We start from the raw sequence: 57,671 nt of genomic DNA, 5'->3' as shown, positions 1-57,671 counted from the left end.
TGAATATTGGCACCACCATGACGGCGACACTGGTCAGCCTGGGCAGTCTTGGCAAACGCAAAACGTTCCGCCGCTCTTTTGCTGCCGCGACCGTTCATGGTTTCTTTAACCTGATGGCCGTGTTTATCTTTATGCCGCTGGAAATGGCGACCGGTTTCCTGGAAAAGCTCTCTTCGTCTCTAGCCCATGAGGTGTACAGCCCCGGCTCTTCCGGCGTTAAAATGAGTGGTTTCGATTTTGTGAAACCCATGACCAAGCCAGTTATTCATCTGTTCTCAGATGCCTTTTCCGTTTTGCCCGGAAACTACGGCGGTGTGGCACTGGCCCTGACCGGTCTGGTATTTGTCTTTGTTTCCATCACCATCCTGGGCAAGATCCTTAAGAAACTGATGATTGGACGCGCCAAGGATATGCTTCATAAAGCTATTGGTAATGGTGCCATGAAGAGTATTTTCTCCGGTGCCCTGATTACTGTGGCGGTTCAGTCATCCTCAACTACCACCAGCCTGATTGTTCCCCTGGCTGGCAGCGGTATTTTCCGCCTGAAGGATGTTTATCCGTTCACTCTTGGTGCCAACATCGGCACCTGTATCACCGCGCTGCTGGCGGCAACCACCGTAACCGGTGCACTGGCCATGCAGGGGCTGCAGATAGCCCTGGTGCATCTGATGTTCAATACCGGTGCCGTTGTCCTGATTTATGGTATCCCCAAGCTACGGGTTATTCCCTACAACACTGCACGCCGTTTTGCCCAGCTTGCCTGCCGCAGTAAGACCATTGTTTTTGGTTATGTGTTTGGTGTGTTCTTTATTCTGCCTGGCCTGTTGATTTTTATTACAGACTGATTTCCGGAGTTGATTGAATGAACGAGCTCAAAGAGTTCAAGCAAAAACGCAAAGCCCTGAAGGCGCGTATTAAATCTGCCAAGCAGGAAGTGAAGGCTCTGGAAACCGAGCTGAAATCTCTGCGCCAGAATGCCCAGCACGATGCCGTTGACGACCTGGAAACCTGGATGAACAAAGGCGACACCACCCGCAGTACTCTAATTGCCCGAGTGGTTAACTTTTTCCGAGTGTGTCGAAAATCCGGAATCTGAAATTTCTGAAAAAGGTAACGCTTTAATCTTCCCTTACAGAACTGGCTGTGTGCCAGTTTTGTTACATCAGGCGACATTTTTTGCGTTCTTCTGATTCCGGATTAAAGCTCGGCATTGTCACCACCTTGATCCGAAACGGTGAATATCCCGTTGATGTGCTGCACATGGCGTGGGTGGTATAGCCTGCCAGCCCCCAGCTGTTCTGACAGACCCAGCAAAAGTGATGTTTGCATTGCTGGCAGGTCATATGCGCACAACCATAGGTTCTCTCAATAGCTGTTTTGCATTTGGGGCATAGTTTCATATTGCCCTGCCTGACCTGTTCAGCGATCACTTTATAGTTCTCAAGCTGTTCCTTTTCTGCGGCTTTATCAAGAAGCTGGGCATAGCGGCTGTGTTTCTTGCCATAAAAGTGATACTGGGTCATACACTTTGAGCAGTTTACATCTTCTGTCTGTCCTTCTTTCAAAACCGGACGAAAAGCATACATCCCGCAACCCGGTTTGGTGCAGGTAAAGAAACTGGGATCTGTCATGATTAACTGCTCCAGCAGAAAATCATTGTACTGTTTCTCCATATCTTTACTGCCGGTAATCATCTCCATATCAACCGTATCCAGTTCGATATCACAGGCGGGACAGCTGGGCAGCTTCTTATCACGCACACAATGTACAATATGCTCTTTATAGCAGGCCTGACATACCCAGTGCTCCCGGCATGGCAAGGTTGCCAGATACCCATGATCTGCTTTTGTCAGCTGGTCAAAACAGATTTCACAGTTTTGTGCCCCATAATCGAACACATCTTCCAAAGCCATGGCATCTGGCTGACAGGCAGCCATATCAACAAATATCTGACGTATCGGTTCAGGCTTTGGTAAGGGAGCGGCAGTGGCGGGCAGTGAACCTTCGAACAGAGATAAGTCAGCCATTTCAGTGGCCAGACTATCCCCACTTTCAGATGTCATATCCGAAGCCGTCCCAATACCGCTTTCAGAACTTGTATCTGATGCTGAGTCGACACCGCCCTCTGCCCCCGATTCATCCATGGCAATCTGTTCACACTTGATAAAACCATCAGCTTCTTTGAAAAGGAAAACTGCTTCACATCTTGAACATTGATCTACGGCTTCATGATTACCCAGAATATGTGGCTTTAAGGTGCCATTTTGGCAATTTCTACACCGAAATGTCGGCATAAGGCTTGGCATACCGTTCACTGCTGGGTCAGCCTTATATCGATCCTTCGCAGCCCTCAACTCCCTGAACCGGGTAACATAACGCTCATCTTTCGAGATCGCCTCCACTTCCTGTTCGCTGTAATCGGTTCTACAGCAGGGGCAGTAAGGAATGATGTTATCTATCCATAACATCATATGAACGTGGGCAATTAAACAGTCCGGACAGGTATAGCGAAGCTGGCAGGAAAGAGAAAAAGATAGAGCCAATCCTTCATCACCCAGTTTTTCTCCACAATGTGCGCATGAAGCAACAACGTATCGACTTGCTCCTCCTGGCGAATTCTGGGGAGTAGTATCCGGAGATTTCCTGCCAAGCCAGGGCAATACCATATGACCCTTAGTGAAACTGCTTTCGGAGCATATGGTAACGGGAGACGTTGATTCGCTGCGGTCATCATACACATAGCTGGGTAGGGCATCAGAATGGCTTGGGCTCAAAGGTGTTTCCGAAAGATTCGAGGATGGAATCTCATTATTGGGACATGTAATTGCTTTAGTTACATCAAAAGGGTTTGCCCTTGGAATCACTAAAACATCCAGTCTGGCAAACAACTCTTCTACCTGTGTGGGGCTAATAAGGTTTTCTGATGGGTCCGCTCTAATATGCTCTTCTGAATCATCCGCCCCGCCAGAATCATTTTCAGGTCCTCCTGATAGATAGTCATTGGCGGTTAGATTATTTCTTTTAGGAGCGAACATTCCATAAGAAGGAGCTACCGCCACAGTCAGGTTTAGAAAACAAATCCAAAACAAACTGAAGAACCACTTCACCTCAATCTTGTTCACCGAATGTAAACCCAAGAGAGAGTGATCTTAGTTCACCACTGCGACCTCAGGTCTTAATCTACAGTCTCTGCATAAATGCAGACGGATATGAATAAAAATCGTGGCGAATACAAAGATTAAATGGTGCCTGAGGCTGAATTATCTTTTGATGATTTTTTTAGCTCTTTACGCGATCCCGTGGTTCGACCAACCGAGTCAGCCTACTGAGCTCATTCCTGGGCTGCCTTTATGGGTCGTTCGCACCCTTACCTGTTCACTGTTAGTTGCCATTTTGAATGTGAACTGGCAACAGTAATAGTTCTGGCTGGAGCGACCATGCACAGAGATATATCGTTGTGGCATCTGGTTGAGTTTAAGCTGGAAGCCTTGTTGTAGTGTTTTCCGGCGTTTGTTCTCTACCTTCATTATCAGTTCTTATCTGCCAGAGCCATTCTGCTGGGTATCTGTTCTGGCCTGATGGTATACATTTACCTTCTTGTTACCGGCCAAAGGTTTCCAATGAATATTCATGCAGGGCTATGGGGATTGGCAGTCAATATTTTCTGTTGCCTCCTGCTCTCACTGAAACGGAAACCTGAAAATACTGCGCGTATATCGCTGAAATGACTCAAAATACGCTTAGTTCTGCGCTTGCTGATCACAGATCTCAAAGGTATTCTGCAACCGCAAATGATAACAATTATAAGGAAACACCATGGCGAATCGTATGAGCCGCATTGTTTCTCTCTGCAATAAAGCGCCTTCAGGCCTGCGGGTCTGGCTGGTCAGTACAGTGCTTGGGGCCAATGTAAAACTCGTTGGGACAACCCGTGCGCGTATTGAAAAGCTGAACCATTCTGAAAGCCGTATCACCATCCGTAACCTGCGCCGGAACAGAAATCATATTGGCACTGTCCATGCCTGTGCCATGGCCCTGACAGCCGAGACCGCCACAGGTTTCCTGATAGGAATGAATACACCGGATACTTCTGTTCCTGTTATCAAAAGCATGAATATCGATTTTGTAAAACGATCTTCAGGCGATATAACCTGTGAAGCCCACATTACAGATGAACAGATACAAAACATCCGTACTCAGGAAAAAGGCGAGCTGACCGTAGCCTGCACCATCACCGATGGCAAAGGTGTAGAACCCATAAAAGCCGAAATGATCTGGGCCTGGACACCAAAACGCAGAACATAAATATTGAACAACAAGAAACCGGCCGCCATGAACCCTGTTGATATACCTTCAGTGACTCCGCTGGACCAGATACTGCCAGATGAACCTTTACTGTTGATGGGAGCAGGGCCTGTGCCTGTTCCGGCCAAAGTAGCAGCCGCCAACACTGTGGTGATTAATCATCTGGGCTCAACCATGGCCAGGATTCTGGACCAGGTAAAATCCATGGCCCGTTATGTTTTCCAGACCCGTTCAGAACATATTATGGGTGTTGCCGGCCCCGGGTCTGCAGCTATGGAAATGGCTATTACCAATCTGGTTTGGCCTGGAACCAAGGTTTTAAGCATCAACAATGGTTTTTTCAGTGGCCGTCTTGCGGAAATGGCCGAGCGGGTTGGCGGTGATGTGACCAGGGTGCAGGTTCCGGACTGCAGTGATATTGATCCTGATGAGCTGAAAAAACTATTCAGTAAACAGTCATTTGATGTTCTGACCCTTGTTCAGGGTGAAACTTCCAATACAGTCTGGAACCGTCAGCTTGCCCAGGTCTGTCAACTGGCAAAACAGCACAACACTCTTGTGGTTGTCGATGCCGTCTGCACTCTCAGCACCATGCCACTGGATATGGATCAGTGGGAAGTCGATGCCATTATTACCGGCGGCCAGAAAGGGCTCTCCTCCATTCCAGGCGTTTCACTGATTGCATTTTCTCAAGCTGCCTGGCAAAGAATTGAGTCCCGCACCGAACCCATGCCGCACTGGTGTCTTGATGCCCGTCTTGCCCGTCAGTTCTGGCATCAAAAGGGATACCACTACACAGCTCCCGTTTCCGGATTGCTGGCCCTGCACGAAGCTCTGCGTCTTATCTGCGAAGAGAGCCTGCAGGGCCGGATACTTCGCCATAAACGCTGCTCAAGCGCATTACAAAATGCCATTGAATCTATGGGTCTCGATCTATATGTCCCCAAACAAGCCCGCCTGCCATCAGTGATTGGTATCGAATTACCTGCCGATGTGAATGGCCCACAGCTTCTGGAACATATCTCGACAGTCCATCGGGTAGAAATTGCCGGATCATTTGGACCGAATATTGTCAGGATTGGTCAGATGGGAGAACAGTGTCGATCCCATCACCTGTTCCGAACCGTTCACGCCCTGGGTGCGAGCATGCAGACGCTGGGAGCAAAAGTTGATGTACCTGCAGGTGTGGCAGAATTAGAGCGCTCTCTTAATCATCATTAAGAAGTGATTGAAGTTGTAACTTCCCAGAAATTAATTTTTCTTTCCTGGCCCGGGTTAATTTCTTAACCCGGTATTCCAGTTTTAACGCCTGAGACCGGTTTCCTGCCGCTGTATGGAAGGCCAGAGTCAAAGGACTGCGTCCTCGCAGGTAACGGGCCGCCTTTATTCCCCCACTCTGATGCTCCTTGAAACGTCGCCTAACATCAGTGGTCACTCCGCAGTAGAGAGTCTTGTCGTTGCAGCGGATCAGGTACAGCATCCATTTCTGCTGATTTGCTGGCATATACGTTCCTGTTTCAATATTGATAGTGATATCCCAATATAAAAATCCAATAGCAGGTATCCATTGATTGAACGGCTCTTGGAATTGGAAAACCAACGGTTATAGCGATGTATTTTATCCTTTTATGAAAAAAGTCCATAGAAAGCTGGAGCCGGAGGAGTATCATACACGCCACAAAACAACATATGATCACAAGGAGGTCACAATGCTGGTAATATCCGGCAACGTCTCTATTCCTGATGATGAAATAGAGATATCCGCTATTCGCGCCCAGGGTTCCGGTGGCCAGAATGTCAATAAGGTTTCCAGTGCCATTCATCTGCGTTTTGATATTCAGGCTTCATCTCTGCCTGGTTTTTACAAGAGCCGTTTAATGAAGCTGTCAGACAGCCGCATTACCAAAGATGGCGTTATTGTTATCAAGGCCCAGAAGTTTCGGACCCAGGAAAAGAACCGGTTTGACGCACTTGAAAGGCTTCGGGAACTGATCTGCTCAGTCAACCGTGTGCAGAAAAAGCGAGTGGCTACCAAACCAACCAGGGCATCGAAAGAGAGACGCCTTCAGGGCAAGGCAAAACGCAGCAATATCAAATCTATGCGAGGAAGAGTTTATGATTAATGTCAGCAGCCAAGAAAAGACCATGTTTATCAGTCACTGGAGCAAAGCGTATGGAGGCCTGTCCCACCAGGACCTCCATACATTCCCCCTCTGAGGCCTCCCTCGAGAAAGTGACGAGTCGTGACACTGTCACCTACAGAATAATCTCTACCCCACACTTCCCCTATCCGAACACATCGAACAGTCTCCACTTCAACAACCTATCAATCTGCGTCCACTGCGTTTCGATAGCGTCCCTGATAGTCAAAAATCTTTTCCCGAATGCGCCAGTGTCGTTTGTCCTTTTCGGCAATAACAAAGTCCGGCTTACGGAACTTCTTACTTTCACTGACAACCTGCTCGGGTGACACAGCACGAAACGGTTCGCCCCGGTTTATCTGGTGCAATTTTCCGAACTTATGGTAAAACGCCCCCTGCTGTGCCGGTGTATCGAGATAGAAATACTCACAGATCTCCAGTCCTTCTTCGTCGAAATAACTAATTTTGATTCTTGGCAGCCCGGCTTTACCTTTATCCTGTGACATTGCCATATAAGAGCAGCGAATCACCGTGACGTTGCGAAGATTGAGAGCATCACGCAGTTTATCGTCGGGATCAGCCAGGGCTTTGCCACATTCATGGCATCGGCGTGCAGCAATATCATTTTCGGCATTACAGGCACCACACTCTTTAAAGCGAAAGCGGAAGTCGCAACGTTCTCGCTCCCCATCTTCATAGGTGGTAAATCCCTGGCACCGACGACCATAATGTTCAACCAGATCACCGTCACCATCAACAATGCCCCAGAACTCGTTCTGACATCCACAGACCGGACAGGGAACAGTGACAGGAACACTTTTCGAGTCCGGTTTCGGGCCGCCAATTTCCGGACTGTAGAGATCGTAATGATTGCCGGTAAAATCCATAACCAGGCAATCATCCTTGCCATCACTCAGGCGCAGACCACGTCCCACAATCTGCTGGTAAAGGCTGACGGATTCTGTTGGGCGCAGTATTGCAATCAGATCAACATGGGGGGCATCAAATCCGGTAGTCAGAACAGCGACATTGACCAGATATTTCAAACGCTGTTCTTTGAAAGATGAAATCAGGGCATCACGTTCCGGCCCAGGCGTCTCTCCCAGAATCAGGGCGGCCTCTTCTTCAGGCAGATAACTCAGAATCTCCCGGGCATGATCAACCGTTGCAGCAAAGATCATAACGCCCTGCCGCTGCTCTGCTTCCTCTATCACCTTATGGATAATCTGCCTGGTCGCCCGCCCTTCCCCTTTTAAAAGCTGGTTCAGATCATCGTCCCGGTAACGTCCAAAAGAATCGGTCTGCAAGCGGGTGAAGTCATACCAGACCACCGGAGCATCAATCACTGTTGCCGGTGTCAGATATCCATTATCCACCATGTAGGACAGTGGCAACTCATAGACACAGTCTGAGAAAAATCGCTTTTCTTCGGTTCGAACCTTTCCCTGGTAATGGTATTGATACAGCCAGCCCATACCGAGCCGGTAAGGCGTCGCAGTCAGTCCCAGCACTTTCAGGTTGGGATTCTGTTTTTTCAGATGACTGATCACCTTGTGATAGCTGCTGTCCTGTTCCAGCGAAACCCGGTGACATTCATCGATAACCAGCAGGGTAAAACTGCTGTCATTAAACTCAGCAAGGTTTCGGACTACTGACTGAACACTTCCAAACACCACCTGCTCAGCGGCTTCCTTTCGGCCTAAACCGGCGCTGAAAATGGAAGCCTTCAGATCATAACTCTCATATTTGGCATGGTTCTGTTCTACCAGCTCTTTGACATGAGCCAGAACCAGAACTCTGCCCCGGGCTATACGGCCAAGTTCGCTGATAACCAGGCTTTTTCCAGCACCTGTCGGCAGGACGATAACTGCAGGATCATTTGTTTTACGAAAGTGCCTGATAACACTCTGAACGGTTTCTTTCTGGTAGGGGCGCAACTGGAAGGACATCAGGACTCGATCAGGTAATCTCTTAATTTCATTGTTTCATAATACCCCTCTGATTTCACCGGACTGCTCCAGCTCCCAACAAAATTTGACTTAAAACCAAAGTATTAGCGACTTATGTCCAAATGAGTATTTCAAATTTTCTTCATAGATTTACTGGTAATAGCCAGATAAAAAATGGGGAGAGATCAATGCTACAAGCACTTGCTACAGGATTAGCCAAAACATCAATGGGGCTTGCAACCCAGATTGCCCAAAGCAGTTCCAACCGGGCCAAAAACAAAAATGTCTCAGCTCAACAGGCACGTTATACGCACCTGCATATAGCCTTGAAAGAGCTTGATCAAGAAGCACAGTTATCCACTTTCTCTGAAGGGGAGCTGGCACGCAGGAAAACGCGCCCTCACCATGATCTCATCATGCTAAACCCGAACAATAAGAAACCAAATGATAGTGACCCAATTGACACGTCTAAGATATCGGAGGAAGACAAAGTCTTTAATACCGATGATAACCCTAAAGAACAGGCCGAGGCGTTACTTGCAAGACTTTCGGCAGGACAGACTGCAGGCAAGAAGCAGGATAAAAAGAACGATATATCTATCGAGGAAAAGGTAAAAGTCACCAAAGACACAGCCTATGACTACGCCACATACTGCAATCCAAAATCTGCATACCTTGTGGTGTGGCCTGATAAACAGCACTGTGCCATGGTTCTTGGTGACAGGGGCAACTCTCCTCTGGAAGGCCTGACAGGATCAGATTACTTTGTCTACTGGGGAATGGATCTTACTGCAGCCGGCAGACAATACATGCAGAAGCTTGCCACTGGTGCAACCTGTAAACCCAATACCGGTCGGGATATATCTTACACACAGGACTGCCATATCCACGGTGAACCCAAAATCATTGAGTTTAATGGCGTTAATGTTAAGAAAATGAAGAAGACATGGGATGACATCAAGCGTTATGAATCATATTCCTCGCATACCAACAACTGTGGAACCGTCACGGCCAGGGTTCTTCTCAGCGGTTTGCCTGCTGAAACCCGGGAAGCTGTAGGCCAGCCAAGATCGGGGGTATGGTCAAAGCAAAATATCCATGTTTTGGTATCCAGGGTCGCCTGTCATGCGGAAGGAAAACAACTGCCTAAAGCAAATCCACCTCTTCCTCCAATTATTTCTGATGAGATGAAAGAAACTCTTACAATGCTTAAGGATCGAGCTGTTACCTTCGCCTGGCAGTTGTATAACACTATGACCAGTGGGGAAGAAGGGCAGATACTCGATGATTCAGATTTGATTGCAATCACCGAATCCCACTTTATATAGGGAGTGAAACAACATTTACTTTGAAACTGAAACGGCGAGTACTAACAACACCGTTTTAGTTTATTGAGATCTTCCGAACGTGCCTGCCCATAAGCAAGCCGAATATAAAGAGATGTGATATAGACAGCTTCTCTGGATAGCTCCGGTTTTTCACGACTGATTCTGCGAACATAAGCCTTGGGGCCTTCACCCCGCTCCCGCTTGATTCCCTTACGGGCCATACGCCGACAGAACCTTTGATAGTATCGCTCTGCCGGAGGTAACTTGCGCCTCCATGGTTTCCAGGCCATAAGCATGAAAACAACCATAACCACTACAAAAGAAGCACCCAACAGTGCGATAAGTATTGGAATCACATTCTTTCGGCCAAACCAGCGCTGGAACAGACCCTTTTGAGCGTTTTCATCATAGGACAGCACCATACGCTGCCAGTGATATTCCAGCTGCTCGTAATGAATCCTCAGGCCATTAATCAATGGAACACCACGATAACGTGAGGGAGATAGAAATGCGCCTTCAAGGAAGGAGCCTTCCCTTGCCACGGCAGACTCAAGCCCTTCCTCAACTCTCTCAGGAGCAACAGCTGCAGTGGGATCAACCCGCTCCCAGCCATAACCCGGCTGCCAGACTTCAACCCAGGCATGGGCGTCAAACTGGCGTACCTGAAGAACGCCTTTCTCAATCACTTCACCACCCTGGTAGCCTCCTATAACCCGGGCGGGAATACCGGCAGCCCTTAACAGGAAAACCAGTGCCCCGGAATAGTGGGCACAGAAGCCCCGCCTGGTATCGAAAAGAAAACCATCAACTGAGTTTGCATCCAGTTTGGGAGGTCTCAGGGTGTAGTAGAACTCCTCCTGCTGAAACATCTGCAGAATTTTGAATACCAATCCGGATACATCGTCGCGATAAACGTCCTTAAGCTCTCTGGCAAGCTTTCTCGTTCTCGGATTGCCGACCTTAGGCAACTGCAGACTGGCAGCCCTGAGCCAGTCAGGCAGCACCCGGTCATAACCCTCATCAAGACCGCTCTGAACCCGGTACTGTTTACGGAGATCAACTTTCTCTCTGTCCAGCAGACGCCAGTCTCTGGTTAAACCAGTCCCGGCAATGGCTTCACTGGCCGGACCAAGTACCGGCAGGAATGGCTGACCGCTCGGCTCCAGAATCACATCATAATCAAACTCCGGCTCCCCCCCCGGTACAGCCCAGCGGGGATTTCCCGGATACCAACTGACAAACTGATCAGTATTGACTCCCACCAGACTCCAGTCCCCGGAATTTCCCTGAGACCAGCGTCGTCCGTCAAACCAGTACATCACCACTGCACGCCAATAACGTTCTTTAGGAGGTGGCACTGCACCATGAAAGGTCGCACGAAAGGCCAGCTTACTGGACTTGCTGACCTCGGCGAATTCACCGGGAGCCATGGAATCGGAAAGACCAACCTTGGCGCTGTTATCAGGCAGGGGAACCACCCAGAGAGGAGGAACCCTGGGTACAAGCAGGAACAGAATCACAGTCAACGGCAGTGCCTGTACTGCCATAATGGCTCCAAATTTCACAACCGGTTTGTAACCTGTCTTGTCTCTGGGCTGAAATATTCCAACCAGAACGGAAACCAGAACCATCAAGCAAACCAGCAGATAAAGCATCATCGGAATAGACTGGGAAAACAGCAAACCAGTCACAACAACAAAAAAACCCAGAAAAGCCACCAGCAGACCGTCACGTCTGCAGCGCATTTCCAAAAGTTTTAATGAGTAGGCTGAGACCAGTGTGGCAGCACCTGCCTCAAGGCCAAGAAATGTACCGTAATGGTTAAATATCTGCAGACAGGCAAGAACAACGAGAATTGTCAGGATGATCCAGCCAGGCTCACACCCCTTTGTTCTCAGCAACAATAACCGCCAGATCACAGCCGTTGCTACTAACCCCAGAACCATAAAAGGCAGCACATGAAACAGAGGCAAGGTCACCAGAACCAAAACCGCCAGTAAACTGAAACTGGCCGCCCTTGTGACAGGTACTGACTGCTCGACTTTATGGTCCAGGGAAAAGATCATTGACTTGATCTCCCATTTGGATCGGAACCATAAAGAGCCAGTGCATCAAGACATTTATGAGCATGATGCTCTCCCTGCCCCAGAGCGACTGTCTGGCGACCCAGCTTCATGCCCCAGACCAGAGAGCCCTGCCCAAGTAAAACACACTGACTGGCCAGCCAACCCAGCTTCTGTTCGGTGTCCCGGCCAGGTGCTGTTTCCAGGTCAAGCCACAGATCATCACCCGCCAGAGCATGAAACTGCCGCACCAGCAGCTCTTCACTGCGAGCCAGAACCTTCCAGTCCACCTGAGCCGCCGAGTCTGTTGGCATAAAACTGCGATGACCGGCAAAGTCATCCATCCCGTCAGGAACCTCACGATGTCCATCATCACTGATACCGGTTGAGCCTACTTTCTCGACATCCTGCAAAGCAGGCCAGACCAGAACCTCCTGATCCAGATCAACCCAACTCCAGGCTTTAAACAAACCAACCGGATACACCGATTCCACCCGAACACGCTCCGGATGAAACAAGCCGCGCCGGTGAACAGAGCAGTGAATCGTGGCGGTCGCTTCATCACCCTCCGGATCCACTCTAACCAGTCCATGATCTGGCCATCCCAACATAATTCCCTGTTGCGCCAGACCATCAGCACAGCAGCATGAAATTCTGAAGCCAGCCATCTGCCCGACATGCACAGAGTCAGCTCCACGGGCAACAAGAGTAATGCCAGCCAGGTTACGCCAGGTATGCCAGAGCCCTATCTGGAACAAAGACACCATAAAAAATGAGACTGCATAGCTCAAACTGTTTTGATAGTTCACACCGGCCAGAAAAATCAGAAAGGCCACCAGCAAAAATGTAAAACCGGCTTTGGTTGGCAGGATAAAAAGGCTTTTCTGGCTAAGGGTGACAGTATTGGAGGGAGGAATTCGTCTGTTCAGCCAACCCAGCCAGCGTTTATGGAATTCGATGGAAGCAAATGAACTCATTCCGCACCGGTTACATCCACTTCCGCCAATAGATTGGAGATACCGCCGCCCCGACGACTCTGTAAACGGTGGCCAGCCACGGCTGGGAATACAGCCTGGATATCTTCCGGCAGAACATAGTCGCGCCCGGCCATAAAGGCCCAGGCTCTGGAGGCGGAAAGCAGGCCAAGTGCTGCACGGGGAGATAACCCACACTCAAACCGATCTCCTTCCCGTGTGGCGCTGACCAGCCGCTGCAGATAATCCAGCAGACGATCTGTTGCCTGGATATGCTGAACCTTGTCCTGCAGCTTCTGGAGATTCTCTGCAGTCATGACCTGCTTCAGGGTATCAAGTACAACCCGCCCGGCCTCACCGACCAGCATGGCTTTTTCGGCAGCAGGATCAGGATAACCAAGCTGAACACGCATCAGGAAACGGTCGAGCTGAGATTCAGGGAGAGGAAAGGTGCCAGACTGGGTCACCGGGTTTCTGGTAGCAATAACAAAAAATGGCTGAGGAAGCGGGCGTGATTCTCCTTCAACAGAAACCTGCCCTTCTTCCATGGCTTCCAGAAGCGCACTTTGTGTTCGTGGCGTGGCACGATTGATCTCATCGGCCAGCAATAACTGGGTAAAAACCGGACCGGGCTGAAAATGAAATGCCGAACGGTTACGATCAAAGACAGAAACCCCAAGAATATCAGCAGGTAACAGATCACTGGTAAACTGGATTCTACGCCAGTTCAAGCCCATCACCTTGGCCAGACCATGTGCCAGTGTGGTTTTCCCCATTCCGGGAACATCTTCGATCAGGAGGTGACCACCGGCCAGAACACAGCAAAGAGCCTGTCGCAACTGCTGAGGTTTACCGGTTATGGCCTGGGAAAGGACAGCAAGAGTCTCATCGATAAGGGACATAAAAACCAGATTCTTCTTGTTAGTTATTTGCTCCTTATTTGAGTATATGAGTGATCTGTTCTGCCGCAATTCTCAAGGGATGGGGAGCTGGTTTATCACCAGCCCCAAGTCAAACTGTTGTCAGTCTTAACTACAAAGTTTGTTTAATTGACCCACTGAACAATATCCTGTTGAGCATGACGTGTCTTCGGGAAGGGTTCATTCTCCCGATAGCCGAAGGCAACCATGCAGCTGACACCAAACCGGCTGCTATCGTAGAGTCCTTCTTCGGCCATCATCACTTCCAAAGCTTCCCGGTCAAATCCTTCAATAGGACAGGAATCGATACCGATCTGTGCCGCCACAGACATCATATTGCCCAGTGCGATGTAAGTCTGCTTGCAGGACCAGTCAAACATGGCGCGCGGTGATTCGGTCAGATTGAAATCGGCTGTCTGGAACTGCTTGTAGAAGCCAGCCTTCATCTCAACGATCTCTTCCGGCAGCATTGTCACTTCACGCATATGTTGCTGAATATAATCTGCACCAAAGTGCATATCTGCTTCTTTACGGGCCAGAATCATGACGAAATGGCTGGCCGTTGGCAGCTGTCCCTGGGCACCCCAGGTAACGGTCTTGAGCTTTTCCCGCATCTCAGGGTTCTGCACAACAACAAATTTCCAGGGCTCGAAACCGAAAGAGCTGGGCGATAACCGGCCCGCTTCCAGAACAAAATTAAACTCATCTTCAGAGATTTTCTTCTCTGTATCGAATGATTTACAGGCATGACGAAACGCAAATGCATCAAGCACTTGTTGGCGAATATTGGCACTCATTATTAAAAATTCCGTTAATGAAATGTGTTAACTCAGGAACGGGATCATTATATTGATGACAGGATAAATAGGGAAGAAAGCACAAAAATGTAATGTAATATACAAATACAAACCTAAGTATAATTTTGATACCATTCATCCAGCATCACGATGGATATAGACCATGACAGAATCAGAGCTCGAACAAGAATATTTGAGTGGCAAGCGCCCCTGCCCAGTTGAGGTGGCACTGAATATTATCGGTGGCAAATGGAAAGGGGTGATTCTCTACAAGCTACTCAAAGAAGAGTGCCTGCGCTTCGGTGAACTGAAGCGCAGAATGCCACGGGTCACCCAGCGTATGCTGACCATGCAGTTAAGAGGTCTGGAAGAAGATGGACTTGTTAACCGTAAGATCTATCCGGAAATTCCTCCACGAGTTGAATACCGCCTGACGCCCTTAGGCAAATCCCTGGAGCCGGTTATAAAGATGCTTATGGAATGGGGAATCCATTATGAAATCAGCTCTGAAAACCTGAACTCCGAAGCAGATTCTGAAGAGAATGAGAATGAAAACGAAAGTGAGAAGGAGCTTGGTTAAACCAAACTCCTTCTTTGCTGCCTGAGCTGCTGCCTGAGCTGCTGCCTGAGCTGCTTTCTAAACTGCGCCCTAAAATCTATCTGGACTTTCTGACTGGCTTCCCACCTGATCCAGCTTTCCCAGAACTTTTACGTTTGGAATGTGGAGATGGCTTACGGCTATCCCACTGACCACCCCGAGCTTTCTGGAAGGCTTTGGCACCCTGTCCGGTGCGCGCCGGCGGTCTTCCACCCTGCCCTCCACGCTTCTGCCCCTGGCGTCGCTGTCTCTCTACGGCAGGAACGAGATGGAAAGGCTTATCACCAATCAGATCTGTACGTCCCATTTCCGTAAGAGCTTTGCGCAGAAGGTCATAGTTTTTCTCATCATGATGTCGCAGAAAGGCTTTGTGCAGACGGCGCTGATGATATTCCCGGGGAATAAACAGGCGGCCATTCTTGTAGCTGACCTTCTTGAGAGGGTTTCTACCAGAGTGATACATAGCCGTCGCCAGTGACATGGGAGACGGATAGAAGGTCTGCACCTGGTCAACCCGGAAACCGTTCTTCTTCAGCCACAGCCCCAGGTTCATCATATCTTCATCGGTACTACCGGGGTGTGCAGCGATAAAGTAGGGAATCAAGTACTGCTTCTTACCAGCTTCTTTGGAGAACTTCTCGAACATTTTCTTGAAGTTATCGTAGGTTCCCATACCTGGCTTCATCATCAGATCAAGGGTGCCCTTCTCGGTATGCTCCGGTGCAATCTTCAGGTAGCCACCCACATGATGAGTCACAAGTTCCTTCACGTACTCCGGATCTTCCACCGCCAGGTCATAGCGCAGGCCAGATGCAATCGCTATCTTCTTGATACCCGGCACCTTGCGGGCACGGCGGTATAGTTCGGTTGTCTGCTTATGTGAAGTTTCCAGATTTTTGCATATACCCGGGAACACACAGGACAAACGACGACAGCTGGCCTGAATATCCGGATGCTTGCAGTTCAGGAAGTACATATTGGCAGTTGGCCCGCCCAGATCGGAAATCTGACCGGTGAACCCTGGCACCTTATCCCGAATATCCTCCAGCTCCTGCAGAACGGATTCCTGGGAACGGCTCTGAATAATTCGCCCTTCATGTTCGGTAATGGAACAGAATGAGCATCCACCAAAGCAGCCCCGCATAATATTGACCGAAGTCTTGATCATATCGAAGGCTGGAATCTGGGCATTGCCATAAGACGGATGCGGACGGCGCTGGAAAGGCAGCCCGAACACACCATCAATTTCCGGTGTTTCCAAAGGAATGGGAGGAGGATTCACCCAGACCTCACGGTTATCATGCTTCTGGACCAGCACACGGGCATTATGAGGGTTGGACTCCTGATGCAGAATCCGGGAAGCATGGGCATAGAGTGCCGGATCTTTACTGACCTTCTCAAAGGAAGGCATACGGATACAGGTGCGCTCCTGATCGAGCTCTTGCTTGCGATGAACCGGAAGAGGAATCATACGAACAGGCTGTTCTTCCGACTGGGCCTTCTTCTCTTCTTCACAGGTTGATTCATCCTTACATTCATAAGGACTGCCACCATAAGCTTCATAGAGAGAGCTGATATTTCTGGGCCAGTCGATACGTGAGGAATCAATCTCGGTCCAGCCAGCCGGAGTTGATGACTTGAGAACCACAGTGCCGCGAATATCATCAATCTCATTGATCGGCTCACCGGATGCAATACGGTGGGCCAGTTCTGCCATGGCCCTTTCCGCATTACCGTAGATCAGCATATCAGCACCGGAATCCACCAGCACGGAGCGGCGCACTTCATTGGTCCAGTAGTCATACTGAGCTATACGGCGCAGACTGGCTTCGATACCACCGATATAAATCGGTACATCCTTATAAGCCTGACGGCAACGCTGACTGTAGACAGTTACCGCCCGATCAGGGCGCTTGCCCGGTTCACCATTCGGTGTATAGACATCATCACTGCGCTTTTTCAGATCAGCCGTGTAGTGGTTGATCATGGAATCCATATTGCCGGCAGCCACACCAAAGAACAGGTTGGGCTTGCCAAGCTTTTTGAAATCGTCCGGCCCGGTCCAGTCCGGCTGGGAAATAATGCCAACCCTATACCCCAGCGATTCCATAAACCGGCCAACCACAGCCATCCCGAAGCTGGGATGGTCCACATAGGCATCGCCGGTCACAATAATGATGTCACAGGAATCCCAGCCCAGGTTATCCATTTCTTCCCTGGACACGGGCAGATAAGGCGCAGTGCCAAAGCACTCCGCCCAGTATCTCGGATAAGAAAACAGATCAGGTGCATTGATGGGCATAGTTTCGGGGCCAGATTAAAAAGCGCGCATTGTCACAGAAAATGACTGCCTATGATAGCGCCATTAACTCAGACTGTTTTAGGGAAACCCGCAAAACATGCCGCTGGGTTTATCAGAGCTGAGATAACCCCCTCTCCAGATCCACCTTAAGATCTTCCGTGCTCTCCAGACCTACAGCCAGCCGAATCAAGCCTTCAACAAGACCGGATTTCTGCATATCTTCATCGCTCAGGCGACAGTGAGTCGTTGTGGCTGGGTGAGTGATGGTCGTACGGGTATCACCCAGATTAGCCGTTCGGGAAATAATCTGAACCGAGTCGATCACCTTCCACGCGGCTTCTCGTCCGCCATCCACTTCAAAAGCCAGCACGCCGCCATAACCCTGCTGCTGTTTACGGGCCAGGTCTGCCCCAGGATGATGCGGCAGACCGGAGTAATGCACATCAACCACCTTGGGATGCTCAGCCAACCACCAGGCCAGCTGCTGGGTGTTACGGCAATGCATATCCATACGCAGCTTCAGTGTTTCCAGCCCCTTATGGAGAACCCAGGCATTAAACGGGCTGAGACAGGCGCCGGCAGCCCGCAGCCAGAGCTGTACCGGCTCAATCAACTCTTTGCTGCCAACAGCGACTCCGCCCATACAGCGACCCTGTCCATCCAGGAACTTGGTTGCTGAGTGAATAACAATATCAGCTCCCCAGGCCAGTGGCTGCTGCAAGGCGGGGGTCAGGAAGCAGTTATCCACCACCAGCAGAGCGTCACTGTCATGAGCGATCTCAGCAAGAGCCTCAATATCAGCAACTTCTCCCAGGGGATTAGAAGGTGTTTCCAGAAACAGCATTTTTGTTTCCGGCTTAATGACAGCTTTCCACTCATCCAGATCGGTCAGGGAAACAAATGAAGTCTCAACACCAAACTGGGCCAGAGTCTTGGTGAAAAGCGTCACCGTAGTACCGAAAATACTGCGGGAGCAGACAACATGGTCACCGGTTTTCAAATGCGCCATGGCGACACCCAGTACCGCCGCCATTCCTGAAGCTGTAGCACACCCCTCTTCCGCTCCTTCCAGAGCCATCATTCGCTCTTCAAACATGCGAACGCCGGGGTTGGTATAGCGGGTATAAACATTGCCCGGCTCGTCGCCGGCAAACACTGCGGCAGCCTGGGCGGCAGAGTCATAGGTAAAGCTGGAGGTCAGGTACATGGCTTCGCTGTGTTCTCGCTGCTCCGAGCGCCATGTACCAGAACGAACCGCCAGAGTTTCAAATGCCAGATTTTGAATAGTTTGGGAATCAAGGAGTTCCGGCTGGTTCTTCATTCTAAATGTCCTTCAATACTTTCAACTCAGGCGGACTCATTATGGAGATCCAGCACTGATTCATTACTGACAGCTTTGGCGCTGTCATTCCTGGCCATGGCCAGTTGATTTAGATAAGCCTCGTCAACATGTCCCGTCAGGTATTTGCCATCAAAAACAGAACAGTCAAAGGTTTTGATATTGGTGTTGCCGGCCTGGACGGAATCAATAAGATCAGGAAGGTCCTGATAAATCAGACGATCCGCTCCAATCAGACTGGCAACCTCTTCATCAGTGCGCCCATAAGCAATAAGCTCCTGGGCCACCGGCATATCAATACCGTAAACATTGGGAAAACGCACAGCCGGTGCCGCTGAGCAGAAATACACTTTCTTTGCTCCCGCCTCACGTGCCATCTCAATAATCTGACTGCAGGTTGTACCCCGTACAATGGAATCATCCACCAGCATGACATTCTTGCCCTTGAACTCCAGTTCAATGGCATTCAGTTTCTGCTTGACGGATTTCTTGCGCATGGTCTGACCGGGCATAATAAAGGTGCGACCGATATAACGGTTCTTTACAAAACCTTCCCGGTAATTAACACCGAGAACATTCGCCATCTCCATGGCCGAAGGGCGGCTGCTGTCAGGAATCGGCATGACCACATCGATATCGTGTTCACCCCACTCCCGTTTCAGCTTCTCAGCCAGCTTCTGGCCCATACGCAGACGGGATTTGTAGACAGAAATACCATCAATAATGGAGTCCGGACGGGCAAAGTAAACAAACTCAAAAATACACGGAGTCAGCTCACTGGTATCACTGCACATCTGGCTGTGAACCCTGCCTTCGCTATCAATCAGTACGGCCTCTCCGGGCAGCACATCCCGAATCGGCTCAAAACCCAAAGCTCTCAGGGCAACAGATTCCGAGGCAAACATATATTCATAACCGGAGTCACTCTGCCGGCGGCCATAGATCAATGGACGAATGCCATGGGGGTCACGAAAACCCAGCAGGCCATGACCATTGATCAGGGCAATCACTGCATACCCGCCCTGGCAGCGTTTATAGACCTTATCTACCGCAGTAAAGAAGTGTTCCGGCAAGGGATCGAGCTGCCCAAGTTTATGCAGCTCGTGGGCAAAGACATTCAACAGGATTTCGGAATCGGAGCTGGTATTGATATGACGCAGTTCCGAGCGAAACAGATCGTCCTTAATCGTATCAGCATTCGTGAGATTGCCATTATGGGCCAGCGCAATGCCATAGGGTGAATTGACATAAAACGGCTGAGCCTCGGCAGAGCTGGAACTGCCCGCTGTAGGGTAGCGGACATGGCCAATACCAATATTGCCTGGCAGGGATTTCATATGGCGGGTATGAAACACATCCCTGACCAATCCGTTATCCTTGCGCAGGTGGAAGCGGTTATCATGGCAGGTCATGATTCCCGCAGCGTCCTGACCCCGATGCTGGAGAACGGTCAGGGCATCATAAAGAGTCTGATTAATCGGGTTGTTAGCATAAATCCCGACAATTCCGCACATGCGTTGTTTCACCTCTTTCGTCTGGCTATTAAGCGAGCGTGGCTGTTATCAGATTTTTATTGTTATGTTTCTTAATCAGAGGTGAATAACCATCCACCCCTGAGCTAGCTGTTCATGAACAGCGGGGCTAGAGTATCGACTGCCAGTCTTTTAATCCACTCTGAAACGATTTCAAAATGGGGTACGAGAACAGAACTGCGCCACCAGTCATCCTGCTGCAATGGCAGATAGTGGGCAAGACCCACCAGCATAGTAACCAGCAGCGCTCCCCGCAATGCTCCAAATATCATTCCCAGGGCTCTATCGGTACCGGTCAGCCCTGTCGCTTCCACCAGCTTACCGATAATGGCATTAATCAATCCGCCAGTCAGCAGGGTCGCAACAAACAGAACCACCGCTGCAGCAATCACTCTCAGGGAAGGGGTATTGATATAGCCCTCAAACATCAGGGCCAGGCTGCCCGCAAACAGCCAGGAGATGATGGCGGCCGCAACCCAGGTCACCAGAGACAGGACTTCCTTGAAAAAGCCTCGGGATAAGCTGATCAGGGCAGATATCACAACAACTGCAACAATTGCCCAATCCAACCAGGTCAAGCTCATAAATTTCTCAAAATCGGTCAGTGATTAACGAAGGGATTCTATCAATAATTACTGATAAATAGATAGGAAACCCAGCTCTGCCATTACGGCAAGGCTGGGTTTAGTGATTATCAGGGGCGAAAGCGGACAGCCAGACCTTTCAGCTTGAACTGCTTTTCAAGCTCCTGACGCAGCTCCAGTATCTTGTCCTTGCGCAGCTCAGGGCCGACATAGACCCGGAACAGTCTCTTGCCACTGTTGGCGGCACCTTCCCGGGTATAGCTGCGATACCCGGCATCCCGCAGCTTGTTTTGTAACTGTTCGGCATTTGCCTGTTTGGAGAATGCCGCCAGCTGCAGAGTCCAGCTGACAGGAACACCCTGTTCATCCAGAGTCGGACGCTCTGATACCGCGGGAGGAGGTGTTTCGTAGTCAGCAGGCACTGCCGGGACTTCCATCGGGGTTTCCAGCACTTCGATATATTGCGGCACTTCCGGAACAGGGGGCGGTTCAGGGATTTTCACCGCCCTTTCCTCTCCCGGCATATCCCTACCGAAAAACAGCGGGTAAAAAATCACGGCCGCAGCCAGCAGAACCAGAGCCCCGGCCAGACGCTGTTTTCGTTTTTGCTCCATGCCCTAACTCTCCCCTGTAACCTCAGATATGCGGGATTCGATTCAAGGATATTACCTGTAATTACCGGGTTACACACCCGGCAGTTGTTTCAAATAAGCCAAAGACTCCGCCACAGTATGGAATGAACCCAGAATTACCAGGGTATCGCCTTCAACTACATCATCCACGGCTATGGACAGTGCCTCAGGAACTGATCCATGCTCACTGACAGACTGATCAAAGCCCTGCAGTCTGGCAGCAAGATCACCACTGCTTCGGGCCCGGGCCTCATAACCAACACTGGCCACATACCAGTGCTGAAAACTGCTTTTGAGTGGCTCAATAACGCCGACCATATCCTTATCATTCAGCATGCCAAGAACAGCCCTGACCGTTCCTTTGCCAACCTGTTCCAGCTTGCCGGCCAGATAACGGGCCGCCTGTGGGTTATGGGCAACATCGAGAATAATATTGACTGTTTCGCCACGGCTGTTCTGTGCAGTCTGCTGCTGACAGCGCCCGGCCAGTGAAGCCGAGGCAAACCCTTTGCGCAGCACTTGATCAGATAGATCAGGCACAAGCCACAGAAGTGCCTGCAGAGCACAGGCGGCACTGACCGGAGGCAGTGTGGGAACAGTAAGGCCTGTTACCGTTCTCATTTCGCCATTACTGAGCCGGCCGGTAAAGTGCATTTCACCATCGACAGGATCAAGCGAAAACTCATGGTCATTCTGTAAACGGATAGCCTGAATATCGGCGATATGGTCAAGCAGGCTCTGAGCAGGAAAGCGTTCCCCACTGATGGCCGGTCTGCCGGTACGGAAAACACCGGCCTTCTCCCGGGCGATCTCCTCGACGGTATCCCCAAGCCAGTCCTGATGATCAAGATCGACCGTGGTCACGATGGAGACATCAGCATCAATAATATTCACCGCATCGAGTCGGCCACCCAGGCCAACTTCCAGAAGAATGACGTCCACGTTTTCCTGAACAAAAATATCCAGGGCAGCCAGGGCACCAAACTCGTAATAGCTCAGGAAGGTTTCACCACGTATCTCTTCAATTCTGGTGAAGGCATCACAGATCAAATCATCAGACACCATTTCACCATCAATACGGATACGCTCGTTGTAATCCAGAAGGTGGGGAGAGGTCCAGGCTCCGGCCCGAATACCGGCTTCTTTCAGAATCGCGGACAGATAGGCAACTGTACTCCCCTTGCCGTTAGTACCAGCAACGGTAATCACCTTGATAGGTCGTTCGGGAGTGAAAAAAGATGCAGGAAGGAGTTGGCGGGCGACGGTATCAGCCCGCTCAAGCCCGAGCATCATCTGGTGCTCGGGACGGCGGGCTTCAAGGAATGTCAGCCATGCGGCAAGACTGTCAAAGTTCATCTTTGCACTGCTGTTCAAGTAAAAATCAGAACGTTTAAGTACAGCGAATTCCTTTATTTTTCAAGCAATTCCCCAATTAATTTAAGGATTCACCAGAATCTTCATCACTGCCATCCGCTACTGCTGCAGTTAGCGCATCAGCAGACAGGTGACGCGTCATACGCTCCAGGTTACGGGCCAGCATCGCCTTCATATCACGACGGTGGACGATCATATCAACCTGACCGTGCTCCAGCAGGAACTCACTGCGCTGGAAGCCTTCAGGCAGTTTCTCACGTACAGTCTGCTCAATAACACGGGGACCAGCAAAACCGATCAGAGCCTTGGGCTCGGCAATATTCAGGTCACCCAGCATTGCCAGACTGGCGGATACACCACCGTAAACCGGATCAGTCAGAACGGAAATAAACGGAATTCCCGCCTGCTTCATCCGCTCCAGTACAGCACTGGTACGAGCCATCTGCATCAGGGAGAACAGCGCTTCCTGCATACGGGCACCGCCACTGGCAGAGAAGCAGACCAGGGGAATTTTGTGCTCAAGGCAGTATTCACCGGCACGCACAAACTTCTCCCCAACAACCGTACCCATGGAACCACCCATAAAGGCGAATTCAAAGGCACAGGCTACCAGAGGCAGATCATACATGGAGCCACGGAAACAGATCAGAGCATCCTTCTCACCCGTTTTCTTCTGGGCCTGAGTCAGACGATCCTTGTATTTCTTGCTGTCACGGAACTTCAGGTGGTCGACCGGTTCCAGTTCAGTAAACAGCTCTTCCCGATCTTCCTCATCAAGAATCCACTCAAGGCGAACCCGCGCAGGAATACGCATGTGGTGATCACACTTGGGACACACATCAAGATTACGTTCCAGCTCAGGGCGGTAAAGCACTGCCTCACACTTGACGCATTTCTTCCAAAGACCTTCCGGCACACTGCTTTTTCCCGGGTTGGAACTCCGGGACAGGGACGGAATGAGTTTATCAAGCCAATTGCCACTCATGACAAATTCCTGTTTATCATCGTCTTCTCAGACGATCATTGATCCATGGCTGTGCGCATCTCTGTAAGGCGCGCTGTTATCGCAGCTTTGGCGCCTTCCAGATCTTCATGGGCGGCCAGCTCTTTCACCAGGGCCGTACCCACAATCACCGCATCGGCAACCTTACTGATTGCTGACGCAGACGCACCATCACGAATGCCAAATCCGACACACACCGGCAGCCGGGTATAGCCTTTAATATGCTCAACCCGGCGCTGAACCTCATTAATATCGAGGTTACCGGCCCCGGTCACTCCTTTGAGTGACACGTAATACACATAACCGCTGGCGGCTTCACAAATGCCTGAGATCCGCTCATCCGCTGTATTCGGAGACAGCAAAAAGACCGCATCAAGGCCATGTTTTCTGAGCGGCACCAGCATGTCATCAGCATCTTCCGGAGGAATATCAACAGCCAACAGGCCATCAACACCTGCTTCTGCAGCCCTCCAGGCAAATGTTTCATACCCCATGATTTCGATAGGGTTCAGGTACCCCATCAAGGCAATAGGCGTGACATTATCCTTTTTTCGGAACTCTTCCACCATTAAAAGTACGTCAGCGAGTGTAACACCCTGTGACACAGCTCGCTGATGAGCCAGCTCGATGACCGGACCGTCGGCCACCGGGTCCGAAAAAGGAATGCCAAGCTCAATAATATCCGCCCCGGCTTCTACCATGGAATGCAGCAGGGGAACCGTTGCCTCCGGCCCCGGATCGCCAGCGGTCACATAAGGAATCAGGCCCTTGCGACCCTCTTTACGCAGACGCTCAAAGCAGGCATCAATACGGCTGGTGTTGTTCACTTCAGTCATTGTGCCTCTCCCTAGAGCGTGATGCCGTCAATTGAAGCAACGGTATGCATATCTTTGTCGCCACGACCGGACAGGTTAACGATAATGCTCTGATCCGGACTCATGGTCGGAGCCAGTTTGCTGGCATAAGCCAGGGCATGGCTGCTCTCGAGAGCAGGGATGATACCTTCATAGCTGGTCAGATCATGGAACGCCTGCAGCGCCTCTTCATCTGTAGCAAAAGGATATTCCGCCCTGCCAACCTCACGGAGCCATGCATGTTCCGGCCCTACACCGGGATAGTCAAGACCGGCGGATACCGAGTGACTCTCGATAATCTGCCCGGCATCATCACACATGATATGAGTGCGATTGCCTTGATAAACACCTTTGCGGCCATCACTGAAACGTGCCGCATGCTTACCAGATTCAATGCCCTCACCACCAGCTTCCACTCCATAAAGCTTGACGCTTTTATCTTCAAGGAAGGGGTAGAACAGCCCCATGGCATTGGAACCACCACCAACACAGGCAACCAGCGCATCCGGCAGCTGACCGGCCTGATCGAGAATCTGGCGCCGTGCCTCCCGCCCGATAATGCTCTGGAAAGTTCTGACCATCTTGGGATAGGGGTCAGGGCCAACAACCGTACCCAGCAGGTAGAAGGTGTCGTCCACATGACTGACCCAGTCACGCAGAGCCGCATTCACAGCATCTTTCAGTGTCTTGGAACCGTTTTCCACAGGAACCACGGTCGCACCCAGCAGCTTCATGCGATAAACATTGGCTGACTGGCGCTGAACATCCTTGGCGCCCATGTAAACGACACACTCCAGACCCAGACGGGCACAGACTGTCGCAGTCGCCACTCCGTGCTGACCGGCGCCGGTTTCTGCAATAATCCGCTTCTTGCCCATACGCTTGGCAAGAAGAATCTGACCGACTGCATGATTGATTTTATGAGCACCGGTGTGGTTGAGATCTTCACGCTTGAGGTAGATCTGCGCCCCGCCGAGCTCACGGGACCATCGTTCAGCATGATACAGAGGTGAAGGACGGCCGACATAGTGGGCCAGATCCTTATCAAATTCTTTTAGAAATTCCGGATCTTGATTGTATTTTTCAAACGCTTCTTTCAGTTCCTGCACGGCAGGAACCAGCGTTTCCGGAATAAAACGACCACCATAAACCCCGAAGAACCCCCGCTCATCGGGCTGGCAGTATCTCTGCTCAGCTTTCTTATCGGACCTGATTTCGGACATAGTTGACCTCTTGCATAAACCCTCGAATCAGGGTTTCGTCTTTTACTCCCCGGGAACTTTCAACGCCGCTCGAAACGTCGATAGCCCAGGGTTTTATAGTGACAACTGCTTGCGCCACATTATCCGGTTTCAAACCTCCGGCCAGCATCAGAGGCCGGTTCACATGCTTGGGAAACTTGCCCCAGTCAAATGCCTCGCCTGTTCCGCCATAAACATCCGGAGTATACGCATCCAGAACATAGGCCGATGCGTCTGGCCACCTCTCAAGTTGCTCTGCAACATCCATATCGTCCCGAACCCGAACGGCCTTTAGCCAAGGCAGGTTCCAACGGTTGCAGAACGTATTTTCCTCATCACCATGGAACTGGATAGCATCCAGCTCAACATTATCCAGTATCTGCTGGAGGTACTCCGGGGACGGATTCACCACCACAGCAATACGGACAGCTTTACCAGCAACGGCCTCAGAAACAGCCCTGCCCTCCTCCAGAGACAGATGCCTTGGGCTGGGTTCATAGAACATCAGCCCGATAGCGTCGGCTCCATTTTCGACAGCCAGTTTGGCATGCTCCGGCTGTCGTATGCCACAGATCTTAACCCGGGTTCCAGACGTATTTTCAAACAACATGGGCTTCCCCTCTTTTCTCGTCCTTACCCGGTTTTTGCAATAAAGCAGCATTTCAGCTCTCTGGCCAATAACAATGCTGCCAGTTTTCCAGTTTAGGTCCGCATCAGCGGTCCAATAAATGATGGCCCCAGAGGCTCTGTCGGCAACCCGAACTCATCGGGATAGCTTACATCAACAAAATACAGTCCCCAAGGCGGTGCCGTCACTCCACCGGCAGACCTGTCACGGGCATCCAGAACCTCTTTGGCCCAGACCGGTTCACGCTTACCGCAGCCGATTGCCATCAAAACACCGGCCAGATTGCGAATCATATGATGCAAAAAGGCATTGGCCTTTACATCCAGGACAATCAGGTCACCAAACCGCGTGATGTCCATATGCTGAATTGTGCGAACTGGATTCTTGGCCTGACACTGCACGGCGCGGTAAGAAGTGAAATCATGTTCACCGATCAAATACTGCGCAGCCTCACGCATGCGGTCAACATCCAAAGGGCGGTAATTCCAGGTCACTCCGCGACTCAAATGCGCCGGCCGGATGGGATTATTGTATATCACGTAGCGATAGCGTCTCGCCAGTGCTGAAAAACGGGCATGGAAATCAACAGTCACCGGCTTTACCCAGCGCATGGCGATGGTATCCGGGAGATTGGTGTTGCAGCCATAGACCCAGCCACGTTCACTGCGCACGGATGTGGTATCAAAATGAATAATCTGACGACTGCCGTGCACGCCAGCATCGGTACGACCGGCACAGATAACTTTGACGGGGTGGTTGGCCACTTTACTCAGGGCCTTTTCGACAGACTGCTGGATAGTTGGCAGGCCGGACTTCAGGCTTTGCCAGCCATGAAATGTAGACCCATCATATTCAACACAGGCAGCAAACCTGTAACTTTCAGCAATTTCAGCTTCTGCAACTGCTTCTATAGCAAAAGCCTCTTGATCTTGGGACATAAATTCTTACAAGCTTACGGTGCGGCAAAAGGCTGGAAGCATATCATAGCCACGCGTTCACTCTGTAGAACAACAAAATGGCCGCTCAGGTTTCCTTGAGCGGCCATTTTGTTTCAGATGAGGAGAAGCTATCAGGAACCCAGCTTATCAATCAGTTCCTGTGCCTCCTTCTTCTGCGCATCACTTCCCTCATTGAGCACTTCTTCAAGAATACCCTTGGCACCATCGGCATCACCCATTTCCATATAGGCACGGGCAAGATCAAGTTTGGTTGATGCTTCATCGTTATCTTCCAGGAAGGAGAAGTCATCATCCGCACCATCAAGATCCAGTGCACTGGTATCCAGATCAGCAGTCAATGTTTCCAGGTTGATGGCAGCAGGCTTACTCTCTTCGGCTACAGACTTACTCTCTTCGGCTGCAGGTTTCTCTTTGGGTTCAGGCTCCTGTTCTTCAAACTCTGCCATAAGCGCCTGGTCATCTGCATCAAGGGCACTTTCGAGATCTTCAACATCCAGATTCATATCTGAAGAGATATTGGCCAGCTCATCGTCCAGCTCGGCCAGTTCACTGCCAAAATCAGCTGACAGATCAATGGCACCATCATCGTCTTGAGCTTTTTCCTCTGCAGCGGCTTCAGGCTTGGTATCAACCGCCTCCAGCTCGGAGGTGTCGATGCCAAAGCTGGCATCCAGTTCAAGATCTTCCAGCTCAGGAAGCGTTTCTTCCTTTGCTTCAGGTTCCTTATCTGTTTCCAGTTCAAGAGAACCCAGTTCTACAGTTTCATCAGCTGCAGGCGTTTCGTCGGCAATCTCCAGATCATTGAGGTCAAAATCCAGACCTTCAATGGAATCAGCTGTTTCACTATCAGAGCCGGTTTCTGGCCCACTTTCAGCCTCTACAGACTCATCACCCGACAACTCCACATCAAGATCTGCAATTTCAGGTGACAGCTCGATCGCTTCTACGTCTTCAGCTGATGCTGCAGGAGCCTCCTCATCTACAGTAGATTTAAAGGCACTGGCCGGGAAACGTTGGCGCAAATCTGCAGCCCGGCTTATTGCCTGCTCATCTCCTGTTTCCTGAAGTGTCTGTTCCTGCACCTGGAACTCGTCAGCGTCCTGCATTTCCACCAGGACTTCCAGATACTTGAGACGGAAGTCTGTACGCTCTGGACTGGAAGCAATAGCACCCTTGAGCAGATCAGCAGCCTGCAGGAAGCGGCTATAGGCGATATAGATATCAGCTTCGCTGATAACATCCGCCTCGTCTGTCGCTGATGCCTTCACAGGAACAGGCTCAACCTGCATTTCTGGCTCTGGCTCTGCAGCAGCGTTGGGGCCTTTTTCCAAGGATTCATCCAGCTGCTCCAGCTCGGCATCAGTAATATTTTCAGCTTCCGGCAGTTTAGATTTATCTGCCTCTTCAGATGCGGTTTCTGCCTCAGCTTCAGCTTCTGTTTCCAGCTCCTGCTCACTCTGCTCTTCAGAGTTATCGTCATAATCCTTCAGGATATCCGGAATGATATCGTCATCATCATCCATTTCCTGCTGCTGTTTACGACGACGAATAATCAGGACTGCACCGGTAAGCAGTAGAATCGCCCCGCCAATTCCTGCCAGGTTCACTGGATTCCCCAGCAGACGATCAATTAAGCCAGACTCTGGCTTAGCGGCACCTTCCGTTTCTTTACCAGTGGACTCTTGTGGAACAGCAACTTCAGGTGAAGAAGGTTCAGACCCATCGGAATAGTTGTAATCAACGGTTTCATCGACAACATCTGATGGAGCTGGCTTTGGCGCAGGCTCTTTGCCTGTCAACTGTTCCTGTTCCAGCTCTTCCATGGTCTGAAGAGCTGCCAGCTGATCACTCTTTAGAGATACCAGCTTTTCCAAAGACTCGATCTGCTCTTCCAGATCACGCAAGCGGTCATTCAGCTCGGCATTTTCCCGGCTCAGGGTCGCCAGCTGCTCCTGCTTGATGGACATCTGGGATTCCAGCTCACGGGTTCGTCGGCCCTCAGCATCTCCTGCCCCCTGATCAGCACCATCGGCAGACTGTTCTTCTGCACCCAGGCTGACAATATTCAGATGGTCATCTTCAATAGTGCCACGCTGAACGGGTTCAACTTCTGTTTTGCGGGTTGCATCAAGCTGAACCTTTCGGCCGGTATTGACGCGACCATCACGCCACTCCCGGTTCTGACGGGCGATAAACTGGTTGGCCGTTGATGTGCCAATGGTGTCAATGGTCTCCCGGTCTGGAATCTGAAGTGCCGCTCCAGCCCTCAGCAGGTTGACGTTACCATTGATAAATGCACCAGGGTTACGTCCCTGCAGTGCCATCATCATTCTGTTGACGGACACATCCCTGCCAGGACGGGTTCGCAGGGCAACGTCATAAAGCGTATCGCCTTTCTTCACGACATAACTGCCATCACTCCCTGACTTTTGCAGAGATTCATTAGTCAGCACGGGAACATCTGGCACTGTGACAGGCGCAACAGCATCAGGCTGTTTGTTCATGCCTGACTCTTTCATATAGTCAGTAAGCGATATGATCCTGCCTGTTGCTTTCTCACCTTCCGTATCAACAGACGAATCTGCAACAGTTTCAACACTCTTCTCAGTCAGCTCTTCAACAACTGGCAGCTCTTCCGGCTCGACCAGTTCATCAAGCTCAGCTTCAACAGCAGGTTCTTCCTGGGCATCGATATCCAGATCAACAGCCTGTTCGGGAACAGCTTCAACGGGAAGCTCATCAACAACGGTGACAGATTCTTCAGTCACCTGCTCAATGGGATCAGGCTTTGGTTCGGACTTGGCAGCATCAAAGACTTCACTGCTGAAAGACGGGGGATCAAGCAGCAGCGTGTATTCCCGCAGCAGGCGGCCGTTTGGCCAGTGAACTTCTACCAGGAAGTTGAGAAAGGGTTCGATAACGGGCTTATCGCTGCTGACCTGAATGTAGAGTTTACCCTTTTCGTCAGCAACAGTTTTAAAGCGAAGGGTAGAAAGAAAATAGGGACGGGCAACTTCGGCCCTTTCAAAATCGGCCCTGGTGGCAAGGTTGGGCAGTATCTCAATCTCTGAGAGCTCACGAATTTCAACCAGATCAATGCGGGCATTCAGCGGCTGGTTCAAAGACGAATTTAACCGGATCTCACCAAGGCCAAGGCCATAGGCAATTCCGGGCACTGCAGTTGTTCCAACCGCACCCGCCACTGCCATAGCCGCAACAAGCTTGCGTAACATATATCCCCTGTCCCTGTTGTTATCGCCCGATCCTGCCATCACCCGGCCTGCGTATATTTATATTATTTGCCGGTGATGTATGCCCTATCTATATAACAATAGATTATGAAAGCGTAGCAGCCATTCGAACAATAAACATTTGTTCAACCATACAACAATGCGATGTCGATTCCCTGCAGACAGTGCACGGCACCGCATTCGGATAAACAGTTATCAGGTATAACTTATATCACTACAAAAAGTCTGCGATCAACTTCCGATACAACTGAACTACCGCAGACGATGACCCAACACGGGCATTATCGGTAACCAGCCACATATTAAGTACATATCCCTGATTTTCCGATACGTTCATTCCGCAGACCTGAATACGATTTTTCTGTCCGTCTTCAGCATTGGCCAGACTGACCGGTGACATCATCTCTTCCGGGTCGTAACTCAACAGCAGGGACGGGTCACCTTCAAGAACATCCATCACTTCTGCGACACTGACTTCCCAGTCCATGGAAACAGACAGGTGAATAGTCTGACCATAAAAGACCGGGGCCACGACACTATTTATATGGACGGGCAAAGAACTCTCATCCTGATAAGAGCCATCACTCAGTAAAGCGTTTATCTCTCTTGCGGCCGAATCAACACCGCTGGTAGCAGGAGCAGCACCCGGAAGAATATTGAATGCTACCTGATCGGCAAAAGTACTGTGTTCTGCCGGCAGGCCATTCAAAAGGCGACTGGTCTGGGTCGCCAACTCACTCACTCCATCCTTACCTGCACTGCTGACAGATAGCAGACAGCTCAGATCGACACGACCAACTCCACCTAGCTGCTTCAGAGCACGCAATACCGGAACGACTGACACGGCGATATCTCCAGGAACAGCAACCACACCCTGCTGCTGAAGATTCATCAAGGCTTCGGGGTTCATATCCGGATGAATCAGAGACAGGTATTCCTGGGAACGGCTGAATGCCGTGGCATCAATGACCATGGCTCCGGCACTGCCCGCTTTGGCAATTGTTGCTTCAGCCAGTGCAGCATTCTCAGCACAGATCACCAGCTGACCGGCTGAAAATGCATACCGATCCAGGTTCATCACCGGAAGTGTCTGGCCACCCAGCTGCACTGAAGCATCGTCACTGGCTTCATCAGAAAGCGCCACAACCTGTTCCGCCTTAACTCCAGCTTCAGAGAGAAGATTAAGTATCGCTTCACCAGTAAAGGTATCTGCCCCGACCAGGGCAAGAGGCATATCAGACATAGATCATCTTAAAAAGAAATTAAACTGACGCAACTGTATAGGTCAAAGAAGGTGTTTGCAAAGCCCAGCATTCAACAGACACAGCCCCCGTACTAACCAGGAAACAAAACCGATCAGAAAACAAAAATTCTCGAGACAAACCCATTTCGCTTCAGGGAGCTCCTGCCTTAACTTCATCGTAGAAAAACAGCAAGCCACGAAACATATCTCCCAAAGAAACTTAAGTTTTGGAGCGGCGGAATCTGGGGCCAATATGCACGAGCCTCCGGACAGGCACTATTTCGGTTTCGCAACGGGAAACCCCTTAGCACTTGCCCTTAACCTCACGGTCCGCTCATACGCACTCAACCCATTAATATACACATCACCCCCTTCTAACCCTCGACAATACTTCGGCCACTGCATACTACTGTTACGGTATGTCTTAAATCTGGAAAGAAAAGTCCAAAATTTCGTATCCATTTTGTGCTTACCATATAGAAATAGAAGTTTGTAGCCTGATATCAAGCTGTCAGGACAATAACCATTGCAGGAAAATGAACGAAGAAAGCAATTAGATGCTCCTTCGATATCTCCCAGTTCTTCCAATCTTATGCCAGCTTTCAGCCCAACACGGATAAGTTTGTCTCTTGCAGCTACAAATTTCGGACTGATGTTATTTATTACAGATAGAACCTGAAACTGTTTTACTGGATCCTTTGTTTCTTCATAATAGTGTTCAGCCTCCATCCCCATACTACGGTTGCGATCAGGAGACATATAAAACTTTTGTTCCATATCTTCCATCAATTTCTTCGTTCTTGGACTTCTGTATCTAAAGTGAGCCCTCGCCTGCAGAACTCTGGCATTGGCATCTCTTGGCCAGCGCCAAACAGCCTGATCCGCTCTCCATAGTGCTCGTCCATATTGCTTTAGGTAAAGGTAGTGATTGATCAAGGCGGTTTCATTCAGAGGCCCTTTTTCTGCATATCTGTCACGCAACAGACGGGATAATTCATCCTGTTGATAAGGGAATCTTACTGTTGCATACAACTTGAGTAGTGACAGCATATTGCCATGATGGTGCTTCGTACCCCAGGTAGAATTAACTAATTCTACAGCGTATGGGATTACCTCCCTGACTTTTTTGCGTTCAGGCTCTAAAGTATGCAGCCAAACCCACATTCTTTTGAGGCTTGGAGTTTTCTGATGAGCACTTTTTAATAATTCACGGGCTTTTTGAAAATGAAAGCGATTCGGGTCGTATACATTATTGTATTGTTCGCGCCTTAGCACTATAGAAAGCCATGTTTCTAACACTTTATCAATATCAAGCCCTGCTTCCTCAAGTGTCTCCATCCCTTTATCCCACCTTCTACTCATGGAACAGCTTACAGCGTAAGCAATAGTTACTTTATAATTCCAAGGGTAAATCTCATGCAATTTTTTCAGAATTGGTGCCATGTAAAATCGTAATTTATCTTTTGACCTTAAATCTTTTAATGAATTTATTACACCATTCAAACTCAGGGCAAGATGCCAGTCATCACGATGCTTATCAAGATACCATTTAAGGCAAGATGTAGCTTTATAATAATCATGAAATACATCTTCATATATTGATGCCAGATAACGTATATAGCAGCGAATATCATGCTTGGGAATTTTATCCAAATCCCTACTCCCCCTATAATGGATATTCATACCCAACTGCACTCTACTCAAATGCTTTAGAGCAATGATCCTCATCTGTGCATAAGAATCATGTTTATCAACATCACTTTCGATACTGGCTAGCTGTTCAGAAAAATGCCCTCTATCACCCATTTTTAAGTAGGCATGCGCCAGACAATAGCGGGAGAAAACCCGAAATACTTTTGGAAAGTGGTCAACAGAATCAGCAAGAAGGCTAACCACCTCCTGCCATTTCTTTTGATGACGCAATTTTATAATTTTCCTGAGAATACGCATGGATATTACAGAACGTAGTTCCGGATTTAGACTACTTTGATTCAGTGTCGTTATGGACTGTACGATTTCTTCCTGTGAACCTGGACTGAACTCATTAATCGTTTCATCTGCAGGAATTACCATGTCTTTTGGCAGTATGCCTTGCCATTTAGAACCATTATATGCCATCAATAATGGTGGTAATTCATCTGTTTGTAGTGAGTGAACAATATGACTTAATTGATCACTTTCCAGAATAACAGGAACCGACATCGGTGAATAAACAATCCCCGAACACCGTCCATCTTCAAGGAATGGAAGCAGAACCACAATCTTTCTCTGCAGATGAACAGCTAATAGCCAGAGACGTTCTGGACGACTCCAGACAGGATCATCTGCCTGATAAACACTGGTAAGAATATCGGGGAGATTAAAAAAAGCCATCCACCTCTGTTCTAATTCCATAATATTCATTAAATCCCATATATACTCATCACTTTTCATCCAGTTTATTTCTTCCAGCAAGGAATGTTTGGATTGCCCTAATAAACCCTCTCCATTTGCTCTGAGTAAAACAGAAAGAACATTAAAAAAACCATGATTATCCTTAGTATTTTCAGGAGATACTACCTGCACATCATCACCACAATTAAAACCATTTAAAAACTGCAAAAAATCTGTTGATTGGTCTTGACACTTTCCAAGAAGTTTATAGATATGCAAGGGCGAGTCATTTTTATCTTTTTCTTTATGAAATTTTCCCACTATCTTCCTTAATTCTTCAAGTGATGATTCAATATTTTCTTTTATAATTTGCTCTGATGATTTCCCACTCCTGTAGCCTCTGGACACAATCATGTCTTCTTCGGTATCCGAAGGGAGCTCATCAACATCTTGAGAAGAATCCAACGGATCCTCGCCCATGCTCTTCAACTCCACATCATATGTCTGCGCGACATTTAAGACGTTTCTAGAATGAATTGTTGAAAGAGTTTTTAGCTTCTCAATATACTTAATATCAACAGGATTCCGACAAGAACCCGACCCTGTCATTTCTATTTTATTTAATGCCTTCTTCCTTGATTTACATTCAGGCTGAGAATTAATAGAGTCAGGCCGATATACGGCTGCATCATAATGACCATAACCATTATGAATAATTATCACAGCCCGTTCAAAAGGATTCTTCAAGACCACTGCCTGTCCGTTTGGCCAATAAGTTTCAACGACAGGAAGTTGGTTTCTTGGGTAGATATGCACCATGGGGTACTGGTAATAATCTGCAGCCAGCATCAATGCTGGCTGCACTTCCATCCAGGATTTATCCTCACTAAGTTTTTGCTCCCCTCTCTCCCCCAAAACAGTGACCAAAATATGCTGCGGGTTTTTTTTTAGCAGTAATTTATAGTGATGAGAAATACCTTTCCGTACATCTGATGGTGTATATTGATCCTTGGAAAAACTCAGACGGTTAAGCTGATAGGCTAAAGCGGAAGGTATACAGTTTCCATCTTGCGCTATTTCATTTTTTATCAAACGATGTTTACGCAAAAAGTCGGACAGTGATTTAAGATACTCTTCGCGCTCCTGATCATTGAGGTGACCAAATCGCCTCCCAGTCAACTCCTGAGCTCGATCCTTAATATAGTCCTGAAGCGATGAAAACAGATCACCTGATATATGACCAAGAGTTTTCCGCGAATCACTTCGCAACCTTAAAAAATCTTCAAGTTCGCTTGGACATTGACACTCACTGACACCCTTATAAAGCATCTCAAATAACTTGGATGACTTTTCTGAGTCCTGCTGTTTACTGTCAGATAATTCTTTATCAAGGTCTTTCTTATCCGTTTCCTTCTCAAGCAACCTAACAAAAGGAGTCACTCGCCAAGCCATAACATCTTCCAGGGTCTTTTTGGCAGCTTGCTCAAGTTGGTCTTTATTCGATACTAACCAGTCTACTTCTTCTTGGGTTAAGCATTCTGCTCTTTGCAAAATATAGGTATAAGCATCAGAAATAAGGGCAGGAATAAAGTAAGGGGAACTGCTCTGATATTCTTCAAGCAACTGCTGCAGCATCTCGAAATTGGTACGAAACTCATTTTTTTTTGTACCCCCAGACCACACCGCTGCATTGCGGCCATTTTCCGTTACACCTTTGTACCAGCAATTGTCTTCATCATAATTGGCAAAAGATGCAAAACTTAACAACATAACAAGAGGTTTTGACAGAGCAAGAACTATACGCAACATTCAATCAACCAAATTACACTGGTTTCGTTGAATTTTTCTGCTGGTACATCATATCAGTGAGATTGCCGTGTCATAGTTGCTGTCCCCAAAAGCTTGGGATGGCCTGAAAACTGCTCTTGGCAGGACGGCCCAGCAGGGTGGAAAACAGCAAGTATGATTCGGCAGATGATTACCTGCCAAGTGTCAAACTCATTGAGGCCATGCATTAGTCAGCTATCACAATATTCAACATTCGACGCAAAGGCTCTGCAGCCCCCCACAACAGTTGATCCCCAACAGTGAAAGCAGACAAATACTCCGGCCCCATATTCATCTTACGCAGGCGGCCAACGGGTACGTGCATGGAGCCACTGACCACTGCCGGGCTAAGTTTGTGCATGGAGTCATCACGGTTATTGGCAACGACTTCGACCCAATCATTGGCTTCACCGAGAATGGACTCAATATCAGCCAGTGGAACATCGCGGGTCAGCTTCACTGTCAGGGCCTGGGAGTGACAGCGCATAGCACCGACACGCACACAGAGACCATCAACCGGAACCGGGTTGCTTTGAAGGCCAAGAATCTTGTTGGTTTCGGACTGCCCTTTCCACTCTTCACGGCTCTGGAAGTTATCCAGCTGGGTATCAATATAAGAAATCAGACTGCCGGCCAGAGGTACACCAAACTCCCTGGTATCCAGACCGCCACGAATGGTTTCCGTAACCTTGCGATCAATATCAAGAATGACTGACGCTGGATTGGCCAGCTCTTCGGCTACCGAGGAATGAATCACTCCCATACCGTTCAGCAGTTCACGCATATGACGTGCACCACCACCGCTGGCAGCCTGGTAAGTCATGGCACTGGTCCAGTCCACCAGACCTTCCCGGAACAGACCGCCCATTGCCATCAGCATCAGGCTGACAGTACAGTTACCGCCAACAAACGTTTTGACACCATCCTCAAGGGCCTGATCAATCACCTGGCGATTGACAGGATCAAGGACAATCACGGCATCATCTTTCATGCGCAGCTTGGATGCTGCATCAATCCAGTAACCATTCCATCCCGTTTCACGCAGTTTGGGATAAACCTCACCGGTAAAGTCTCCGCCCTGGCAGGAGATGACAATATCCATCTCCGTCAGCTCGGAAACCTCATACGCACTTTTCAGCGCCGGAATAGAAGCATTGTCGCCAACAAGATGGGCAGGCCCTGGCTGTCCTGCCTGGGAGGTGGTAAAGAAGACAGGTTCAATTTTGGCAAAATCACCCTCTTCCGCCATCCTTTGCATCAGGACGGAACCAACCATGCCCCGCCACCCGATCAGTCCAACCTTTTTCTTCACAGCATTCACCCTGTCTATACCTCGCTCAATGCCTGAATCAGCTCTTTAACAACGGCATCACCCATACCACGGGTACCGGTTTTTTCGCAACCCTCAGACAAGATATCACCCGTACGAACACCCTGATTAAGAACACTGCTGACCGCCTGCTCAATAGCAGCAGCCGCATCAACAGCACCAAAGGAGTAACGCAGCATCATGGACACAGAGAGAATGGTCGCCAGTGGATTAGCCAGATCCTGACCGGCAATATCAGGTGCAGAACCGTGAACCGGTTCATACATACCTTTATTATTGGCATCCAGTGAAGCAGAAGGCAGCATGCCAATCGAGCCAGTCAGCATGGCAGCACAGTCGGAGAGAATATCGCCAAACATATTGCCGGTCACCATAACATCAAACTGTTTGGGTGCCCGCACCAGCTGCATGGCCGCGTTATCAACATACATATGTGACAGCTGTACATCCGGATACTCAGGAGCCAGGCGATCCATCACTTCACGCCACAGCACGGTAACTTCCAGAACATTATGCTTATCAATGGAACAGAGTTTACCACCACGCTTCTGGGCCGCCTCAAAAGCGACACGGCCAATGCGCTCGATCTCTGACTCGCTGTAAACGTAGGTGTTATAACCCTGTCGTTCACCATCGTTCAGGGTGCGGATACCACGGGGCTGGCCAAAGTAGATACCACCGGTCAGCTCCCGGACAATCAGAATATCCAGGCCACTGACAATCTCCGGTTTCAGTGAAGATGCATCAGCCAGCTGGGGGTAGAGAATTGCCGGACGCAGATTGGCAAACAGCTCAAGACCGGAACGAAGACCCAGCAGGCCCTTTTCCGGACGCAGTGCCATTTCCAGGTTATCCCACTTGGGACCACCGACAGCACCCAGCAGAATGGCATCAGACTCTGTTGCCGCAGCCAGCGTTTCACCAGGCAGCGGAACACCGGTAACATCAATAGCTGCACCGCCCACAAGCCCATGCTGGGTCGATATGCCGAGATTGAAATGCTGATTGACTGCATCCAGAACCCGTTCGGCCTGAGTTGTAATCTCAGGACCGATACCATCACCAGGCAGGATCAAAACCTTTTTCATTCTTTGACTCCCCGTACTTCTTATTAGTCTCTTAATTCCGCAAACAACCAGGGAAACTTTCTCTCGTGGCTGACTTCAAAAGTCTGGATGGTTGCTGACTCCTGCAGAGTCAGACCGATTTCATCCAGGCCTTTCAGTAAACACTCTTTTCTAAACGGGTCCACCTCGAATGCGAATTTAGCACCTTCAGGCGTCACCACAACCTGACGTTCAAGATCAATTGTCAGCTTATAGCCTTCCTGCGCTTCACAGGCGGAGAACAACTGATCAACTGTTTGCTCGTCAAGAACAACTGGCAGCAAACCATTCTTGAAGCAGTTGTTAAAGAAAATATCCGCAAAGCTGGGGGCGATAACGCATCGGAAACCATAGTCGTCCAATGCCCAGGGCGCATGTTCACGACTTGAACCACAGCCAAAGTTCTTACGGGCCAGCAGGACAGATACTCCTGCATAGCGTGGCTGATTGAGGACAAACTCTTTATTCAGCGGACGCCCCGTACAATCCTGATCCGGTTTGCCTTCATCCAGGTAGCGCAGTTCATCAAACAGGTTCTTGCCAAAGCCGGTACGCTTGATGGACTTCAGAAACTGTTTGGGAATAATCATATCGGTATCGACATTGGCACGATCCAGTGGCGCAACCACGCCGGTATGACTGGTAAACGCTTTCATGCTGACTCCTCCATCAAATCGCGCACATCGATAAAACGACCAGTGACGGCTGCCGCAGCGGCCATGGCCGGACTGACCAGATGGGTTCTCCCTCCGAATCCCTGGCGTCCTTCAAAATTGCGGTTGGATGTTGAAGCACAGTGTTCACCTTCCCCAAGGCGATCTGCGTTCATGGCCAGGCACATGGAACAACCCGGCTCTCTCCATTCCAGACCGGCTTCGATAAAGATCTGGTCAAGCCCTTCCTCCTCGGCCTGCTTCTTGACCAGACCGGAACCTGGGACAACCATGGCCTGCTTGATGGTCTCAGCCACCTTACGGCCCTTAACAACAGCCGCCGCTTCACGAAGATCTTCAATACGGGAGTTAGTACAAGAACCGATAAAGACCCTGTCCAACTGGATAGATGTTAATGCCTGACCGGCTTCCAGCCCCATATAGGTAAGTGCACGACGAATTCCCTCTGCTTTGGTTTCATCGTCTTCCTGCTCAGGATCAGGTACACAGCGGTCAACGGCAGCAACCATTTCCGGAGAGGTACCCCAAGTCACCTGGGGCTTGATATCTTCAGCAGCCAGCTCGACTTCATAATCAAATACTGCATCAACATCAGTGTGCAGGGTCAGCCAGTAATCAACGGCCGCTTCCCAGTCAGAACCTGTCGGAGCACAGGGACGACCCTTAACGTAATCGATAGTATTGCGATCAACTGCCACCAGCCCGACCCGGGCCCCGGCCTCAATCGCCATATTACAGATAGTCATCCGTCCTTCCATGGACAGCGACTCAATTGCACTGCCAGTAAACTCGATCGCACAGCCAGTCCCCCCCGCTGTACCGATTTTACCGATGACCGCCAGTACAATATCTTTGGCAGTGACACCTCGACCCAGCTCTCCCTCCACCCTGACGCGCATGTTTTTCATTTTCTTCGCGACCAGGCACTGGGTAGCCAGAACATGTTCGACTTCCGAGGTACCAATACCATGTGCCAGCGCTCCAAATGCACCATGGGTTGCGGTATGGGAATCCCCGCAAACCACGGTCATTCCCGGCAGAGTGGCTCCCTGCTCTGGGCCTACGACATGAACAATACCCTGGCGGATATCTTTCATGGCATACTGGACAATCCCGAACTCATCACAGTTGTCATCCAGGGTCTGTACCTGAATTCGGGAAACAGGGTCTACGATCCCCTCAATACCTTCCTTTCGCTCGCTGACTGTTGTTGGCACATTATGGTCAGGCGTAGCCAGATTAGCGTTAATCCGCCAGGGCTTGCGCCCGGCCAGACGCAGGCCTTCAAAAGCCTGAGGGGATGTAACTTCATGCAGCAGCTGACGATCTATATAAAGGAGGGCAGAACCATCATCCCGGCTTTTTACCAGATGGTCATCCCACAACTTGTCATAGAGCGTTCTACCAACCACAGCGCACCTCCTCCGGCAACTTCTGCTTTGTATTTATACCTATGCATCCTAAGGCAGCCCTCCAGATAAAACAAATTCATCTTTTTAATTTATTCTATAACTATTTGGAATAGGACAAGGCTTATTCACTTTCTCATGTTTTGATCATGCAAGAACCGCCAAAGCTAACTCTACTGTTATTCAAACTGCGGATACTTAAGCATTAAGCCATGTCTTATGCCCAAACAGGTGACAAATTATTTTCACTGGGAAATATGAAAGATGGATTCAAAATTGACCTTCAAATTTGCTGACACCGCAAACACGGATTTGTTTAGGTTTACCGCTGAGAGTTCAAGAGAATTTGAAGGTATGGAAACATCTGATGTACATAGGCAAGTTGTTCAAGACCAGAAGCTTAGGGCCTGTTGTGATTTCATTACAGGTTAAAACTCTGGATATCAACCCCACCAACACATTATCATCTGCCAGCTCGAAAAATTTGGGGTAATGTAATGGACAGCCAGAACCTGACAGCCTTTCTCGCAGTAGCCGAAACTGGCTCATTTTCTCTGGCTGGTGAAAAACTGCATCTGACCCAGCCGGCCATCAGCAAAAGAATTGCTTTGCTGGAGAGTCAGCTGGAAATCAAGCTGTTCGACAGGGTTGGCCGCTCTGTTGTGCCAACTGAGGCTGGTGTACTTTTGATAGAACGGGCACGCCATATCCTCAAGGATATTGATGATACCCGCCTGGCTCTGACCAACCTTTCAGGCAATGTGGCCGGTAAACTGAGTATTGCCACCAGTCACCATATTGGTCTTCACAGGCTTCCACCTGTTCTGAAAACATTTAAACAGCATTATCCGGATGTTTCGCTGGACATAAGGTTTGTCGATTCCGAATGGGCTTACGGGGCTGTGCAGCGAAGTGAAATTGAACTGGGAATTATTACGCTTTCTCCTAATCAGAATAAAAGCAAATTTGTCTCCCGCCCGGTCTGGCATGACCCGCTGGTTTTTGCAGTGTCTAAAGACCACCCCCTCGCCAGTGAAAAGAATTTGTCCCTGAAGGATATCAGCCAACATCCCGCTGTTTTCCCGGGAGATAACACCTTCACAAAAAGAATTGTGATGGACTATTTCAATGCCCAGCACCTGGAAATTGATATCGCCATGGAGTCCAATTATCTGGAAACACTGAAGATGATGGTCAGTATAGGGTTAGCCTGGAGTGTTCTGCCAAAGACCATGCTTGACGACAGTCTCCGCGATATTACTCCGGAAGGAATCTCAGTACATCGTACTCTTGGTTACCTTCATCACCAGAGCAGAACACTCTCCAACGCCGGAATAGCATTGATTACGCTTTTAAAAAACCAATGCCTGTAGTTAGTGCAGTACCTTCTGGAGAAGGAAATAGATTATCAAGCACACCTATTAAGACGACAAACTCAGGATACCCATTCATCTGCCACATTGGACAGTTTGCAACAAAGCTATCGGGTATATAAATACTTGCAGATGCCGCTGGAATAACAAAAGCTATACCTGCTCCATAACCGATGAAATGCCCAACATCTGAGCGGTACAACAAAGCTCCTGAAGAGTTCGTCATATAGCCAGGCTTTGAGCTTCGCTCGCGTTCAGGTATTTTTGGATGAATTGCTCTTTTGTTTTCGAGTGCGATGTATCAGCCTGCTTGCACCAAAGAAGAACCAGCTGTTTTTGCACCTCCGGCTGCCCTTTGAACCGACGCAATCCTTGTTTGCAAGTCCTGAGGGCATTGTCGGAAGGACTATTATGAAAATTATCTTTCCCGTCAACCTTTAAACTGTGCTGGAAGATAAGCTGCAGGTATTCCTTGTACAGTTCAGCGTTACCCGGCCAAAGTTCCAGAACCTTTTCGTAGAAGGCCGCACAATGACAGCGTTCTTTATGGGTAGCACCACCGACCAAAAGTTCAGATCTGATAGCGCTCATTTTCTCCCAGGCTTCATCCGGGCTGAAATATTTGTGGATCATGGTCAATTTCGTTGTCAGCTGCGACAGTTCGGTGACTTTTTCGCACCAAAGGAGAACCAGATGCTTTTGCTCCTCGGGCTCAGATTTGAATGCATTCAACCCCTGTCTGCAAACCCTGAGGGCATTTTCGGAAGGACTATCATAACCCTCACCTTTCCCGTCTAACTTTAAACGGTGCTGGAAGATACGCTGCAGGTATTCCTTGTACAGTTCAGCGTTACCCGGCCAAAGTTTCAGAGCTTTTTCGTAGAAGGCCGGACAATAATAGTGTTCGTCATAACTAGAAGGACCGACAAAAAGTGCAGACCTGATAGCGCTCAGTTTCTCCCAGGCTTCATCCGGGCTGAAATATTTGTGGATCATGGTCAATTTCGTTGTCAGCTGCGACGGTTCGGTGACTTTTTCGCACCAAAGGAGAACCAGATGCTTTTGCTCCTCGGGCTCAGATTTGAATGCATTCAACCCCTGTCTGCAAACCCTGAGGGCATTTTCGGAAGGACTATCATAAACCTCACCTTTCCCGTCAAGCTTTAAACTGTGCTGGAAGATACGCTGCAGGTATTCCTTGTACAGTTCAGCGTTACCCGGCCAAAGTGCCAGCGCTTTTTCATAGACAACCCTATATCTGCGATATGTATTCTGTTGACTTCTCTCCGTATCCAACAGCTCCAGGAGCTTTTTGGTTTCACCCTTACTCGCCAGCCGATCCTTAATGCTAATAGACGATCCGATACCGATCAGATCCGCAAGCGTCATGCTCCCGAGTTCTTCAGCCTCAGGAAAGCGCGCAAAGGCTTCTTGCATTTTGCAAATGAGCACCTCTGGCTCAACATCTGTGCTGGCCTGACTGATCAGCCATAAACGGTGAAGTGCCGGATGCTCTTTCTCGCTCATCCAGATTTCCAGCAAGGACAGATTTTCTTTCTGCCGAACAAGCATGTTCAGGATGCTGTAGTTGCCGCTGGACTCCACGTTTTCTCTGATATGCAACCAGCAGATCTTCTGGTTATCGACATCAAGCCCCCTGAAAGCCCGGGCAAGCTCATCTTGATCAAACTCCTCAAGATAGGTTGCCAGCATATTGGCATCATCTGTTCTTATTGCACATTTCAACTTGAGAGTCATGAACTCGCTCTGACTTGCAGAGCGCCTTATGCTACGCAGCCAGTCCAGTAGTTTTTGACAATCAACATCCTTCGCCAGCAAAATTCTTTCAGCATGCGTGATAATACCGGGTATACCAAGCGACCCTTCGTGTACCTTGAGTAGCTGCAAGGCTTTTTCCAGACGCCCTGCGTCAATATTGAACCGAATAAGGTTATTGAACTGTTGCGGATTGCCGCCGTTAACCAGTTCCTGCTCCAGGGCATCAGCTATCCAGGCTAAATCAACTTTATGGGCGCTCGGGTCGGTGTATTCCCAGCACACATCCTTGATATTGCATTGGGACAGATCTGCACCGGCTATCTCGCAGTTAACCAGTGTTATTCTTTCAAGCCGGGTATTACGGAAACAGACGCGGGACAGATCCCAATGGGTCAACCTAAGGTCATGGATAAAAATATTTTCCAGACTGACCAGGTTGCCGAGATGCAGCTCGGGGTTGACCCGTAGCAGTTGTTGAAACTGATCAAAACCCGCATTTTGGATGATATATTTCATCCACGAAGGGATAGCGCTACTTGAACAATAATCGTCGTACTGCTCTTTCAGGGTTCGGGTCACTTTGATCAGCTCTTGCACTGGGCGGCCATCCGGCCAGTGATCAAACCCCGCCCCCTTGAATACATTCAACACCTGCTGATATTGCCGGCTGAATTCTACATTAATGCTCTCCAGTGATTCCGGCAGGCTGACGGGGCGGGTGAAATTGAATTGCCGATAGTTGTCAGCTTGAAGGGTATTCCGATCCCGTTGTTCATGACGCTTATACCAGCTCTGGCTCTGCCCTGCGTACTCCGTTATGGTGATGGAGTCAGCCCGGTTCAGCAGCCAGGGCTTGAATACCAGATGAGGTTGACGCTCAGCGTGATCCCTTGATTGAAAATGGGTATAGACAAGATTGGCTCCATTATTTGTTATGTTGCTGTTATTGCCGATGCCATCGGCACGTTGCCCCTGACTGACCCTGTCGGTGAAATTTAGCAGCGTAGCGGATGTCGTAAGCAGTTTACCCAGCACGCTGTCTGTACCCCTGTGGAAATTAAGCTCATGTACCGGACGATGCTGCTGCTGTCGGGTTTGATCCATCTGTTTTGAGACGGGTAACAGAGGAATGTTACGGCCATTGATCCGGCAGGTGTGCTTCTGCCAGCACGGCTTCTCCGAGGAAACCTGCCTGTTGGCAGAGCCATCTTCCCACTCATGGAGCCTCTGCTCAAAATGTTGCTGCTGCTGGCAGGTGTCTGGCCGCCTGGTATCCAGCCCATAATCGTCAAGCCATTGCAGCAATGCCAGCAGGGTCTGTTTATCCTGGCCGGTGGCAACAAGACGCAGGCAACCGTCAAAAGAGCAGGCGTCAGCGTCAGGGGCATGGAACTCCAGGCAAATGGTTCGGGACTCAGAGGCAAGGCTCTTATTGTAATAGCCTGGCTCCAGTGTCACCCGGTACAGGCATATATCCCCGGCAAATGGGATTTCAGCTTTACCGCTGGCATGCCACTCTCTTTCCCCCGTGTCTTGATTTTTTTTCACCTCATAAACCGGCTGGGTAAACGTCCAGTCAGACCGTACCCGTCGGGGCAGGTATACCGGTAAAGGGGGAGGCTTAACATCATATGAAGCGGTTATTTTTGTACCGGCGGGAGTCGCTGATAACGTGTTTAATTTGCTAATACACGTGTTTAATTTGCTAATATAATCGGCCGGTTTGGGGCTGGTCTCTTCGGTCATCTCTTCGGTCAAAGGCCAAGACATAGGGCTGCCGCCGGTTTCCAGCTGCTTTTTCAGGGTTTCTGCCATGCTTGCAGTTTCTTCGATATCGCTGCGCAGGGCTTTGGTCATTACCTTGCCGTTCATCCTGTAGCTGAGAAAGTATTCAAGCCTGTCCCTGAGGTCATGGTGGGCCTGGCCCAGCTCCAGCAGTTTGGCCAGTTCTGTCGTTTTTTCCGGGCTGAGCCGGATGCTGACCTGGGTTTCCTTTTCACCCTGCTGATTAAAACGGTGTCCGATGATCAAGCGCTGGTCACGAATGTGTTGACTGACTACCGGTCGCTCAATCCCGGGCATGCCCTGGCAGTGTATGGCCGCCAGTTCCGAACCAGTGATTGCCGGCAGGTTGGCAGGATAGCGTATGGCCAGATAACACAAGCGATCATACAGTGTGTTTTCCAGATAGCGGCGTTCGCCCTCGCTTTCCGGACCGAATTCCCGAACCAGGTCGGCCACCTGCCGGTGCGCCTGTTCAAGGAACTCGGGAATAATACTGGCGACATCCTCTTCGGCCAGCGTTTGAAAGACCTGGGCTGCATGGCGGTGCTTGCCAGGATTGCACATATCCTCCAGCTCGAACACGGTGCCGAAGAACCCCCTGGCATCATCAGGAGATTTGCGCTTACGGTTGCCATGAAAATAACCGGCACCGGACCAGTTCAGGCCATAGATACAGCCGTCATCCCCCAGCGCAGCATGGTCAGAGCCTCTTCCGATAATATTGCGATTGCCCAGCCAGGCAGCTGTGATAAACAGGCGGGCCAGTTGCTGCCGGTCAGCGCTGAGCAGGCTTTGCTGTCCGGCCTGGAGGTTGTTTTGCCAGGCACTGATCACCCATGACTGCTCCCTGTGGGGGATCAGGCCGGTTTCCGGTACCGGCAGGCCTGAAGCCTGTGCCAGCCTGGCCATTAGCACCTCACTGCGGGCTGCATGACGATCCTCGCACGGCTTAAGGTAATACCAGCGACCGGTGGTACTGTCACAATAGAGCCCGGCCCCTGAATCGTCGATATGCAGTGGATACAGAGACTCCAGGGTGCCTGGCATGGAAGCCTGGTGAGGATTTTGATGCTGTCTGTGCACAACGCTGACCGCCAGTTTCTCCCTGAGTGAGTGCAGCTCTTTTAAGGCTTCGCCCAGCCCCAGACGGGAAGGGGGCTCTGCCTGTGTTTTGGCTGGCATTGAATAAGGAGAGGGGTATTGGGTGCCAGCCCGAAGGGGGTGCCGGGGAAGCTGGCTTGACTGGCCGAGTTTTTTGTAAATGCTATAGGGGTTATCAAATACCCTGAACAGGGTTTGGCCGGATTCAGTCACTGTCTCAAACTGCAACTTCTTCGCATTCAGTTCTCGGTCAAGCGCTTTGATAGACTTGGGTTCTATTGCGGTCAGGGTGACAATGCCAAAATCACTGCCAGGAGTGTATCCGGCCCCCGGCTCTGCCTGTGTGACTCCGTGGCAGGCATCATTAGGAGCAAGATCAGCATCGGCACCGCTAACATGCACAGTCACATCAGGGAACCGGATCTGCAGGGCTGTACTGATTCGTTTCTGCTCAAAGGCCAGGTAGGAGAAAATATCGCTGCATTCCCTGCGAAGGGGGCGCTCACCAAGCTGGCCACGGCGTATCCCGGCAAAATCAAACCAGCACCACTGGCTGTTATCAAACTCCAGGATGGGATCTCCGGGGTCATGAATACCTTCCGAGCAGTCATAGCCGGGAGGTTCAACAACATACACAGCATTTTCAGTGTTTCGCTGGTGACCGTCCCGTTCCAGCCGGTGCCAGTATCCGAGATTGGCGGGAAGAATGCCGGATTCGGCATGACTTTCCACAAGCGCCCCCAGTAACGGGTTGAGCCGGGTTTTCGACTCCCCCCCGGGAGAAGCCCATGGGTGTTCCCATGCCAGAACAAAAGGTGCCCGCAGAATGCGCCCCTGGTCATCCAAAAAAGCAACGCCTGTTGTATAAGCAACATCCTGGCATAAACAGTCTGCCAGTTGATGTGTCGATACGGGAAAAACAAGGTCATTGTCTCCCGTGGACTCAACCGGGATGATGTCGGCAAGCAGCCCTTTGATTTTTTGCAACAGTTCGCCGTGGTTACAACTGCCCCAGACCCGTCGGGCGATATCCGGATCAAGGTCAGCCAGATTCAGCATCAGGCCATCTTCATGCTCTTTGATCACCAGCCGAAAACCGAGACGGTCGGGATCCTCTGTCGTCAGACGGTCAAAACTGGAAAGCTCGTGCAGCAGTGCCTTTTTCTGTTGATTGTTCAGGGTGCACTGGATACGTTCCAACATGCGCTGGTTATATAAGACCTCACCAAGAGCCCGCTGCAGAAGAAGGTGGTAGATATGCACCAGCCTTTCTACCGGAGAGCATACGGAGTTACCTGAGCTGATGTCAGGCAGACTGAGAAGAATGTCGTTGCCGCTGGCAGGCGTATAGACAACCTCTCCGAGTTTCAGATCTATAACCATCTTCCCCGACCCATAGGAGGGGGAGTTCGTTTTATCTCCGGTAAAAGGTTTTTTGTTTTTGAGGTGCCCACAGAGAATCAGTGGCAACTGACATCTTTCCCCCCCTTTAGCTTGGCATCGGGTGAAATCAAGGGTCAGCTTTTGCAGGGAGGCATCGTATTCACACCTGACCCCCTGGAGAAAGAACAGTTTTTCCCCCAGCTGCTGGATCTCATAAGTCAGAACGGATGGCAATAAGGCTGGTTCTGGGCGAAAGCAAAGCCGCAGATCATTGTCAGATGGTGCGAGCCTGCCTCCAGAGAGAGAAAAAAGGGGAGTCTCACCCTGGACGGTATAGTGAACAGTGCAACTGCCGGTGGCAAGGTCAGTTTTCGTCTTTTGTGACGGTGGCAGCGTATTCGAATCAGAAGAAGAAGAAGTCGCTGAACGCTTCCTGCTGGACAGGATCGGTAATGGATGCTGCTGCACAGCAGATATCTTTGATTTGCCTTCCATAGCTTTGATCTTCCTGAAATCACCTATTATGAGTTTCTGCGCATTGGATAACCTCAACACTTTATATAAGACATAGGGGAAAGGAGAAGGTTTACAGTCGCTGGATAACAAGACAGTCAGCATTATTAACGGGCAAGGAATAAACTCATTCTTAATTTATTTCCTCTTGTTTTACTCTGACAATAATCAGCCAAGCCAACTTAATTGTCAGGCGAACAGAAAAACTTGTAGCAGTAAGTTTTGTCTTATTTTCCATTTAACGACAAATCTTTTTCTTGAGGGCAGGACACTAATGGCTACAACCAATCCAACTAATCCGAGCAGTCCAACCAGCCAGACAATGGCAGGGAATCCTCCCCCATGCGAGGAAGGTCCCCCCCAGGCAATGGAATTATCTCCCACTGCAATTTCCACGAAAATTATTCAAACTGAGAGAGCAACTCCTCCCCCAGAAACTCCGCTAACACAAAGATCAGTCCTACAAGAAGAAAGATTAAAACGAAAAAGAAAAAGGAATAATTGCGATGAATGCGATGTAGAGGATATCATCCCATCAAAACTTGGATGCAGCGTAACCAAAGATTCCTCAGAGCAATTTGCATCCCAGTTTGACAACATAATTACCTACTATGAAGCCGCAAAGACAGTCTTGCAGGAGTTCCAGGAGATCGATTCTTTTATTCGACAGAGAGGGCAATTTCCAGCAATATCTTTTGATATGAGAGAAAATTTAGTGGTGGCGAAAGAATCTATCGACACAACTTTAGCCAGACGACATGGCAGGGAAAACCATGCCACGCTCACATCATTTCCATATTTCGGTTATGGCTTAAGCAAGCACATCGCACTCATCCCTGTTGCGGACATAAATCAATTCTACGAATTAGTAGAGGCTTATGAAAAAGTCTTGACTGCCCTTATAAACTCCAAGCCAGAAGAGGGTTGTCTAGCGAGGGATAAGCTTGCAGATATAATCCCGCTGGGGGAATTTGAAGAAGTCAACATGTCAGATTTTTTAACACGAAAGACGAAGTGCGTGGCAGACTATCTGGATCCGGCAACCATACACAATTTAGTAGCTAAAAATATTGATTTTTTTCGAATCAACCCAAATCAAGAATTACTATTAAACACTCTGGCCCATGTCAGGCTTTTTCTTGAGAGTTCTATTGCAGAACTCAAAAAAAAACCTAGCCATCATATTGCGGCCAACACTCTCACTATTCGCTGCAAAAACAAAATATTAAAGATGCCCCAGGGGAGAAGCGAAACTGTTGCTAAAAAACTTGAGCACATGTCTACATTGATTTCACATATTGAGAAACAAGAATACGATCAGGCGGAATCACTTATTAAAACTGATCAATTAATCGATATGATAAAAGAATTATCCCTGAGCGAAGCAGATGATGACGAATAACACTTTTACCATGAAAGTGCCCACTGCATTTTCATTTTTCGGGGTGGGCATATCACAAATTTGTCTCTTGCCCTGTCTGGCATGATCCACTGGCTTTTGCCGTATCCAAAGACCACCCTTGCCAGTAAAAACAAGTGGTAATGCTACATCAGAGCTAGTGATTGATTTTCACCCTCCAGCAAAGGCAGTACAAACCCCTAATTACAGCTACTTTCTGCTGGGTAACACTACGGTGTTTTGTTTCTGGAGCAGTTGACTTCCCATGAATCTAAAGCCGGTCCTGTTTGTTATTGGACTCTTTCTGATGGTTTTAGGTCTGCTGATGGTCATCCCGGCCATGTATGACCTGACAATAGGCAGCAGCAGTGCCGCAGCCTTTTTTGAGTCCGCAATCTGGACCTTCCTTGCAGGTGGTCTGGCTGTTCTATTTACCCGCTCAAGAAATTTTCGCCTGGATCCCCGGCAGATTTTTATTCTAACATCCCTGTGCTGGGTGACACTCAGTGCTTTCGGTGCGCTACCGTTTATTATCGTGGAGGGCATGTCATTTACTGATGCCTTCTTCGAAACCATGTCCGGTGTCACTACAACCGGTTCCACAGTTATGACCGGACTTGATAGGATTGATAAAGGCTTACTTCTCTGGCGATCGGTTCTGCAGTGGCTGGGAGGAATCGGTTTTATCGTAATGGCTGTTGCCATTCTCCCTTTCCTGAAGGTTGGTGGTATGCGCCTGTTCCAGAGTGAGTCATCCGACTGGTCAGATAAATGCCTGCCCCGCTCCGGTTCCATAGCCAAGCGTGTTGTTCTTGTTTACCTGCTACTGAGTACATTCTGCGCCCTGGGTTACAAGCTTGGTGGTATGAGTATGTTCGAAGCCATCAACCACTCCATGACCACTCTCTCAACAGGTGGCTACTCGACATCTGACGCCTCCATGGGGCACTTCACCAATGCCTGGATCTACTGGAACGGTACCATTTTTATGTTGCTGGGTGGCCTGCCCTTTATACTCTTTGTAAAGTGCATGCAGGGTTACACTGAAGATCTGATCAAGGATAGCCAGGTAAAGGCCTTTATCGGTTTTATGGTTGCAGTCTGGGTCATTATGGCATTCTGGATGACCCTGCATACGGAAAGAGGGTTCTTTGAAAGTCTGACTCTGGCAGCCTTTAACTCAACATCTGTTGTCACAACCACCGGCTATGCCCTCACCGATTACAGTGCCTGGACCGGATTTACCTCAACCATTTTCTTCTTCCTGATGTTTGTTGGCGGCTGCTCCGGATCAACTGCAGGCGGTATTAAAATTTTCCGGTTTCAGATCGGTTTCCGACTGCTGCAGATGCAGCTGAAGCAGGCCAGCCACCCCCGGGCGTTTCTGGTGCACACTTACAATGGTCAGGAGATCACCAGCGATATTCTCCGTTCACTGGTTGGGTTCTGCTTCTTCTATGGTCTGTTAATTGCGATTATCACAATTCTGCTGTCCGCTCTCGGACTGGATATGATGACCAGTCTCAGTGGCTCCATCACAGCAGTCAGTAATGTTGGCCCTGGCTTTGGCGATATTATTGGCCCTGCCGGGAATTTCCTGGCCCTGCCCGATGCCGCCAAATGGATACTCAGCTTTGGCATGCTGATGGGCCGACTGGAAATTATCACTGTGCTGGTACTCTTCTCCCCCGCTTTCTGGCGCAACTGATACATTCCACCTTAAAATAGAAAATCCGCCCAAATGGGCGGATTTTTTCATCGACCAGATATTTCCAGGGAATGGCATGAAGCAGCAACTGCCTGACTTACTTCTTGCAGCACAGACCAACAACCATCGCCTGCCGGTACTGCTTTCTGGCAGTATGGAATGGCTGCAGGAGCAGCTGGCAGAAACTACCCGGATTATGGACAAAACTCCAAGTTTGTGGAGTGATAATCAGCAATGGCTGCCTGCTGCAAGCCCTTGGAAAAAAGCACGAAAACTTCTTGGCCAGACTATTGATTTTCTGATTTTGGATTTAACAGAAGATATCCCGGCCGATGCCCTGGGAGCCGTAACCGGAGCCCTGAGAGGTGGCGGTCTGCTGGTGTTTCTAGCGCCAGAAGAATTACATTGGCCTTCTGATTCCTGTTTTTTGATGCGGGCAAGCAAGATTTTTTCTGATGCAAAAATCCATCATTGGCGTGAAGGCCAGGAATCCCCCCAAGTCATTCCAAACCAACGCAATATCAATGAAAGTGCGAGCATCAAGGTACCCGCACCCTGTGTAACAGAAGATCAGCTAAAAGCAGTTGCTGCAGCAAAGCGGGTACTGACAGGCCATCGCCGCCGTCCTCTGGTTTTAACTGCTGACCGAGGCCGGGGAAAGTCAGCGGCACTTGGCATTGCTGCCGCCCAGTTAATGCTGGAACGTCCAGTGAAAATTCTGGTTACAGCCCCTTCCCAGCAGGCTGTAGAAACACTCTTTGCCCATGCTGCTGATATTATCGGCCAGCCAAGAGTTAACAAGTTCCATATTAAAACAGACGACAGCGAATTAGCTTTTATCGCTCCTGACGATATGGTTTTAAACAAACCGGATGGCAACCTGGTTATGGTTGATGAGGCAGCCTCCATTCCAGCACCATTACTTACCGAACTTCTCAAGCAATATTCACGGATTATTTTTGCCAGCACCATCCATGGCTATGAAGGAACAGGAAGAGGCTTTGCTGTTCGTTTTCGGAAAACTCTGGACCAGATAACCCCTAAATGGCAGCCCTGCGAAATGGAACATCCCATTCGCTGGGCTACAGGTGATCCGCTTGAGCAGTTCCTGACACAGCTGCTACTGCTGGAAGCTGAGCCTGCTGACCGCAACATGATTGCTGACGCAAAGATTGATAATGTCGACTTTATTACACTGTCGAGCAAAGATCTTATTAATCAACCAGATGTTCTGAAAGAGCTGTTTGGCCTTCTTATCCTTGCTCATTACCAGACCAGCCCGGACGACCTGCGCCAGATACTGGATCAGGACAATATCTCGGTTTCAGTTTTGATGTTTCAAGGTCGTGTTATTGCCACAGCACTGGTATCAACCGAGGGAGAATTTGAGCAATCACTGGCACAGGCGGTATGGTCTGGAAAGCGCCGGATCAAAGGGCATCTTCTGCCACAAACTTTGGCAAGCCACGGAGGTTTTCCTGAAGCACCACTGCTGAAATGGGCGCGAATTATGCGCATTGCCGTGCATCCGGATATTCAGTCCCAGGGTCTGGGGCAATACTTCGTTTCACAGCTGATTCAGGAACACTGTAAGCAGGGCTATGACCTTATTGGCAGCAGCTTCGGTGCAACAACCGATCTGGTTCACTTCTGGCAGCGTTGCCAGTTAATGCCGGTCCATATTGGCAGCACACGCAACAAAGCCAGTGGTTGTTACAGCCTTGTTGTTTGCAAAGGTTTGAGTGAACAAGGGCAGATATTCGAGCAAAAAACCTCACAGCGTTTTTTCCGAACATTTCCTTTCCTTTGTCGAGACGGGTTGCAGCAGCTTGAGACAGAGTTATTACTGGGCCTTCTCGCTCAAACACATCAAGGCGCTTTAACGGAAGAAGAAACCCAGCGGCTTAACGATTATTCTGAAGGTTTTTTGAACTACGACAGTTGCCTGCCAGAACTTCAGACCCTGGCCTGTTCTCTTTTACCAAGATTTGCAGAAGAACTTTCTCAAATACAGCGCCAGCTTTTAACCGATAAGCTTCTACAAAACAGGAGCTGGACCGAAACCATTAACAGAAGTCTCTTGAAAGGTAAGAGGTTTGCAGAGCAGGAACTGGCCTGCTCTGTCGCGTGTCTTTTAAAGGTAGCTAAAGCTTCTTAGCCGCTTCCCGGGCCAGGATATCTTCAGACATAAAGACCATCTGACTGGTATTTTCCGGTAGTCTGGCACCTGCTGCATACTGCCGGTATGTCTGAGAAGTCTTGGCTGTGGTTGAGCTTCCACCTTCAATTCCCAGTCTTTCCAACGCAGTAGCGTAGGCTTCCATAATTTCAGGAACGGGATTACCGCCCAGCCTATTCAGGGCACAGTTAAACTGCGAGATTGCCGCATCTTTATAGGATGCTTCCATCCCTCTGCAGTCTTTGACTCTATCCTGGAAAGTCTTGCGGGCAAGGTATCCATCCTCGGAGACAGCGGCGATAGTTCCACCATATGTTGCCCGCAAAGAGGGCATATCCGCTGCAGATCCGGAAATTTTATCCAGCGCATCCCAAAGTTCAGTCAACCTGTCCTTTTTCTCAAACAGTCCCCATTCTGATTTCATAATTTCCAGATAACGGGCGAAGATATAACTGCTCCAGAACCGCAGCTGCATGGAAGGTTTTTCACCTGCAGACTCAAGCTTACGAATTTCATTGCTTAACTGATCGTAGGCTTCTTTCAGCAGTACAGTTCTCTGTGCTTTGTCTCGTTTAGAAGAGAGTTGCGTGGGATCTGGTGTCAGGTACATTGCATAAATAGTCTGTGCCCGGTACGCAACGTATTTGCCTTCAGGTGTTCCCAGCGCCAGTCCCTTCTCCTTGGCTTCAGCAAAATCCCCCTCGAAGTGAGATCGCCAGGCATCCTGAAGCTCCAGACTTTCAGGCAATCGATCCATTGTCGAACGGGTTAACTGAGGCCATTGCTTTGTCAGCTTTTCACCTGATAAATCCGGCTTAGGCAAACTTTCCGGGAAAGGTAACCAGTTCCCGTTTGCAAGGCTGGCTGCTGAGAAGAGGATTCCGGCAATACAGCTGCAGTTCAATAACAGTCTTTTGAAAGTCATTAAGAAGTCCCTGTTTTTTTATCGTGAAAATTTTTTCTAGGGAAGTTGCTTAACCAAAGCTTCTCTTATGATTTGGTGAAATACAACACCATGAATTAAGGAATTTTCAGGTTCTGTTGTCATAGGCTTATGCGATTCAGCGGCTCAGACAACCACTCGTTACAAGACAGGTATGTGCTTTTTAAATTCAAGGCAAAAAAAGCGGAACAGGTTGCCCTGCTCCGCCCAAAGTCCTGCTTTGCGGCAGGTTTGAGTGCGCCTTTTAAGCAGCAGTGGTTAAATCTGACTAGGAGCCAGTTTTATCCTCTGTGTTAATTTCTGGCTTTACAGCTTTTTTGAACCGGCATGCCTTTGCGCCAGTGCATCTTCCGCGCTGTAAATCATATTGCTTACGCCAGCAGGGAGACTTCCACCCTGAGCATAATGAAAGTAGCTGCTGGCACTGTCCTTGTACTTGTTATCCCCTCTCTTTTTATCCAGCCGTTCCAGTGCTGCCCCATAACTGAAGTAGAGCTGTGGGAAGGGTTTATCTCTCAGAGTTCTGAGAGCACTGTCAAACTGATCCAGGGTTGCCTGCTCGTAATCAGAAATTTTCTGGCCGTCCGCCAGACGCAATCGTTTCTTGAACGTTGCACGGGCAGCCATACCATCTTCATAAATAGCTGCAAAAGTGCCGCCATATACTGCGTGCAGAGCCGGCATGGTTGGAGACAGTGAGAAAACTTTATCTAATGAGGTGAGAATGGTTGTCACCCCAGACTTTTTATCCAGAATACCCCAGGTTGGTTTTACAATTTCCACATAACGTGCGTAAGCATATGTCTGCCAAAAACTCAGCTGAACTGAGGGTTCTACACCACTTTTGGTCATGGCTGAAATTTCTTCCAGCAGCTTATCTGAAACCTCCTTCAGCAGAACAACTCTCTCTGCAGCCTGCAGGTTTCCTGCAGGATCGGGAGCCTGATACATGGCATAAATAGTCTGCGCACGATAGGCAAGGTACTTCCCTTCTGATGTCCCTGCTGCAAGACCTCTGTCTTTGGCCTGGACAAAGTCACCTTCAAAATGCAGCCGCCACCCTTCCTGCAACGCAAGACTGAGAGCTTCAAGCCCTGCCTGATCCAGAGCAGCCCCAGAGAAGTCTGCAGACGCTTTTAACTGCTTCAGCAGGTAATCACCATAAAGTTTGTTGGCCGCCATACGCTGCTGAAAGTAGTCAACTGTCGGCAGAACATCCTGGGTGGAGCGTGTCAGGGCAGGCCACAGTTCAGAAAGCTTGTCACCGGATAAGTCCGGCTTAAACAAATCGGCAGGATAAGGCTGCCAATCGGCAAAGGACATACCTGTAACGCTTAGAGTCATGGTCAGCGCACCCGCTGAGACTATCTCTCTAATACCCATAAAAACCTCCTGAATGCTGATGATGATCAGAATCGAACTGTAAGCTGAGCAGCCAGCATATGGGCATGCATTTTTTTATACCGGGCCGTTAAATGGCCTTGGTCTTCAAAGGGTGCAGATTCTTCAACAGTCCCCTGTATGGAACCATCCACCTTGTGATTGGCATCATGGATACGAAACGGCTTCATCATCATGTAGCCATAGGCAAGATCCAGTGAATACTGCTCGTTCACACGGTAACCGGCACCGAAAGTCAGCCACTGTCGGTCATTGTCAGGGATACGCGCGCTACGGGTGGTATTGGATGTTGGCGAGTTATCCAGCGCATAACCTGCACGCAATGTCAGGCGATCGCTGTAGTTCCACAGAGTGCCAAAAGACATTGTCCAGGTGTCAGACCAGTCCTGAGGAACCCAGGCAACAATATGGCCACCAGGGGCACCGTTACTGGCCGAGACAATATCCGAGGCACGCCCACCCTCGGACTTGATCTGAAATTTTTCGAAACGGCTCCAGCGTGTCCAGATAGCACTGGCCAGCAGAGACCACTGTGGATCGACATCCCATGCAAGGCTTAAATCAATATGCTCGGGAAAGGTCAGGGAGAGTCTGGTGTGTTCAGTCAGTGTTCCCGGCTTATGGTCTGAAATCCATGCAGCTGACGCTGAAGCTACCGGATAATCATCACTCTCAGTGACAAACTGATTGAGTACAGTAGTGAGACCGGCAACTCCCGTTGCTTTCAGATCACCCTTGAATTTGATTTTTGTGGGTGAGTGATAGGAAAGCCCCACAGTCAGAGGCTCTACCGGATTCCAGATCAGCCCAAGATTTGTACCCAGTCCGAAGCCATCGCCGTTAATGCTGGCGACAGCATCGGTTACAGCTGATGCCCAGGGGTTCAGCATCCGACTCATCTCTATCTTGCCAAAGGAAGTCCAGATACCGGCTCCCAATGACAGTTCATCATTCACTTTCCAGGAAACAGTTGGCTGCAGGTTGATAACCTTGATTGAGCTGTCCAGTGCCTGATAACGAAAAATTGAATCTATCGGATAGTGCGTTTCTCCGCCAAAGGCACCATAGACGGCAAACCCTGCCCAGAGGTTTTCCTGCAGTGGCTGGGCATAATAGATCGAGGGAATGGCTGCTGGGTGCAGAAAATTATCTGATTTTCCACTTTCTCCATAGCAGAGTGCCGAGTCCCCCCATGGCGTTTTGCAGGATTGGTAGTCCCCTTTCCAGCCAAAATAAGGGTCAGAAGTGGGGAAGGATTTCACCTCAGTAATCGTCGAATAATGACCCTTGGCATCACCACCGGCAAAAGCTCCGATAAATCCGATATTGGTCTGAGGCTGTGAGAAAAAAGACATTCCTGCGGGATTGGAG

At 49.5% G+C, this 57,671-nt stretch carries 41 protein-coding genes (2 of these 41 cut by a window edge); 11 read left to right on the top strand and 30 right to left on the bottom strand.

Translation table 11 applies throughout. The features are described 5' to 3' along the window. Nucleotides 1-845 carry the 3' portion of a Na/Pi symporter gene (locus M3P05_RS01925; protein WP_249697547.1) on the top strand. 319 nt of this gene lie to the left of the window's left edge, so only the last 845 of its 1,164 coding nucleotides appear in the window; its start codon lies off the left edge, out of view; the stop codon is at nucleotides 843-845. Nucleotides 846-862: 17 nt separating this feature from the next. Continuing rightward, complete coding sequence (locus tag M3P05_RS01920) at nucleotides 863-1,096, top strand: hypothetical protein (RefSeq protein WP_249697546.1); 234 nt, start codon at nucleotides 863-865, stop codon at nucleotides 1,094-1,096. A gap of 61 nt (nucleotides 1,097-1,157) precedes the next feature. Here the strand turns inward: M3P05_RS01920 and M3P05_RS01915 are convergent, their stop codons facing one another. Further along, nucleotides 1,158-3,122, bottom strand: coding sequence for a BRcat and Rcat domain-containing protein (locus M3P05_RS01915; protein ID WP_249697545.1), 1,965 nt, complete (start codon nucleotides 3,120-3,122; stop codon nucleotides 1,158-1,160). Nucleotides 3,123-3,816: 694 nt separating this feature from the next. Between M3P05_RS01915 and M3P05_RS01910 the strand changes: the two genes are divergently transcribed. Beyond that, the gene (locus M3P05_RS01910; RefSeq protein ID WP_249697544.1) at nucleotides 3,817-4,305 is read left to right on the top strand and encodes a DUF4442 domain-containing protein; all 489 of its coding nucleotides are present in this window, start codon (nucleotides 3,817-3,819) and stop codon (nucleotides 4,303-4,305) included. Nucleotides 4,306-4,308: 3 nt separating this feature from the next. Then, nucleotides 4,309-5,526 carry a pyridoxal-phosphate-dependent aminotransferase family protein gene (locus M3P05_RS01905; RefSeq protein WP_332841990.1) on the top strand — a complete coding sequence of 406 codons (1,218 nt, stop codon included), beginning with the start codon at nucleotides 4,309-4,311 and terminating at the stop codon, nucleotides 5,524-5,526. On the opposite strand, the gene M3P05_RS01900 is transcribed toward M3P05_RS01905, so the two are convergent. Beyond that, a complete protein-coding gene (locus M3P05_RS01900) occupies nucleotides 5,513-5,809 on the bottom strand; it encodes a GIY-YIG nuclease family protein (RefSeq protein ID WP_249697543.1) in 297 nt (98 codons plus the stop codon). The two genes, M3P05_RS01905 and M3P05_RS01900, sit on opposite strands and share 14 nt — an antisense overlap. Before the next feature lie 205 nt (nucleotides 5,810-6,014). On the opposite strand from M3P05_RS01900, the gene arfB reads away from it, so the two are divergent. After that, nucleotides 6,015-6,428 (top strand): alternative ribosome rescue aminoacyl-tRNA hydrolase ArfB, encoded by a 414-nt coding sequence (gene arfB / locus M3P05_RS01895; RefSeq protein WP_249697542.1) that lies wholly within the window; start codon nucleotides 6,015-6,017, stop codon nucleotides 6,426-6,428. A gap of 203 nt (nucleotides 6,429-6,631) precedes the next feature. Here arfB and M3P05_RS01890 read toward each other — a convergent pair whose 3' ends face one another. After that, complete coding sequence (locus M3P05_RS01890) at nucleotides 6,632-8,395, bottom strand: DEAD/DEAH box helicase (RefSeq protein ID WP_249697541.1); 1,764 nt, start codon at nucleotides 8,393-8,395, stop codon at nucleotides 6,632-6,634. Between the two features lie 188 nt (nucleotides 8,396-8,583). Between M3P05_RS01890 and M3P05_RS01885 the strand changes: the two genes are divergently transcribed. After that, a complete protein-coding gene (locus M3P05_RS01885; protein ID WP_249697540.1) occupies nucleotides 8,584-9,723 on the top strand; it encodes a hypothetical protein in 1,140 nt (379 codons plus the stop codon). A gap of 41 nt (nucleotides 9,724-9,764) precedes the next feature. On the opposite strand, the gene M3P05_RS01880 is transcribed toward M3P05_RS01885, so the two are convergent. The 4 genes from M3P05_RS01880 to M3P05_RS01865 all read right to left on the bottom strand — a co-directional run bounded on the left by M3P05_RS01880 (nucleotide 9,765) and on the right by M3P05_RS01865 (nucleotide 14,477). Continuing rightward, nucleotides 9,765-11,789, bottom strand: coding sequence for a transglutaminase TgpA family protein (locus M3P05_RS01880; RefSeq protein ID WP_249697539.1), 2,025 nt, complete (start codon nucleotides 11,787-11,789; stop codon nucleotides 9,765-9,767). Then, on the bottom strand, nucleotides 11,786-12,763 hold the full coding sequence (locus M3P05_RS01875) for a DUF58 domain-containing protein (RefSeq protein ID WP_249697538.1): 978 nt from the start codon (nucleotides 12,761-12,763) through the stop codon (nucleotides 11,786-11,788). Before M3P05_RS01875 ends, M3P05_RS01880 begins: the two co-directional genes overlap by 4 nt. Beyond that, entirely contained in the window at nucleotides 12,760-13,662 is a 903-nt protein-coding gene (locus M3P05_RS01870) for an AAA family ATPase (RefSeq protein WP_249697537.1), read from the bottom strand. Before M3P05_RS01870 ends, M3P05_RS01875 begins: the two co-directional genes overlap by 4 nt. A gap of 143 nt (nucleotides 13,663-13,805) precedes the next feature. Further along, nucleotides 13,806-14,477 (bottom strand): NAD(P)H-dependent oxidoreductase, encoded by a 672-nt coding sequence (locus M3P05_RS01865; protein WP_249697536.1) that lies wholly within the window; start codon nucleotides 14,475-14,477, stop codon nucleotides 13,806-13,808. A 163-nt stretch (nucleotides 14,478-14,640) separates the two neighbouring features. Here M3P05_RS01865 and M3P05_RS01860 point away from each other — a divergent pair, with 163 nt between their 5' ends. Further along, on the top strand, nucleotides 14,641-15,057 hold the full coding sequence (locus tag M3P05_RS01860; RefSeq protein ID WP_249697535.1) for a winged helix-turn-helix transcriptional regulator: 417 nt from the start codon (nucleotides 14,641-14,643) through the stop codon (nucleotides 15,055-15,057). A 76-nt stretch (nucleotides 15,058-15,133) separates the two neighbouring features. On the opposite strand, the gene M3P05_RS01855 is transcribed toward M3P05_RS01860, so the two are convergent. The 18 genes from M3P05_RS01855 to leuC form a co-directional block, all read right to left on the bottom strand. Next, a complete protein-coding gene (locus M3P05_RS01855; protein WP_249697534.1) occupies nucleotides 15,134-17,377 on the bottom strand; it encodes a YgiQ family radical SAM protein in 2,244 nt (747 codons plus the stop codon). A 112-nt stretch (nucleotides 17,378-17,489) separates the two neighbouring features. Then, nucleotides 17,490-18,698 carry an O-succinylhomoserine sulfhydrylase gene (locus M3P05_RS01850; RefSeq protein ID WP_249697533.1) on the bottom strand — a complete coding sequence of 403 codons (1,209 nt, stop codon included), beginning with the start codon at nucleotides 18,696-18,698 and terminating at the stop codon, nucleotides 17,490-17,492. 26 nt (nucleotides 18,699-18,724) lie between these two features. Continuing rightward, the gene (gene purF / locus M3P05_RS01845) at nucleotides 18,725-20,230 is read right to left on the bottom strand and encodes an amidophosphoribosyltransferase (protein WP_249697532.1); all 1,506 of its coding nucleotides are present in this window, start codon (nucleotides 20,228-20,230) and stop codon (nucleotides 18,725-18,727) included. 104 nt (nucleotides 20,231-20,334) lie between these two features. Beyond that, nucleotides 20,335-20,832: a CvpA family protein gene (locus M3P05_RS01840; RefSeq protein ID WP_249697531.1), complete on the bottom strand. Its 498-nt coding sequence runs from the start codon at nucleotides 20,830-20,832 to the stop codon at nucleotides 20,335-20,337. Between the two features lie 110 nt (nucleotides 20,833-20,942). Then, nucleotides 20,943-21,446: an SPOR domain-containing protein gene (locus M3P05_RS01835; protein WP_249697530.1), complete on the bottom strand. Its 504-nt coding sequence runs from the start codon at nucleotides 21,444-21,446 to the stop codon at nucleotides 20,943-20,945. Nucleotides 21,447-21,515: 69 nt separating this feature from the next. Then, nucleotides 21,516-22,820: a bifunctional tetrahydrofolate synthase/dihydrofolate synthase gene (gene folC, locus M3P05_RS01830; protein ID WP_249697529.1), complete on the bottom strand. Its 1,305-nt coding sequence runs from the start codon at nucleotides 22,818-22,820 to the stop codon at nucleotides 21,516-21,518. A 76-nt stretch (nucleotides 22,821-22,896) separates the two neighbouring features. Further along, nucleotides 22,897-23,823 (bottom strand): acetyl-CoA carboxylase, carboxyltransferase subunit beta, encoded by a 927-nt coding sequence (accD, locus tag M3P05_RS01825; RefSeq protein ID WP_249697528.1) that lies wholly within the window; start codon nucleotides 23,821-23,823, stop codon nucleotides 22,897-22,899. Between the two features lie 35 nt (nucleotides 23,824-23,858). After that, nucleotides 23,859-24,677 (bottom strand): tryptophan synthase subunit alpha, encoded by an 819-nt coding sequence (gene trpA, locus M3P05_RS01820; protein ID WP_249697527.1) that lies wholly within the window; start codon nucleotides 24,675-24,677, stop codon nucleotides 23,859-23,861. Nucleotides 24,678-24,688: 11 nt separating this feature from the next. Then, nucleotides 24,689-25,918: a tryptophan synthase subunit beta gene (gene trpB / locus M3P05_RS01815; protein ID WP_249697526.1), complete on the bottom strand. Its 1,230-nt coding sequence runs from the start codon at nucleotides 25,916-25,918 to the stop codon at nucleotides 24,689-24,691. Beyond that, nucleotides 25,896-26,546 carry a phosphoribosylanthranilate isomerase gene (locus M3P05_RS01810; RefSeq protein ID WP_249697525.1) on the bottom strand — a complete coding sequence of 217 codons (651 nt, stop codon included), beginning with the start codon at nucleotides 26,544-26,546 and terminating at the stop codon, nucleotides 25,896-25,898. Before M3P05_RS01810 ends, trpB begins: the two co-directional genes overlap by 23 nt. Nucleotides 26,547-26,638: 92 nt before the next feature. After that, complete coding sequence (gene truA / locus M3P05_RS01805; protein ID WP_249697524.1) at nucleotides 26,639-27,502, bottom strand: tRNA pseudouridine(38-40) synthase TruA; 864 nt, start codon at nucleotides 27,500-27,502, stop codon at nucleotides 26,639-26,641. 131 nt (nucleotides 27,503-27,633) lie between these two features. Further along, nucleotides 27,634-30,795: a FimV/HubP family polar landmark protein gene (locus tag M3P05_RS01800; protein WP_249697523.1), complete on the bottom strand. Its 3,162-nt coding sequence runs from the start codon at nucleotides 30,793-30,795 to the stop codon at nucleotides 27,634-27,636. Between the two features lie 193 nt (nucleotides 30,796-30,988). Beyond that, the gene (locus M3P05_RS01795; RefSeq protein WP_249697522.1) at nucleotides 30,989-32,017 is read right to left on the bottom strand and encodes an Asd/ArgC dimerization domain-containing protein; all 1,029 of its coding nucleotides are present in this window, start codon (nucleotides 32,015-32,017) and stop codon (nucleotides 30,989-30,991) included. Nucleotides 32,018-32,293: 276 nt separating this feature from the next. Then, nucleotides 32,294-36,199, bottom strand: coding sequence for an OTU domain-containing protein (locus tag M3P05_RS01790; RefSeq protein ID WP_249697521.1), 3,906 nt, complete (start codon nucleotides 36,197-36,199; stop codon nucleotides 32,294-32,296). 205 nt (nucleotides 36,200-36,404) lie between these two features. Beyond that, nucleotides 36,405-37,529 carry an aspartate-semialdehyde dehydrogenase gene (gene asd / locus M3P05_RS01785; protein WP_332841989.1) on the bottom strand — a complete coding sequence of 375 codons (1,125 nt, stop codon included), beginning with the start codon at nucleotides 37,527-37,529 and terminating at the stop codon, nucleotides 36,405-36,407. 14 nt (nucleotides 37,530-37,543) lie between these two features. After that, nucleotides 37,544-38,635: a 3-isopropylmalate dehydrogenase gene (gene leuB, locus M3P05_RS01780; RefSeq protein ID WP_249697520.1), complete on the bottom strand. Its 1,092-nt coding sequence runs from the start codon at nucleotides 38,633-38,635 to the stop codon at nucleotides 37,544-37,546. 23 nt (nucleotides 38,636-38,658) lie between these two features. Next, nucleotides 38,659-39,309, bottom strand: a complete 651-nt coding sequence (gene leuD / locus M3P05_RS01775) for a 3-isopropylmalate dehydratase small subunit (RefSeq protein ID WP_249697519.1) — start codon at nucleotides 39,307-39,309, stop codon at nucleotides 38,659-38,661. After that, the gene (gene leuC / locus M3P05_RS01770) at nucleotides 39,306-40,739 is read right to left on the bottom strand and encodes a 3-isopropylmalate dehydratase large subunit (protein ID WP_249697518.1); all 1,434 of its coding nucleotides are present in this window, start codon (nucleotides 40,737-40,739) and stop codon (nucleotides 39,306-39,308) included. The genes leuD and leuC overlap by 4 nt, the downstream gene beginning before the upstream one ends. Before the next feature lie 494 nt (nucleotides 40,740-41,233). On the opposite strand from leuC, the gene M3P05_RS01765 reads away from it, so the two are divergent. Further along, nucleotides 41,234-42,109 (top strand): LysR family transcriptional regulator, encoded by an 876-nt coding sequence (locus tag M3P05_RS01765; RefSeq protein ID WP_249697517.1) that lies wholly within the window; start codon nucleotides 41,234-41,236, stop codon nucleotides 42,107-42,109. Here the strand turns inward: M3P05_RS01765 and M3P05_RS01760 are convergent. Further along, nucleotides 42,081-42,335, bottom strand: a complete 255-nt coding sequence (locus M3P05_RS01760; protein WP_249697516.1) for a hypothetical protein — start codon at nucleotides 42,333-42,335, stop codon at nucleotides 42,081-42,083. The genes M3P05_RS01765 and M3P05_RS01760 overlap by 29 nt on opposite strands. Beyond that, the gene (locus M3P05_RS01755; RefSeq protein WP_249697515.1) at nucleotides 42,332-48,652 is read right to left on the bottom strand and encodes a hypothetical protein; all 6,321 of its coding nucleotides are present in this window, start codon (nucleotides 48,650-48,652) and stop codon (nucleotides 42,332-42,334) included. The genes M3P05_RS01760 and M3P05_RS01755 overlap by 4 nt, the downstream gene beginning before the upstream one ends. A 292-nt stretch (nucleotides 48,653-48,944) precedes the next feature. Here M3P05_RS01755 and M3P05_RS01750 point away from each other — a divergent pair, with 292 nt between their 5' ends. The 3 genes from M3P05_RS01750 (at nucleotide 48,945) to M3P05_RS01740 (ending at nucleotide 53,935) form a co-directional block, all read left to right on the top strand. Further along, on the top strand, nucleotides 48,945-50,072 hold the full coding sequence (locus M3P05_RS01750; protein ID WP_249697514.1) for a hypothetical protein: 1,128 nt from the start codon (nucleotides 48,945-48,947) through the stop codon (nucleotides 50,070-50,072). Between the two features lie 262 nt (nucleotides 50,073-50,334). After that, the gene (locus tag M3P05_RS01745; RefSeq protein ID WP_249697513.1) at nucleotides 50,335-51,777 is read left to right on the top strand and encodes a TrkH family potassium uptake protein; all 1,443 of its coding nucleotides are present in this window, start codon (nucleotides 50,335-50,337) and stop codon (nucleotides 51,775-51,777) included. Between the two features lie 76 nt (nucleotides 51,778-51,853). After that, nucleotides 51,854-53,935: a tRNA(Met) cytidine acetyltransferase TmcA gene (locus tag M3P05_RS01740; protein WP_249697512.1), complete on the top strand. Its 2,082-nt coding sequence runs from the start codon at nucleotides 51,854-51,856 to the stop codon at nucleotides 53,933-53,935. Here the strand turns inward: M3P05_RS01740 and M3P05_RS01735 are convergent. From M3P05_RS01735 to M3P05_RS01725, 3 genes are all read right to left on the bottom strand, one after another. Beyond that, nucleotides 53,922-54,881 (bottom strand): hypothetical protein, encoded by a 960-nt coding sequence (locus M3P05_RS01735; protein ID WP_249697511.1) that lies wholly within the window; start codon nucleotides 54,879-54,881, stop codon nucleotides 53,922-53,924. The two genes, M3P05_RS01740 and M3P05_RS01735, sit on opposite strands and share 14 nt — an antisense overlap. A 324-nt stretch (nucleotides 54,882-55,205) precedes the next feature. Next, the gene (locus M3P05_RS01730) at nucleotides 55,206-56,282 is read right to left on the bottom strand and encodes a hypothetical protein (RefSeq protein ID WP_249697510.1); all 1,077 of its coding nucleotides are present in this window, start codon (nucleotides 56,280-56,282) and stop codon (nucleotides 55,206-55,208) included. A gap of 26 nt (nucleotides 56,283-56,308) precedes the next feature. Beyond that, on the bottom strand, nucleotides 56,309-57,671 hold the 3' portion of the coding sequence (locus M3P05_RS01725; protein ID WP_249697509.1) for an OmpP1/FadL family transporter. It continues 200 nt past the right edge of the window; the window shows 1,363 of its 1,563 coding nt (coding positions 201-1,563); its start codon lies off the right edge, out of view — the gene reads right to left on this strand; its stop codon occupies nucleotides 56,309-56,311.

The organism is Parendozoicomonas callyspongiae, assembly GCF_023502345.1.
Classification (GTDB): domain Bacteria; phylum Pseudomonadota; class Gammaproteobacteria; order Pseudomonadales; family Endozoicomonadaceae; genus Sansalvadorimonas; species Sansalvadorimonas callyspongiae.
Note: the sequence above shows the minus strand (reverse complement) of the source record. Positions and strands in the feature narration are given on the sequence as shown.

Bases quoted from the DNA above. Each gene is read 5' to 3' on its own strand.
- M3P05_RS01730 (WP_249697510.1), bottom strand. From the start codon at position 56,282: ATGGGTATTAGAGAGATAGTCTCAGCGGGTGCGCTGACCATGACTCTA.
- M3P05_RS01755 (WP_249697515.1), bottom strand. From the start codon at position 48,652: ATGGAAGGCAAATCAAAGATATCTGCTGTGCAGCAGCATCCATTACCG.
- M3P05_RS01790 (WP_249697521.1), bottom strand. From the start codon at position 36,199: ATGTTGCGTATAGTTCTTGCTCTGTCAAAACCTCTTGTTATGTTGTTA.
- M3P05_RS01835 (WP_249697530.1), bottom strand. From the start codon at position 21,446: ATGGAGCAAAAACGAAAACAGCGTCTGGCCGGGGCTCTGGTTCTGCTG.
- M3P05_RS01760 (WP_249697516.1), bottom strand. From the start codon at position 42,335: ATGACGAACTCTTCAGGAGCTTTGTTGTACCGCTCAGATGTTGGGCAT.
- M3P05_RS01745 (WP_249697513.1), top strand. From the start codon at position 50,335: ATGAATCTAAAGCCGGTCCTGTTTGTTATTGGACTCTTTCTGATGGTT.
- M3P05_RS01850 (WP_249697533.1), bottom strand. From the start codon at position 18,698: ATGAAGAACCAGCCGGAACTCCTTGATTCCCAAACTATTCAAAATCTG.
- M3P05_RS01875 (WP_249697538.1), bottom strand. From the start codon at position 12,763: ATGAGTTCATTTGCTTCCATCGAATTCCATAAACGCTGGCTGGGTTGG.
- M3P05_RS01900 (WP_249697543.1), bottom strand. From the start codon at position 5,809: ATGCCAGCAAATCAGCAGAAATGGATGCTGTACCTGATCCGCTGCAAC.
- folC (WP_249697529.1), bottom strand. From the start codon at position 22,820: ATGAACTTTGACAGTCTTGCCGCATGGCTGACATTCCTTGAAGCCCGC.
- M3P05_RS01885 (WP_249697540.1), top strand. From the start codon at position 8,584: ATGCTACAAGCACTTGCTACAGGATTAGCCAAAACATCAATGGGGCTT.
- M3P05_RS01920 (WP_249697546.1), top strand. From the start codon at position 863: ATGAACGAGCTCAAAGAGTTCAAGCAAAAACGCAAAGCCCTGAAGGCG.
- M3P05_RS01810 (WP_249697525.1), bottom strand. From the start codon at position 26,546: ATGTTGTTTGAAAATACGTCTGGAACCCGGGTTAAGATCTGTGGCATA.
- arfB (WP_249697542.1), top strand. From the start codon at position 6,015: ATGCTGGTAATATCCGGCAACGTCTCTATTCCTGATGATGAAATAGAG.
- M3P05_RS01890 (WP_249697541.1), bottom strand. From the start codon at position 8,395: ATGTCCTTCCAGTTGCGCCCCTACCAGAAAGAAACCGTTCAGAGTGTT.
- trpA (WP_249697527.1), bottom strand. From the start codon at position 24,677: ATGACTGAAGTGAACAACACCAGCCGTATTGATGCCTGCTTTGAGCGT.
- M3P05_RS01860 (WP_249697535.1), top strand. From the start codon at position 14,641: ATGACAGAATCAGAGCTCGAACAAGAATATTTGAGTGGCAAGCGCCCC.
- trpB (WP_249697526.1), bottom strand. From the start codon at position 25,918: ATGTCCGAAATCAGGTCCGATAAGAAAGCTGAGCAGAGATACTGCCAG.
- M3P05_RS01800 (WP_249697523.1), bottom strand. From the start codon at position 30,795: ATGGCAGGATCGGGCGATAACAACAGGGACAGGGGATATATGTTACGC.
- M3P05_RS01735 (WP_249697511.1), bottom strand. From the start codon at position 54,881: ATGACTTTCAAAAGACTGTTATTGAACTGCAGCTGTATTGCCGGAATC.
- M3P05_RS01880 (WP_249697539.1), bottom strand. From the start codon at position 11,789: ATGATCTTTTCCCTGGACCATAAAGTCGAGCAGTCAGTACCTGTCACA.
- leuD (WP_249697519.1), bottom strand. From the start codon at position 39,309: ATGAAAGCGTTTACCAGTCATACCGGCGTGGTTGCGCCACTGGATCGT.
- M3P05_RS01865 (WP_249697536.1), bottom strand. From the start codon at position 14,477: ATGAGTGCCAATATTCGCCAACAAGTGCTTGATGCATTTGCGTTTCGT.
- M3P05_RS01910 (WP_249697544.1), top strand. From the start codon at position 3,817: ATGGCGAATCGTATGAGCCGCATTGTTTCTCTCTGCAATAAAGCGCCT.
- M3P05_RS01840 (WP_249697531.1), bottom strand. From the start codon at position 20,832: ATGAGCTTGACCTGGTTGGATTGGGCAATTGTTGCAGTTGTTGTGATA.
- M3P05_RS01740 (WP_249697512.1), top strand. From the start codon at position 51,854: ATGAAGCAGCAACTGCCTGACTTACTTCTTGCAGCACAGACCAACAAC.
- M3P05_RS01795 (WP_249697522.1), bottom strand. From the start codon at position 32,017: ATGTCTGATATGCCTCTTGCCCTGGTCGGGGCAGATACCTTTACTGGT.
- purF (WP_249697532.1), bottom strand. From the start codon at position 20,230: ATGTGCGGAATTGTCGGGATTTATGCTAACAACCCGATTAATCAGACT.
- leuB (WP_249697520.1), bottom strand. From the start codon at position 38,635: ATGAAAAAGGTTTTGATCCTGCCTGGTGATGGTATCGGTCCTGAGATT.
- M3P05_RS01855 (WP_249697534.1), bottom strand. From the start codon at position 17,377: ATGCCCATCAATGCACCTGATCTGTTTTCTTATCCGAGATACTGGGCG.
- M3P05_RS01765 (WP_249697517.1), top strand. From the start codon at position 41,234: ATGGACAGCCAGAACCTGACAGCCTTTCTCGCAGTAGCCGAAACTGGC.
- M3P05_RS01870 (WP_249697537.1), bottom strand. From the start codon at position 13,662: ATGTCCCTTATCGATGAGACTCTTGCTGTCCTTTCCCAGGCCATAACC.
- truA (WP_249697524.1), bottom strand. From the start codon at position 27,502: ATGTCCCAAGATCAAGAGGCTTTTGCTATAGAAGCAGTTGCAGAAGCT.
- M3P05_RS01750 (WP_249697514.1), top strand. From the start codon at position 48,945: ATGGCTACAACCAATCCAACTAATCCGAGCAGTCCAACCAGCCAGACA.
- accD (WP_249697528.1), bottom strand. From the start codon at position 23,823: ATGAGTGGCAATTGGCTTGATAAACTCATTCCGTCCCTGTCCCGGAGT.